This window comes from Nitrosomonas europaea (assembly GCF_900167395.1).
GTDB lineage: Bacteria > Pseudomonadota > Gammaproteobacteria > Burkholderiales > Nitrosomonadaceae > Nitrosomonas > Nitrosomonas europaea.
Genome location: NZ_FUWK01000014.1, coordinates 1 through 50,457 on the forward strand (window position 1 = coordinate 1; position 50,457 = coordinate 50,457).

The window sequence follows — 50,457 nt, forward strand, 5'->3', positions numbered from 1 at the left end:
ATACTGACGGGTGGACAGCGCAATGATTGCACGCAGGCTCTTGATCTGATCAGCGGGTTCAGGCCCTCGCATGTTCTGGCGGATAAAGGCTACGACAGCGATAATATTCTCGACGCCATTGCCTCCATGAAGGCCGTGCCTGTCATCCCACCGCGATCAAACCGCAAAATACGAAGAACGTATGATCGCGAAATCTATAAATGCAGAAATATCATTGAGCGCACATTCAACAAACTCAAGCATTGGCGCAGACTTTCAACCAGATATGACCGTAAAGCTATTTACTTCTCCGCCTTCATACATCTGGCTGCAGCAACTTTATGGCTTTAAATGTCGATTCGACCTAGGCGTTTTATCAAAGCGGTTCATCAAACGGCAATGGCAACTCGCGATTATTGCCATTGCTGTTGTGAAATAAAATACCGTGTTAAATCAGATTAGCTGTTCTTGCGACGGCGAGTAGCTGTCATACCAAGCAGGCCTAATCCCAATATCGCCAGAGTTGCGGGCTCAGGTACATTGTTAGTGTCATCACCACCACCACCAGCAACACTGCCAAAACCATCCAGATAGACATAACCCCAGTGTCCAGTAGGCTGGCAATCAGCCGCTACGAGGGACAACATGAAATCATGGCCTTTCAGTGTGTCGTTGATATTGAGCGTCTCGATTTGCCAGTCTTGGGTGTAGTAATTACCACCACTTAATGAGAAGCGACTGTCTACGCCACTTCCGCTAGAAGCGGCATTATATTCCCGGGTAATAAGATCAATGCCGTCTGTAAGATCAGTTAATACCAGTTTGAAGGTGGCGGCGTCATTGACACCATGTGCACCCAGCAGAACGGCTTTCCATACAAAGTTGATGCTGTCTTCCGTGTAGTTGGTGACGGTCTGCGTGATTGCGGAAGCATAGCCACCCCAAGTGGTGTCTTCGATACGGGCACTGTAATTACCGGCATACACGGTGCTGCCAAACGCGGCTCCAACATTGGGATCAATGGTGCCAGCGCTAATTATTTGCGAATGCATTGCATAGTTATCATTGGCAAATACCCAGTCTGGCGTCAGGTTGGCGTTATTGATACTGGCACGATAAGCTGAGTTTGAAACTGTCCAGCCGTTGAAGTTACCAGTTTCGAAACCTCCATTGACGAAGGGATCGGCGTGCGCGGCTGATACCAGCAGTGTGGAGGCTGCCAGAGTAAGAGCAAATTTTGTTTTCATATAAACCTTTTATTGTTTAAATTAATGATAAATAGGCAGTTTCTGCCAGATAGATATAAAGCATGAGATATGCCAGCTTTTCATGGCTTTTGTATGTGTATGAAATTACGTTACTTCCTGTTTCTTGATTTGTGAAATGACCAGAAAGGAGGGGGCTTGTGTAAATTCTTTTGACAACTTTCTGATATTTCCCGGAGATGAGGGTGCTATCAGTAAGGTTTCTCAGAATTTCTGTGAGAAGGTTAAAACCCGGGTAGAGGGTTTCGACAAAATATAGTTTGTTAAAAAAGTGTGGCGCAACTCCAGATTACTGATCAGTGGGAGATTAATCCGGGGCTTAGATGCGCAGTGCAGTCTCAATTTGAGATAAAAGTGATCGGGAGAGGATATTTAGCTCTTTTTTTCATACGCTCGTTATGGTTGCCAAACCAGTATAATTGACGCTTTTTTAATTTCTCGAGAGGAAAGCTGATGCATACCGGTACTACCCTTACCCAGTTCATCATTGAAGAGCAGCGTCACATCGCGGGAGCGAGCGGTGATTTCACCGCATTGCTGAACGATATCGTGACTGCTATCAAGACCATTTCCAATGCGGTGAACAAGGGGGCGCTGATTGGTGTGATGGGGGCGCTGGATACAGAAAACGTTCAGGGTGAAACCCAAAAAAAGCTGGATGTGATTACCAATGAAATCATGATCCGCAACAATGAATGGGCTGGTCATCTTTCTGGCATGGCATCGGAGGAAATGGATGATGTCTACTCGATTCCGTCTCCTTATCCACTCGGCAAATATCTGCTGGTATTTGACCCGCTGGATGGTTCCAGTAACGTGGATCTCAATATTTCCGTCGGGACGATTTTTTCGATTTTGCGCTCGCCAGTGCCAAGCCGGGCTGCCAGTATGGAAGATTTCCTGCAACCCGGCGTCAAACAGGTTTGTGCAGGTTATGCATTGTATGGTTCATCCACCATGTTGGTGCTGACCACAGGCCATGGTGTCAATGGTTTTACGCTGGATCGTGATATCGGTGAATTCGTGCTGACACATCCAAACATGAGGATTCCCGCCGATACCAGGGAATTTGCCATCAATGCCTCCAACCAGCGTTTCTGGGAAGCACCGGTACAGCGTTATGTGGCGGAGTGTCTGGCAGGAAGTACCGGGCCGCGCGGTCGCGATTTCAATATGCGTTGGGTGGCTTCGATGGTGGCAGAGGTGCATCGTATCCTCACTCGCGGTGGTATTTTCATGTATCCGCGCGATACCAAAGATCCCTCCAAACCCGGCAGACTGCGTCTGATGTACGAAGCCAATCCGATGAGTTTTATCGTCGAACAGGCAGGCGGGTTATCCACCACCGGCTACGAGCGCATTCTGGATGTCGTGCCGCAGGATCTGCATCAGCGTGTACCGGTGATTCTGGGCTCGAAGAACGAGGTCGAGGTGGTTCTGGAGTATCACAATGCCTGATGCCATCTGATTGATGCTGGCTGAATTATCCGGGGGAGGAGAAAGCCTGCACCCGGTTATGCGGCCGGGTGTAATCGATATCCGGCCCTTTAGGAATGATCTGGGTCGGATTGATGGTCGAGTGGCTGTAGTAGTAATGGGTTTTGATGTGTTCGAAATTTACGGTACCGGCGATACCAGATATCTGGTATAGCGCACGCAGGTAATTGGATAGATTAGGATAATCTTCGATACGCTGTTTGTTGAGCTTAAAATGGCTGTAATACACGGCATCGAAGCGAATCAGTGTGGTGAAAAACCGCCAGTCAGCCTCAGTCAGGCGATTACCCGCGAGATAGCGGCGGGTATTCAGGCTGTCATCAATTGCATCCAATCTATTGAAGATTCGATCGTAGGCTTTTTCGTAAATAAGCTGGTCAGTGGCAAAACCGGCTTTGTAAACTCCGTTGTTGAAATCCCGGTAGACCACTTCATTGATGGTGCCGATCTCATTGCGCAGGGCTTCGGGGTAGAAGTCGAGATCATTGCCGGTGAGCGAGTCAAACGCACTGTTGAACATGCGGATGATGTCGGCTGATTCATTGCTGACAATGGTGTCGCGTTGCTTGTCCCATAGCACCGGTACCGTAACCCGGCCGGTATAGTCCGGTTTGGCCCGGGTATAGAGTTGGTGCAGATAGCGGATGTCTTGTACAGGATTGTCACGAGAAATCTCACTGAACGCCCAGCCGTGCTCCAGCATTCTGGGATCGACGATGGTAATACCGATATGTGCCTGCAGATCTTTCAGATGGCGGAAGATCAGAGTGCGATGTGCCCACGGGCAGGCCAGTGACACGAACAGATGATAGCGGCCGGATTCTGCAGTAAATCCTCCCTCGCCGGAAGGGCCGGGTTGCCCGTCCGGGGTGACCCAGTGACGGTACTGAGCATTTTCACGTACAAACTCTCCATTTTGGAGGGTATACCACTGATCCTGCCATTTTCCGTTTATCAAGAGTCCCACTGGCTTATCCCTCCGGATTCAGATTCAGGCGACAGCAGTGCCAATCCATCGAAGAATTCACCGGATCCCGCCAGTAATGCCATCAGGTAACCGGGATTGGGGCCGATTGAGTTCATCCACTGACCGGTCGCTTCAAGGCCATTGACACCAAACCAGCTAAATAGCTTCTGTGCACCATGTGCCATGAAAACGCCACCTGTTGTGATACGCAGCAGCAATATCACCAAGTCAGTTTTGTCATGTGTTGCCAGAATCGTTGAAATCTTCATCTGTGACCTCATGTTACTTTTTTGTTATTACAGCCGCTGCAGACCGGGAAGAATCTGCTGTTAGATATCGGTGTGTTCATCGTACTGCAGCAAACATTTTTACCGAACTGGCTGCTTGCCTTGATAGTGGCAAATTGGCAGGTTTTCAAGTGATTGAATATTGCTATGACTGATATGGTTGCGATATAGCTGATTTACCCGTGCTTTTTCCAGAAAATAACAGGGTTATATCCGTTGTAGTATGGAATCGTGATTATTTCCGGTAACGACTACATGGCTGTTACGTTTGTTGGTAAGTGCCGGGAAATCGGAGTTATTGAACGATTCTGGAAATCCTGTGTCGTAAACAATAATTTTTGCGCGGATTCCCGCAACTGGTAAACCCTCTGATGGCCATGGCTAGAACTGGCCTCCCTTCGAGCCTGTACGGAATTTCCGTACAGGCTTTTTTCATAGTGTGCCCGAGATTGTATATTTCGATCGTTACCGGGTAAAGGTATCGAATTTCACCCGTTCACTTGGCATGATACGTAACTACGTAACAGGGCTGAAGAGTGTGCGCCTGAATTTATGCTGCCAGTAGAACTGGAAGATCCGGAATCAGACCAGGGAAAACAAGGCAGATGTCTGCTGTCTTCTCTTCAGGCCTTATTCATGACGTAACGAAGAAGATCTGTCGAGGTAAGAATACCCCATGGCTGATTTTCTTCTGCCCTGACGATGAGACTGTTGATTTTATTATCTAACATGATTCGGATAGCCATATTGATTTCGGCAGAGGGATCGATGACGACGGGCGTATCAGTCATCAGATCCCTGACGAGATGTTCATCCTTAGTGTTGCCTGAACCATGCCAGGCCATTGAAAGATCTCTGTCACTCAGAACGCCAACCAGTTTCCCGCCATCGAGTACAGGCAGATGATGGCAGGCACATTCTTTCATCATGACCAGGGCTTTTTCTACTGAAATGTCGAAACCTATCGTTTTCGGCATAGGGGTCATCAGATCACGTACCTTTGTCATTTTTTGCCTCGCAATATTTCTACCAGAATATCCAGTGCATCGGTTACTGTGAATATGCCTTGCAGGTTTCCCTGTTCATCACTGACCAGAACGCTGCCGATCTTTTTTTCCGACATCTTCAGGATAACGTCCTCAATGGATGTGCTGCCCCGGAAAATTATAGGATCGGGTGTCATCAGATCGGCAGCCCTGACCAAAAATTTCTCACGAGTGCTCAAAGCCGAGATAATTTTGAGATCCCGTTCACTGACGATACCTGTAACCTTGCCGTCTGACATGATGGGAATGTGCCGCACTTTGAGGTTTTTGATGAGATCCAGCAATTCTTCGATCGAGCTGTCCTCGCGAGCCGTGACCGGATAGGGGGTGGTAAATTCCTGAATCGGCAATTCAAGTTTCGTGCTCATAAAACATCTCCATATACGTGAACTGGGCTGAGTTATACCAGATCATGAGGTATTAGGGAATCTTGCCCGGGGAGAAGGGCCGACAGTCTCTGGCAAAGAGGGAGTCGTACCTGGACCACGGATTCCGGATTTGCAGTGAATGCTGCTCGTTTCTGATCGGTGAAAACGCAGGGCATACTTCCTGTTGTTATTTTCGTACTTTGGTTTTCTTAGCGGATTGTGCAGATCGGGGTTTGAGTTTTCGTTTGGAGCCGGGTTTGAGTGTATCTGGAGTCATAGCTCTGGCGATTTTTTTATCAGGATTTATCCGGTATATAATCAGAACTCTGCCGATTTGCTCGACGGGTGCCGCGTTCAGTGAGAGGCAGATTTGCTCCAGCAGGGAAGCTCTCTGATCCCGATCGCCATCGAGTACCTTGACCTTGATAAGCTCATGTTTCAGAAGGCTTCGATCCAGCTCGCCAATGACATTTTCAGTCAGGCCATCCTTGCCAATCGTGACTGTCGGATTCAGGTGATGTGCGCTGGCTGCAAGTTGCCGGCGCTGTGCCATATCGAGTTCAAGCATTAAACCTTCCTAAAAGAGTTGAATTTTACCTGATTTTTACCTGATGAAATCTGCCAGAACCAGCAGGGCCTGGATAAAGGCTCATATCAACGATAATTTTGTCCGCAAGGCCAACCACGAGGGCTATCGCTCGCGTGCCGCATACAAGCTGCGGGAAATTGCCGAACACGATGCCCTGTTCGTACCAGGGATGACAGTTGTCGATCTGGGTGCAGTGCCTGGCAGCTGGTCGCAAGTAGCACTCGAATCCGTTGGGCCGACAGGAAAGGTGTTTGCGCTGGATATGCTGGATATGCAGCCACTACCCGGTATGACGTTCATTCAAGGAGATTTCCGCGAAAATGAGGTTCTGGCGATGTTGGAAGCAGCACTGGGCGGGAAACGTGCAGACCTTGTTATTTCCGATATGTCACCCAATCTTACCGGTATCCGTGTCAGTGATCAGGCTCAAGGCATGTATCTGGCCGAGTTGGCCTTGATATTTTGTCGTGAACATTTGAACCCTGGCAAAAATTTCCTTGTCAAAGTTTTCCAGGGAAGTGACTTTGAAGCTTTCCGGCAGATGATGCAAACCGATTTTTCAAAAGTTGTCATCCGGAAACCAAAGGCTTCGCGAGATCGCAGTAAAGAGCTATATTTGCTGGGACTAGAAAAAATAATCTGATAGACTGCGGTGACATCTTGTAAAAAGTAAACCGCAATGTGTCAGAAACCCGGTTTCGTCGAGAAGCAAAATTGAGGAGCTAATATGAATAATCTGATTAAGAACATGGCTATCTGGTTGGTGATTGCTTTGGTACTGATGACAGTATTCAATCAATTCTCCACACGGCAACCATCACAGCCCCCCATGGAATATTCACAGTTTATTAGTGAAATGCATCAGGGCAGGATTGCCAAGGTAGTGATTGACGGCCGGACTTTACGAGGATCGAAAACAGATGGTCGTCAGTTTATCGTTCATTCACCCTCCGATCCGTGGCTGGTAAGTGATCTGTTGAAAGCGGGTGTATCAGTGGAAGCAAAACCGGAAGAAGAGCCATCCATGCTGATGAGCATACTGGTGTCATGGTTCCCGATGTTGCTGTTGATTGCCGTCTGGATCTTTTTTATGCGTCAGATGCAGGGAGGCGGCCGGAATGGCGGTGCTTTCTCGTTCGGGAAAAGTAAAGCCAGGATGCTTGATCATAAGAACAACAATGTGACTTTTGCGGATGTGGCTGGTTGTGAAGAAGCCAAGGAAGAGGTTGCCGAACTGGTGGAATTCCTGAGAGATCCCTCCAGATTCCAGAAACTGGGCGGACGTATTCCTCGTGGCGTTTTGATGTGCGGCAGTCCGGGAACGGGTAAGACATTACTCGCTCGTGCCATTGCCGGTGAAGCAAAAGTGCCATTCTTCAGCATTTCCGGTTCGGATTTTGTTGAAATGTTTGTAGGTGTGGGTGCTTCCAGGGTGAGAGATATGTTCGAGCAGGCGAAAAAGCATGCACCCTGCATCATCTTCATCGACGAGATCGATGCGGTTGGGCGTCAGCGCGGTGCCGGGCTGGGAGGTGGAAACGATGAACGTGAACAGACCCTGAACCAGTTGCTGGTCGAGATGGATGGTTTCGAAGGCAATATGGGTGTGATCGTCATTGCGGCTACCAACCGTCCTGACGTACTTGATCCTGCATTGTTGCGTCCAGGCCGGTTCGACAGACAAGTCGTCGTTCCATTGCCGGATATACGTGGCCGGGAACAGATCCTGCAGGTGCACATGCGCAAGGTTCCGGTATCTCCTGATGTCAAAGCCGGTATCCTCGCCAGAGGTACACCCGGTATGTCAGGAGCTGATCTTGCCAATCTGGTCAATGAGGCTGCGCTGTTTGCTGCACGCGCTGGTAAACGCCTGGTCGATATGGATGATTTCGAACGTGCGAAAGACAAGATTCTGATGGGTGCTGAGCGTCGTTCCGTCGTCATGCCGGAAAATGAGCGCCGTAATACTGCCTATCATGAATCCGGACATGCAGTGGTAGCTTACCTGTTGCCTAAAACTGATCCGGTTCACAAGGTTTCGATCATTCCGCGCGGGCGTGCACTGGGTGTCACCATGCAATTGCCTTCCGAGGATCGTTACAGCATGGATCGTGATCAGATATTGCAAACCATAGCGGTCATGTTTGGCGGCCGCATTGCAGAAGAAGTGTTCATGAGCCAGATGACTACCGGTGCCTCCAATGACTTTGAACGGGCAACGGATACTGCTCGCAAAATGGTAATGCAGTGGGGTATGTCTGAGACGCTGGGACCTATGGTGTATGGTGAAAATGAGGGCGAAGTGTTCCTTGGTCGTTCAGTCACCACACACAAGAATCTAAGTGAAGCAACCATGCAGAAGGTCGATGCCGAGATCCGCCGTATCATTGATGAGCAGTATGCACTTGCACGCAAGCTGATCGAAGAGAACAAGGATAAAATCGAGGCAATGACTCAGGCACTGCTTGAATGGGAGACGATAGACAGCGACCAGATCAAGGATATCATGGAGGGTCGCCCGCCACGTCCGCCACAGGCACCGACTTCTTCTGCGCGGCAGGATAAAGGTTCGGCAGGCTCAGCAGCCAGTGAAGTAAAACAACCTGCTGGTGAACCTGCAACGACCGAGGCTCCTGCTGCCCAGAAAGTCGAAATCTAAAACAGTACGTTATTTTCTTTCCAGTGGCCTGTACGTTCTTTTGACGCACAGGCCATTTTTCTTGCCCAGTGAACAGACTACAAAGAATTCTTCAGCAAAATCGTCCGCTGATCATGGGCGTAATCAATGTCACGCCCGATTCCTTTTCCGATGGTGGATATTTCGATACGACCGAAAAAGCAATTGAACAGGCAAGGCGCCTGATTCAGGAAGGGGCCGATATCCTCGATATTGGAGGAGAGTCTACCCGTCCGGGGAGTCTGTCCGTGGGGGGGGATGAAGAGCTGTTACGGGTGATGCCCGTCATAGAGTTTGCTTTGAGCATGGATATTCCGGTATCCGTCGATACCTCCAAGCCTGAAGTCATGCGTGCCACAATTGATGCCGGAGTGGATCTCGTCAATGACATCAATGCGTTGCGGGCTCCGGGTGCACTGGATGTCGTTGCAGACAGTGCAGTCATGATTTGTCTCATGCACATGCAAGGAAAACCGGAAACGATGCAGCACAATCCTCAATATTCCGATGTGGTTGCCGAAGTCATATCATTTCTGGAGCAGCGAGTTGCAGCAGCAGTATCAACCGGAATAGAGCGAGAGCGTATCATCATCGACCCTGGTTTTGGTTTCGGCAAGACATTCGAGCATAATCTCATGCTGCTGCGTGGGCTGGATCGTCTTGTTTCCACGAATTTTCCCGTTCTGGCAGGTCTTTCACGCAAATCCATGCTGGGAACGATCACGGGTAATGCGGTGAATGACCGTGTCCATGCCAGTGTGGCTGCAGCGCTGTTGGCGGTGGGTCAGGGGGCCCGGATCATCCGGGTACATGACGTCAAAGCGACACGTGATGCATTCTCAGTTTTTGCAGCAGTGAATCGTATTGCCCCGGGCTTTCTGCTACATCTGTAATCCTGTCAGTGACCGGCTGTGATGATAGTCACTTCCGGATTGTCATAATTGTGTCAAAGTTGGCGATTAACCGGCGTTTGGCTGGTTGCCGGCGGAGCATTATGTTTGTGGAATGCGGATATTGATTTTGCAAACCCGATCAGGGCATATTCAGGTATTCATCGAGAAAACAATATTGAAATGAAGAAAAAATATTTTGGTACGGATGGCATTCGCGGGAAGGTGGGAGATTTTCCGATCACACCGGATTTCTTTCTGCGTCTGGGGTACGCTGTCGGCAAGGTGTTGCTGGCTTCTGACCGGCAACTGGCTGCGGATAAACGACCAACAGTGCTGATAGGCAAAGATACGCGGATATCGGGCTATATGCTGGAATCCGCACTGGAAGCCGGTTTCTCGGCAGCAGGCGTGGATGTGCTGCTGTCCGGGCCATTGCCGACACCGGCAGTGGCTTATCTCGTCCGGGCGTTGCGTATCCAGGCAGGTGCAGTCATTTCTGCTTCACACAATCCGTTTGATGATAATGGCATCAAGTTTTTTTCTTCTGCAGGCTCAAAATTGCCAGATAGCATGGAGCTTCAGATCGAGGCTGAACTGGATCAGCCCATGAAAACGACACCTTCCATCAAATTGGGCAGGGTACAACGTCTCAGAGATGCCGCCGGCAGGTATATCGAATTCTGCAAAAGTACTTTTCCCAATCAGCTCGATTTGCGGGGGCTGCGCATCGTAGTCGATTGTGCCAATGGCGCGGACTACCATATTGCCGGGCATGTCATGCATGAACTGGGGGCCGATGTGATAACGACCCATGCCAGCCCGGATGGCTTCAACATCAATTACGAATGTGGAGCGACTCATATCGAGACACTTCAGGGTTCAATCCTGCAGCATAAGGCTGATATCGGAATTGCCGTGGATGGTGATGGTGACCGGGTACTGATGGTCAGCAGGGAAGGGGTGCTGTACGATGGCGACAGCCTGGCTTACATCATTGCCAAACACCGGCAACAGCTTGGTGAGCTGCAAGGCGGGGTGGCCGGAACACTCATGACCAATCTGGCGGTCGAGCAGGCTTTCGAGCGACTCGGGATTCCATTTGCCCGGGCAAATGTCGGAGATCGCTATGTTTCCGAGCTGCTGCAGCAAAACGACTGGTATCTGGGCGCCGAGAATTCCGGCCATATCATCTGCCGGGACAAACACACGACGGGGGATGGCATTATTTCAGCCCTCCAGGTTTTATATGCATTGCGTGATACCGGCCTGACACTGGCTGATTTTATGCGTGATGTTCCCTTTTTCCCTCAACGTCTGATCAATGTAAAGGTTTCCGGAAATTTTGATTTCCGCAGCAACCCGGCGGTTGCAGCCTGCAAAAATGAAGCGGAACAGGCGCTGGGAAACGATGGACGTATTCTCCTGCGCGCTTCCGGAACGGAGCCGCTGATCAGGGTCATGGTGGAAGGAAAAGTACTGCAACAGACCGATTACTGGGCAGAAAAAATTGCTGAAACGATTCGCCAGCAGGCAGCTTCTTCGATGACCGGAAGCTGAGTTACCATCGCAAATCTGTAATATCCTCTGTTTATTCTTATTGCGTACCTGATGACAGTCATCAGGTACGAGTTGCCATCAGTCGTCATTACCAAATAATTCTTGAAAAACAGAGAGGTTATCATGCAACAATCTTTACTGAGATTCGATACCGGATTTCTGGTCGCAATCCTTGGTTTTGCTCTCCTGAGCGGAATCGGCACGATGGTTCAAGCCAGACCGCTGGTGAAAATCAGTGGTTCGAGTACGGTCTTTCCAATTACAGAGGCTGTTTCAGAAGATTTCCAGGCTGCCAAGAAAGGAGCCATTATGGTCACTGCCGGTATCGCCGGCACGGGTGGGGGATTCAAGAAATTCTGCCGGGATGAAGTCGATATCGTGAATGCTTCCCGTCCGATCCTGTCCTCTGAAATGGAGCAATGCCGGCAGAATGGTGTGCAGTACATCGAAATGCCAATTGCTTTCGACGCTTTGACGGTGGTGGTCAATCCTGGAAATGACTGGATCAAGTCCATGACAGTGGCCGAATTGAAAAAAATCTGGGAGCCGGCAGCACAGGAAAAAATACTCAACTGGAACCAGGTCAACCCGGCCTGGCCCAATGCCAGAATCAAACTGTTCGGTGCCGGAGCGGACTCAGGGACATTCGACTATTTCACCGAGGCCGTGGTCGGCAAGGCAAAATCCAGTCGTGGAGATTTTACGGCTTCGGAGGATGACAATGTACTCGTGCAGGGGGTGGCGAGTGATTTGAATGCATTGGGTTTCTTTGGCTTTGCCTACTACATCGAAAATCATAAAAAACTGAAAGCCGTGGCAATTGATAATGGTTCAGGTGGCATTCTGCCTTCCATGCTTACGGTCCAGAATGGAAGTTACCAGCCGTTATCGCGTCCCCTCTTTATCTATGTGAATGCAAGATCGGCGGGTAAGCCTGAAGTCAGGGAATTTGTCATCTTTTACATGCAACATGCGCAGCAACTGGTTGAGGAAGTGAGATATTTTCCATTGAAAAAAGAGTTCTACGATTTCAACCTCAAACATCTTCAGAACAAGACACTCGGTACGGTATTCGGTGGTGAAGCTGGCATGGGGATATCCATCGAGGATCTGTACAAGCGGGAAAGAGTTCAATAACCGGCAGGCGATTCCAAATAAGGTTGTGATTACAGATACGGAATGATACACGTGTACCGGTAGAGATTCGCCTGGTCCGGCCGTGTATCATGAGGTCATTGCATCATTCTGGTAACATTTTCAACGGATCCAACGATTCCTTGCTTGTTAAGTTCCGTTGCCTGTATATGGATTATTTACCTGTTTTTCTCAACATCAAACAGCGTGACTGCCTGGTTGTGGGCGGCGGGGAGATTGCCGTTCGCAAAATCAGGCTGTTGCTGCGGGCACATGCACGTATCCATGTGGTATCTCCTGCCATCAGCGAGGAGCTGAGTAATCTGCTGCTGCAATCACCTGTGATCACCCATACTGCTGAATCTTTCCGGCCGGATCATTTGCAGGATAGGGCGCTGGCCATTGCTGCCACCAATGATCATGAAGTGAATCGGGCGGTCTCCGCTGCCGCCAGGAAAGCGGGCATTCCGGTAAATGTCGTAGATAATCCGGATTTATGTACCTTCATCATGCCGTCTATTCTCGACCGTTCTCCGATCATCGTTGCGGTTTCAAGTGGTGGTACTTCTCCGATATTGGCGAGGCTGTTACGTTCGCGGCTGGAAGCGCTGATTCCTTCTGCCTATGGTCGGCTGGCCGAGTATGCCGCACGGTTTCGTGACAAGGTCAGACAGCGTTTTATCCATCAGGAGAATCGTCGTTTTTTCTGGGAGAGAATGCTGCAGGGGCCGTTTGCAGAAATGGTTTTCGCCGGCAGAGATCAGGCCGCACAGGATTATCTGTCAGAAGCGTTGGAAAACAGTACCGATCAGTTTCCGACCGGAGAAGTTTATCTGGTGGGTGCAGGCCCGGGTGATCCCGATTTGCTTACTTTCCGGGCCATGCGCCTGATGCAGCAGGCGGATGTGGTCATTTATGACCGGCTGGTTTCTCCCGCCATTCTCGATATGGTCAGACAGGATGCAACGCGCATCTATGTTGGAAAAGTGCGTAATCAGCATACCCTGCCGCAGACATCGATCAATGAACTGCTGGTAAAGCTCGCCCAGGAGGGTAAACACGTTCTGCGCCTGAAAGGAGGAGATCCCTTTATTTTCGGGCGAGGGGGTGAGGAAATCGAAACCCTGTCGCAACACCACATTCCGTTTCAGGTGGTTCCCGGGATCACGGCGGCTTCAGGCGTGGCCAGTTATGCAGGGATTCCCCTGACCCACCGTGATCATGCACAATCCTGTGTCTTTGTGACGGGACATCTGAAAGACAACACCATACAGCTCGACTGGCCGGCGCTGGCGCGGCCAAATCAGACCATCGTCGTCTATATGGGGCTGCTGGGGGTCACCGAACTATGCCGGCAACTGATTGCTCATGGTCTGCAGGCAACCACACCGGCTGCGATCGTTCAGCAGGGTACGACCCCCAACCAGCGCGTGCTGACAGGTACGCTGGAAACGTTACCGGACATCATTCAGCAGAATCCACTGAAACCTCCCACACTGATCATCGTGGGAAACGTCGTCAAGCTTCATCAAAAACTCGCCTGGTTCAATTCAACTTCGGAACCCATGGGCACATCTTCCGGGCCGGGATACCCTTAATTCCAATTTGCACGCCGGTCGGATGACCGGACGTTCAGCCGTTTCGAACGCGGTAAATCACCCCCTGCGACAATTTGTCGCATTTTCAGCCGGCCAATTTGTGAAGATAATCTGCACATCGCAATGTGTGCTGATTGTTTCAGATTCTATTTCTCAAAGGCCATTTCCATGCAGGAATCCTCTGCCGCCGATACGGGGACGGCGGTCATCGATGCGTTGTATCGCGAACATCATCGCTGGTTGCTTATGTGGCTCAGAAAAAAACTGGGTTGTCCGCAGAATGCTGCCGATCTCTCGCACGATACTTTCGTTCGATTGCTCTCGTTGCAGGAAATGCCTGTACTGCGAGAACCGCGTGCCTACCTGCTGGTAACGGCCAATCGGCTGATGATCAACCTCAACCGGAAGCATAAAGTCGAGGCGGAAACCCTGCACAGCATTGCTGCACTGCTTTCAGAACGCACAGAGCAGGATGTCGCTCATGTTGCTGCAGTACGTCAACTGCTCGAAGCGACCGTGCTGATGCTGATCGATGGACTGGATGAGCGATCACGCCAGGCTTTCCTGCTGGCGCGCGTCGAGGATATGACCTATGCGGAAATTGCTGAAACGATGCAAGTCTCGATCAGTCGGGTCAAGCAATATCTCGTCAAAGCACTCGCCTACTGCCATGTTCACCTGCATCAGCTCAAGGAAGATGTATGTCTGAAGTAACGGATCACCATACCGTTTCCCTGAGTGAACAGGCGGCCGAGTGGGTCGTGCGGCTGTCGGACAGCCAAATCAGCACCGCACAGCAGGCTGATTTCGAAGCCTGGCTGGCGCAGGATATCAGGCATCGTGAAGCCTACGAACAGATCAGTCGCCTCTGGCAAAGCGTCACGCCGCAACGGCGCAGAAAGCACCGACCAGCCGGGTTGCTGGCCAGTATCGTACTGGTACTGATTGGTATTTACTGCCTGCCGTTATCGACGTGGCTGGCAGATGAACGAACGGCAACGGGAGAAATTCGCCAGGTGGCATTGCCTGACGGCAGTACCATCACGCTGGATAGCGATTCTGCAGCCGATGTCGTCTTCGATACTCACGCACGCCGCATCATTCTGCATCGCGGCCGCATATTTGCGGCAGTGGTTCCGGATGCAGCAGAGCAGGGTGCTCATCACCGGCCCTTCATCATCGAAAACCGTGATGGAACTGCCCAGGCACTGGGTACCCGTTACATTGTTGAGCAGACCGGCGATCACAGCCGGGTCAGCGTCGTGGAGTCGAGTGTCAATGTAACCAGCCGTGACCGGCCGGATCAGTCCATTACCGTGTACAGCGGTCAGAGTATACGTTTCGACAGTGAGCAGATCCATGGCCAGGAACCGATCCCGCCCGCTGCAGCGAGCTGGGTGCAGAGCAGGCTGGTTTACCGCAATGCGCCACTCAGCCAGGTGATCGATGATCTGGCCAGATATCGGACCGGTTTTTTGAGAATCAGCGGGGCCGCTGCACAGCTTCGCTTTACGGGTGTGCTGCCAGCTGATGACCCCGATACTGCACTCAAGATTTTGCAGCATGCCCTGCCAATCGGCATCGATCGCTACACCCGGGTACTGATCTGGATCAACCTGCAAACCTGATCGCCGTCGTGCGATTACTCCCCTCTTGGAGGAGCAATTCCTCTTCTAATCTGTCCCCGCCCGGCTGCAGCAGGAAAGCAGTTGTTGCGCGATTACTTCCTCCCGGAGGAGCAATTCCTCCTCTAACCCGCCACCCGGTCGGCTGCAGTAAAAGCGTAGTCGGCCGGGTGTTTTGCCAGAGATCGGCTGAAATATAACCTATGTGCCACTTCCTGCTTTCTGGATCGCCACGTGATTGACAGTGGTGAATTTAAAAATCATGTAATCAGCACTGCCCGGTTTTCCGGCTCGTGTCTCATGGATAACAGAAGCACATTTTTTACCGACCAGACACAGGGAGTTTTCATGATTATAAAAATAATTTCGTTATATCACGGCTTTTTGTTTGGATTGGTGCTGGCTGCCGGCCTGTTCATCTCGGCCAATGTTGCTGCGCAGTCTGCCGTCACTCAGCAAACGATTGCAATCGATATTGCCGCACAGCCCCTCGAACAGGCGATCACGCAGCTTGCCACCCAGGCAGGTTTGCTCATCGGCGTTGATGTCAGTCTGGTTGCAGGTAAACAGGCTCCTGCACTGAATGGGCGCTTTACTCCCCTGCAGGCGATCGGGCAACTGCTCAAAGGCAGCGGACTCACCGTAGTCGAGAATGCACCCGGGCGCTACACACTGGAAGCTGCCCCCGCAGGGCACACGAACAGTAATGCAGAGGCAGTGACTTTGCCGGAAATGAAAATAACCAGCGTGATCGATCCTGATGCGCCGGATAACCCAAGTTACCAGAAAACAAAAGCTTTTTCAGCCACAAAAACCGATACATCGATCATGGAAACACCGTTTTCAGTGCAGGTAGTGCCTCGTGCCGTCATGGATGACCAGAAATCGACCAAAGTGAAGGATGCGCTGGAAAACGTCAGCGGTGTGCGCCCGCAGCCATCGTTAGGTGGCGGTGGCGGCTTCATCATTCGCGGCTTTAGAACCGGGAATATTTACCGCAATGGTCTTTTATCCAGTGAAGGATTTTTTGGCGATTTCGACGCCAGCAATCTGGACAGCATTGAAGTATTGAAAGGCCCTGCGCAACTGTACGGGCGCACTGAGCCGGGTGGACTGATCAGCGTTATCACCAAAAGGGGACTGGAAATCCCCTATTATTCGGTAGAACAGCAGTTTGGCTCTTATGATTATTTCCGGACACAATGGGATGCAGGCGGGCCCGTTACGGAGGACAAAAAATTGCTGTACCGGTTTTCGGGTGCCTACCAAAGCAACAATTCGTTCCGTGATTTCATTTCCGGGGACAGGAAAGTATTCAATCCCAGCCTTACCTGGCGGCCAACGGATGCCACCGATGTGACGATTGACATCGAAGGTACCGAGAAATTTGCTTCTGCTGACTTTGGTATTCCGGTGATCGGCAATCGCCCCGCGCCGATTCCGATCAGTCGTAATCTGGGCGATCCCAACACGCCGACAGGTGATCAATCGAGTGTGAAGGTCGGCTCCGAAATCAACCATCGTTTCAGCGAAAATTGGGCGATACACCACCGCTTTCTGGCCAGCCTGACTGATGGGTCAACTACCTTTGTGAATCCTGCGCCCGCGTTCAACGCAGTCGCTGCATTGAACCCGGCTACCGGGTTGTTGCAACGTAATATCTTCACCCAAAACAGTGAACAGGAGCATTATGCAACCAATCTGGATGTTACCGGCAAATTTGACCTGGGGTTCAGTCGTCATCAAGTATTGGTAGGATTTGATTTTTACCGCACCTACAATAAATACGGAACAAAAGGGCAATGGATTGTTCCTGATCCCAATTTAGCAATCAACATCTACAATCCATATCCCAGCTACGGTATTTCGCAATCAACTTTCGATACAGCTTTCCTGACCAGTTCAGCGCCGGGTACCAACTTCAGCGTAATTTACAACAACTGGTATGGTGTTTATTTCCAGGATCAGATCACCTTGTGGGACAAGTTGCATATCATCGGTGGCGGTCGCTATGACTGGGCGGAAACCGGGCGCGGCAGAAGTGACAACTTCGATACAGCAGATTCTCTGGTCAAGCCAAATATCCGTAAAGATCAGGGTTTCAGTCCCAAGGCCGGCATTTTGTACGAGCCCTGGAAAGAACTCAGCATCTACGGTAGCTGGACTACATCATTCGGCGCCAATAACGCACCGGCGGCCGACGGAAGAACTTTCGATCCGCAAACTGCAGAGCAATTCGAAGCTGGTGTCAAAACCCAACTGTTTGACCGCCGTCTGACAGGAACACTGGCGTATTACCATCTGACCAAAGACAATATTCTGGTCAACGACCTGTCAACAGCCGACCCGTTCGACAAGATCGCCAACAAGCAGCGCAGCCAGGGGATCGAACTGGACATATCGGGTTATATAACAGACAGCTTTAGCGTGATCGCCAGTTACGCCTTTACTGACACCCGCATCCTCAAAGACTATTCTGGCGCTACAGCGGGCAATCGGCTTGCCAATGTGCCTAAACATGCTGGCAGTGTCTGGCTGCGATACGATGTGAAAAAATTCGCTCCACTCAACGGTTTGAGTTTCGGTTTGGGCGTTTTCGCAGCTGGAAAGCGGGAGGGGGATGTCCAGAATACCTTCCAGTTACCCGGCTATGCCCGCCTGGATGCGTTTGCTGCCTACCGGATGAAGCTCGGCCCGACCCGTCTGACTGCGCAGATCAACGCACGGAATATTCTTGACAAACGCTACTACGAATCGACTGATCCTGATAGTAATGTCGCGCCCCGACTGGGTGTCTATCCCGGTGCTCCGCTGACCATTCTGGGTTCCTTGCGTCTTGAATATTGAGCCTGGGTAATTCAACAAATTGGGCAGGATGTCATCCTGTGAAGGTAATGATCCCATCGCGATCATTCATTTTATTTTGGAGGACGAAAGAAATGACGATTCAAAACACGTTGACAAAAATTTTCCCGGTCGGGTTGCTTGTATGGTTCTGCTGGTCGCTGCCAGTGAGTGCAGAAACTGGCCAGCCCGGGTTTCCAATACAAGAAATCACCGTTCCGGCCAGTGAAGAGAGTAAGCAGCATCATTTGGCGAAAACGGATGACGGCCGCCTGATCCTCAGCTGGGTCGAAAGCGACGGGCAAAACAGCACGGTCCGTTTCGCCATTCGCGAGGGGCAGGGCTGGTCGCCTGTACGTACCGTGACCTCAGTCGACGGCAAGCTGGGTGACCCGCCCGTTGTATTCGGTCTCGACGATGGCAGTCTGGCGGCTGCCTGGATGCCCTATGCCAAAGGCGGAAAAAGCAAATATGCGGCAGACATTTTCCTGGCTCGTTCGCAGGATGGTGGCTTGACGTGGAGCAAGGCGTTCAAACCTTATGGTGAATCGGCACGTATCTACGATGCGCAAATGTCGCTGACGGCGTTGCCAAATGCCCGTATCGCGCTGGTCTGGACCGATATGCGCGAGACAGGTGATCCCGGGAAAAACGATCGCTATCAACTGATGGCCACTGTGCTTGCGAAGGGGCAACAATCGGCAGGCACGGAGCTGAGGCTGGATGATGATATTTGCTCCTGTTGCCGTGCATCTACCACTGCTGAAGGAGAGAGCCTGTTAACGGTTTACCGCGATCATAGCCAGGGCGAAATACGTGATACCGGCGCTGTGCGCTGGGATACAGACGGCAAGGTGCAAGCACTCTCTGCCCCGGGTGATGGCTGGCGTATCGAAGGTTGCCCAAGCAATGGCCCGGCGGTTGATATGTCCGCTTCGTCGGTAGCCTTAGCCTGGTTTTCCGCTGCTGACGATAAAGGCCGTTTCAAAGTTGCTTTTTCCACAGACGGTGGTAAAGGTTTCACTAAACCGTTCGAAGTCGATGACGATGCCAGAGGTTATGTCAACGTAGCGTTGCTGAGCACCAATGTTGCGCTGGTCAGCTGGCGCAAGAGAGCGGGGCCGGAAGATGAACTTCGTATTGCGAAAGTGACAACGGATGGTATCAGCCGGCAAACCGCTATTTATCAGGGAGATTTTCCGGGTTGGCCCAGTAAATATCCGGGCATGATAGTCCTCGATCACCAGGCTTTCGTTGCCTGGACTGATCCGATAAAGAAAAAAGTGCGCCTTGTCGCGGTAACGCTTGATTAGCATGGCAGGCTGGGGTTCGCACGCTCATCCCAATCTATATTTTTTATGATGCGGCCCCTGGCCGCTGCAGCCTTTTTCAGTGTTTCTTTGCGTATCCGCCTGCCTGCTTCGATCTGGGTATAGCCAGCTTGTGTGATACCCATGTGGCTGACCATTTCTCTCCGAGTCGCTCCATATCGCAGCGCGGCTCGTGATGACAATGAGCTGTGTGCCATTTCCCTCATGATTCAAAAATCAGCTACCCGATTTTTGGGCTCGCGTGTCATGGTTAATAGGAACACATTTTCTGTTCAGTGACGGGAGGTTCCTGTGACTGCAGGAACAGAAGCACTCAGCCTGCAATCAGGCTGTCAGGCCGTGTTTCTGAAATTTATTACAACCATGTCCGGTTTCAGCTGACTCAAACGTCTTATATAGAGAAGAGATCGATGAAGACTTCAATGATGCTTTTATTCCGTAATCCGTTTTCAGGGCTTAGAAAAATGGTACCGACACGTTCTTTTTGGGTTTGGCTGCACCGCTGGGCTGGGCTGATCATGGCCGCTTTTCTGATCATCGTGGGGGCGACGGGCAGTCTGCTGGCGTTCTACCCCGAACTGGAACGCCTGATCAATCCCCATATTTACCCCAGGCAAGTTCTGGAGAAAAAACTGGATATGGCGACGCTTGCGGAACTGGCGGAGCAGCGGGTGCCTGCCGGCAGAGTGAATGGGGTGTTGATGGAGGCCAATCAGGAAGCTACTCTGATCTCCATGGATGCCCGTCCGGATAATGCCGATCCACCGAACAAGCTTGGATTTGATCAGATGATCGTCGATCCGTATACCGGTGAAGAGCTGGCTCGCCGCCAGTTTGGCGAGATTTCGGAAGGCATGATCAATTTCATGCCCTTCATTTACAAACTGCATTATGCGCTGGCGCTAGGCAAGTTCGGGGTATGGGTATTGGGGATTTGTGCTCTGATCTGGACGATCGATTGTTTCGTCGCGTTTTATCTGACCCTGCCGCAGCGACGCAGATCCGTGACCGCACCCGCATCCGGTAATCATGGCAACTGGTGGCGGCGCTGGCAGCCGGCCTGGAAGATTCGCTGGCACTCGGGCAGCTACAAGCTCAATTTCGATCTGCACCGTGCCAGCGGATTATGGCTATGGCCGGTTCTGCTCATTTTTGCCTGGTCCAGCGTCTACATGAATTTATGGGATACGGTCTATACCTGGACAACCCGGGCAGTGATGGAATACAAGGCGCCCTGGACAGAGTTTTCAAAACGGGAAATTCCTCTGGCGGAGCCTGGGGTGGATTGGCGGCAGGCTCAGCGCATTGGCGAACAGTTGATGAGTGAGCAGGCGAACAAGCATGGTTTTGCAGTCGAGCAGGTTATTGCCCTGAGACTGGATCGTGGAAACGGTACTTATCAGTACATTGTGCGCAGTTCAAAAGAGATCCAGGATCGGCGCGGCAGAACGAGCGTATTTTTTGATGCTGATACGGGTGAACTCAAACTGGCATTGCTGGCGAGCGGCCAATACAGCGGCAATACCGTGACGAATTGGCTTTTTGCGCTGCACATGGCCAATGTATTTGGATTGCCGTACCGTATTTTTGTCTGTGTGCTCGGCCTGGTTATTGTCATGCTGTCAGTAACCGGCATCATCATCTGGATCAGGAAACGGGCAGCGCGCCTCAGCCCGAAAAATCATCAGTACGATTCGCGCTACCTGAGGCCATCGGTACATCGCGATTCATAGTCATCCGGAGAGAAAATGCCGATCCGTCTCAAACCGGCTGCGGTGCTTGGCTTTGTGATGTTTGTCAGCGGCTGTCATACAGCACCGGAACGGCAGGCAAACAGGCTTGATGTTTCTGTACCTTCTGTGTGGAGTGCTTCTGCAAATACTTTTCCTCTTGCCGGGCAAAAATGGGTGGAATCGTTCGACGATCCGGTGCTGTATTCGCTGGTCGAACAGGCTTTGACCAGCAACTTCGATTTGAAGACAGCAGTGGCACGTGTCGATGCCGCTATTGCACAGGCACGTATCGATGGCGCCGCACTCTGGCCTCAGCTCTCATTTGCACCGGGATACCAGTATACGCAGGTGCGCAGTGCCGGTTTTGGTTCGGCGCAATACAGTGTATTCGAAGCCTTGTTCAATCTGAGCTGGGAAGCGGATATCTGGGGGCGCATCCGTTCATTCAGGGAAGCAGCCCGACAGGAAGTGGAAGCAACCAACGCTGATTTTCAGGCAGCACGGCTATCGCTTGCTGCACGTGTTGCGCAGAATTATTTTGCATTACTGGAAGCGAAGCTTCAGGCTCAGGTGGCAGAACAATCTGTTGCGGATCGCGGCACGATTGCCAGTCTGGTACAAGGGCGTTTCGAACGGGGTCTGGTGCGTGCGCTGGAGGTGCGCCTGGTGTTGACCGATCTGGCCCAAGCCAGATCACAGCTCGCTGCCGCCAGAAACCAGGTGCAGCTTGTAACCCGTCAACTGGAAATTCTGCTGGGAGATTATCCTGACGGTTCATTGCCTCAAATCGACGATACGGTTACCGCTTTATCCGGTTCAACGATCCGGCAGGCTCTGCCTGTTCCTCCATCACAACTCCCTGCCGGACTGCCTGCTGAACTGCTGACCAGACGCCCTGATCTGATCGCCTCATTTGCACGGCTGCGCGCAGCTGATGCACGGCTGGAAAGTACCAGCAAGCTGCTATTACCGCGCATTACGCTGACAGCAGCGGGAGGGACACGTGACAGTGCGTTGACCGACCTGATCGATCCACGATCGGTCGTCTGGAATCTGTTTGCCGGAGCGGTACAACCATTGTTCACCGGTGGGCGTATCCGTGGAAGTATTCAATTGAACGAGGCCTATGTGGAAGAAGCCTTCAACCGGTATCAGGATGTGGCGCTGAATGCCTTCCGTGAAGTCGAGCAGGCACTGGCAGCAGAAGAATGGTTACGTGCACAGGAAAAAGAATTACGTGAAGCCGTGCAGCAGACTGAAGCCGGTCAGGAACTGGCGCTGTATTCCTATCGCCAGGGGTTCATCCAGATTCTGACATTGCTGGACAGCTATCGCAGTACGCTGAATGCGCAGAGTGCTCATCTGGCTGTCAGGCGGCAACTGTTGAACAACCGTGTCAATCTCTATCTTGCTCTTGGGGGCAGTATTTGAGCACCCATGAAAAATGATCTTGAGTACGATAAAAGATACGTTATCTATCATTGAGTTACTGATTTTATTGCCGTGGCATGTCCGGTTCTGGCTGGCTAAAACGTCATAGAAGAAAAGGTTCCAAAACTACAACTCCATTCAAACTTCTGTTTGATCATCTGCAGTGTTGTTTCCCGGTAAAAGAATAAAAACAAAATTGTGAGCTTACGTCGTCAAATCCGGATTGCCACCCTGGTTTTCCTTATGGGTGGATTGGCAGCCTGGCTGCTCATTCAATTCCCGCCTGAAAATGGCAAACAGGAAGAAACACTGACACCGCCCATTGTTCGGGTTGCTCAAGTGGAAATGCAATCGAAGCGTTTACATGTCCATTCACAAGGACAGGTCGTCGCGCATACCGAAATCGATCTGGTGACAGAGGTTTCCGGCCGGATCATCGATACCTCGCCCGTTTTTGTCAGTGGTGGATATTTCAATAAAGGGGATGTGCTGGTCACCATCGATCCGGCTGATTATGACCTGCGTGTGGCACAGGCACAGGCACAAGTCAGGGAGGCACGTCATTTACTGATGCGTGAAGAAGCGGAAGCAGCCCAGGCTCATGATGAATGGAAGCATCTGGGCCAGGGTGATCCCGGTCCACTCAGCCAGCATATTCCGCAGCTGCAGGAAATGCGTGCGAAACTGGCTGCTGCAGAAGCTGCACTCAAATATGCCAGACAGCTCAGACAACGTACCCGGATTCGTGCCCCGTTTGACGGGCGCGTGCGCAACCACAATACCGGTATCGGGCAGTATGTCACGCAGGGTAATGTACTGGGAGTGATCTACAGCAGCGACTATGCAGAAGTCCGGTTGCCGGTTAGTACCCGGGATCTGGCGTTCATCGATGTACCCGATACATTGGTTGCGGATGAAGAGAATTCAAAGCGAATGCCGCGGGTGGTACTGGCAGCGGAATACCAGGGAGAAAAACGATTCTGGCAGGGGCGGATCGTACGCAGCGAAGGCGTGATCGATCGAAATACCGGTATGCTGATGCTGGTTGCGCGGATCCCGGATCCATTTCTGCGGACATCCTCTTCACCGCAATCCGGTGAGGATCGCTTATCCAGGCTGACCAATACCACAGCGCTGCCAGTTGGTCTGTTCGTCGAAGCCCTGATCCAGGGGCGTCGATTCGACCGGCTGGTGATTCTGCCGACCAGTGTCGTGTTCAAGGATGATCAGGTAGCCGTTGTCGATCAGCAGGATCGATTGCATCTGCGTACGGTTAAGCTGCTGAAACGTGAACATGAGCAGGCCATCATTCAGGCCGGGCTCACTGCCGGGGAGCGAGTACTGCTGTCGGGCTTGCTGCAGCCTGTAGAGGGCATGCAGGTTACACCTGAATTGCCGAACACGAATGACCAGGCCAGTGGCGACAGTCATCCATGAAACTGATCATCTGGTTTGTCAAGAATCCGGTGGCCGCCAATCTGCTGATGATCCTGATCATCGTCGGTGGAATCGTGGGATTGATCACTGCAGACCGTTATGTCTATCCGCCGGAGCCGCGTCACCAGCTCCAGATCACTACCATTTACGACGGGGCAGGGCCAGGTGAAGTCGAGCAGGCGATCTGTATCCCGATCGAACATGCAGTCCACGATCTGCAGGGAGTCAGGCATCTGCACGCCGAAGCAAAGCAGTCGCTTTGCCGTGTGCTGGTGGAGTTTGATCCGGCTGTCGATGCCACCCGGCTGCAGGCGGAAGTTCAGGCACGTCTGGAAGCCGTGACAGTGTTTCCCGAGGATGCAGATAAACCGGTGATCCGTGAATTGAAAACAGGCCCGCAGGCGATCATTGCCACAGTACGCGGTATGGCTGATCTGCGTACGTTACAGCATTACCGTGATCGATTGCATATTCGGTTGAGCACTCATCCGGATATCGGTCAAATTCTGCTCTTTCCGGAAATACCGTATGAAGTATCAATCGAGATCACCAGAGAAGATTTACGGCGCTACGGCTTCAGCTTCGATGAAATTGCTGAAATGATTCGTGCTGTTTCCGGCAATATCTCAGCAGGGGAATTAAAGAATACCGATGGCAGGTTATTGATCAGAAGCCAGGCACAGGCCATGACGGCAGAGGATTTTGCTGCCATCCGCCTGCGATCGGACCGGCAGGGCATGCAACTGAAACTTGGCGATATCGCACATATCACTGAGACCGTACGTGACCAGAGCATGCTGGTCAGATCGGATGGTCTGCCGGCAATGGAAATCCTGATCTGGCCACGAAACCAGCTGGGGAAAACGGTAGATGCGGTAAATCAGGTCATTACCGCATTTCACTCCGAACTGCCCGCCGACGTCGAAGTGATTACCTGGGACGACTGGTCCAAGTATTACGATGAGAATATGTCGATGCTGAGAGGCAACGCCATCTCCGGCTTCATCCTGATATTCGTCGTACTGGCACTGGTTCTGGATATGCGATTGGCGTTATGGGTCAGTGCAGGCATTCTGATTTCGGTTTTCGGTGCCTTCTGGTGGATACCGATTCTGGGTATTTCCCTGAATGTCTACACCATTACCGCGTTGATTCTGATTCTGAGTGTGGTGGTGGATGATGCCATCATCGTTGGTGAGCATATCTATCTGCTTCAACAGCGGGGTCAGTCTGGTATATCCGGTGCCATCGGTGGTGTACGCGCGATGGCACCGCTGGTTGTGCCCATGGTATTGACTACCGTGATTGCATTTACGCCGGGATTGCTGCTGCCGGGGTTGACCGGACATCTGCTGTACAACATTTCTGCAGTGGCGATCCTGGCGCTGCTGTTTTCCATGACGGAAACACTGCTGATTCTGCCTGCCCACCTGGCCGGGCAGAGTCCAAAGGATCCAGACGCTGCAACCGGGATCATGCCTCATTTTCTGAGATATGCGATGGCAACGCTCAAGGAGCAGGTGGATAACGGATTGCGCTGGTTGACCGGATGTTATACGCGCGCTTTGCACCTTGCACTGCAGTGGCGTTATATCGTGATCGCCGGCTTTACGGCAGCATTACTGCTGATTGCTGCGCTGGTCATATCAGGGCGCATCACCACTGTGCTGGACAGATCGGTGGATGATTACTATCTGGTGGGCATGCTCAAATTTCCAGCTGGTACCGCATTTGAAGAAGTTGACCGCCAGTTGTTTCGGCTGGGGCATATCGCTCATGAAATCCGGGCTGAGCTGAATCAGAAATATTATTGTGATGATTCTGCTGAGAACGGTGACAGTGTTCGTCATGTGCTGATGTTCAGTAATGATAATGTAGCGGTGGTTAACCTTGAAATGGCTATCGATGACCGTATTCGCGACCAAGTGGACGATATCAAACAGCAGTGGCGGGAACGTTTTGGCCCGTTGCCGGCGGGTACGACGTTGACCCTCCAGAGTTTCTGGCCACGTGATCTCGGTGTGTCGACAGAGGGGCCACCCAAGGCGATCGAATGGGTACTGACTGCGCCGGATACCGCTGTGCAAAATGCAGCCGGGGAGATACTGAAGCATAAGCTGGCTGCCTATGCCGGGGTGCACAGTGTCACCAGCTCGATGCAGCCCGGCAAACCTGAGCTGCATCTCGAACTGAAACCTGCCGCTGCCTTCTACGGCCTGACGATGCGTGACCTGAGTGAACAGGTACGACATGGCTTTTTCGGGCTCGAAGTGCAGCGGTACTATCACGAACACGATGAAATCCGTGTCATGCTGCGTTTCCCGCAGGAAGACCGGCAAGCACTGGAGCAGCTGCAGAATATGCCGATCAGATTACCTGGCGGGAACAGCGTACCGTTTGGCACAATTGCCCGGGCGGAATATCAGTCCGGGTTCGCCAGTATTCAACGCACTGATCGGGAACGTATTCAACTGATTGGCGCGGAAGTCTATCAGGATCAGGTGGATGTCGAATCCATCCTGGCCGATATGCGTGTGCATGTGATCCCGCAACTGAAAGCGCAATTTCCCGGGCTGGACATCAAGCCAGGCGAATCCCGGCAGAAACAGGAAGAAGTGATGTCGGATCTGTGGCTGTACGGAGTCCTGGCACTGTTTGGAATGTATGCGTTGCTTGCGATCCCGTTGCGTTCCTATGCCCAGCCATTGATCATCATGCTGACTGTTCCTTTTGGTTTCATCGGAGCAGTGGTCGGTCATTTGCTGTTTCGGATTCCACTTTCACTGGAGTCGTACTTTGCACTGTTTGCCGTGAGCGGGATTGTCATCAATGACAGTCTGGTTCTGATTGCACAGATCAATAAAAATCTGCAACAGAAAATATCTGTCATAAGAGCTGCGGTGGCAGCAGGTAAATCACGTTTCCGCGCCATATTGCTGATGAATGTCACGACCCTTGCAGGCTTGTTACCCCAGCTCAGTTCACAGGGTTACGATGCGGAAAAAATCATGCCGATGGCTGTCACCATTGCGTTTGGCATGCTCTTCACGTTTTTCGTCACACTGTTTCTGGTACCGGCCGTGTGTGTCGTATTCAACAAAAATATCCAAAGCGGTTAGGGAGCCCTGAAAGGGCGAATCGATCCGGGCTGCTATTTCCTGCCATGATGAGGTTCCTCAAGCATTTCGTAACCGCCGGACTTCCGGGTGCGACAATTTGTCACATTTTTCGGTCCGGAGAAAGACAGTATGATGAGCGCAGTTTTTAGCCAGGTATGCCCTACTGTTCATGACAATTACCTATTCCGGCGATGAACTGTTTCTTCAACTGCGCGGTGATCTGCTGAATTATCTGTGTCGCAAGCTGAGCAAAGATGAAGCAGCCGATATACTTCAGGAAATCTATCTGCGATGGCGCAGGCAGGATATCTCGAGTATCGAAAACCCGCGCGCCTTCCTGTTTACCGTTGCGCTCAATCTGATCCGGGATCAGGCACGCCGGCAGGCGCATGTGCAAACCTACGCCAATACCATGCAACACCTGTTTCAGGATAAACCTGCGGACTATGATCTGGCACAGCATTGTGACGAACGCAGACAAATAGAATATCTGCAGCAGGCTCTGGATCAGTTGCCGGAAAATGTACGCCATGCTTTTCTTCTTTTTCGCCTCGATGGTTTGACATTTGCTGAAATCGCACTGCAGATGGGTATTTCAAGCAAATCCGTGGCACGCTACATTCAGCACGCCAGCGAGCACTGCCTGACTGCTCTTGCGCAATATCGGTGATAATACTCTACTGATCATTTCGATCCTGTGAAGTAATCAGCATTTATCAAAATGCTCCGGAGTGCAGTATGCACCTATCAAACAGTCCGAATTCGCATGACCCTGATGCACAGGCACGATTCTGGTTCGCACGGCAGCAGGGTCAGACTTTGTCGGAAGCGGAACAGCAGCAACTGGCTGAATGGCTGGCTGCCAATCCACTGCATCAGGATGCCTGGCGGCGTGTGGAGGAGGACTGGCTGGCAATCGACCGTTATCGTCATGCACTGAATGATGAGTTGAAAAAGGCACGCCGTAACCGTCCCGGACAGCATAAAGCGGCCTTTCAACTTAAACGACGGGCGGCAGCTGCAGCTCTGTTGGTGGCAGTATGCATTCCTGTGCTGTATCAGGGCATGACCGGAACGACAACATACTGGAACACCTTGAAAGGTGAACAGCAGCAGATCACCCTGGCCGGTGGCTCCACTCTGAATCTGGATACTGCAACGCGTATCACTGTCACGCAGAACTGGTTCACACATCATGTCCAGCTGCATGAAGGTGAAATCTATCTGGAGACGGCATCATCCGACTGGCATACTTTGAGAGTGAGTGCGGAGCATTACGAAATTCGTGATATCGGCACACGTTTTTCGGTCAGGTATATCCCTGATCAGTTCATGGTCGAAGTTGCTGAAGGTACGGTTGAAGTAAAAAAACAGGGACAGCTGGTGTTACTGCAAGCGGGTGAAGTACTTTCCATCATTACCGGCAGTAATGAATGGAGGCTGGCGGCACTGCCGGCAGGGGATATCGCTCACTGGCGCAAAGGTCTGCTGGTATTCAATGCACACCGGCTGCATGACGTATTACACGAAATCGCACGCTATCATACGGTTCAATTCGATCTGGCCGATTCCGCCATTGGCGAGATACAGGTCAGCGGTCGTTTCAAGCTCGATGAGCTCGATACCAATCTGCAAATCATCGCCGATACACTGAAAATCAATATCGAACACCCGGCACCCGGCCGTTACAGGCTGGGTGCCTTGCGGCAATCAACACGCTGAGGGACACACACGCATTCACCGAAGTATCATGCTGTGTGTGCCGTATATCGATCACGAGTCGGAAAGTAGCCGGGATTATTTACTATCAGTTCATCCCGGCCCTCGTACTTGTTATTTGAAATGTCTGATACGGGTATATTCTCCTTCAGTTTTGAGCGTAATCGTCATCGGGGTGGATGTCCGGTTTCGCCAGAACCACCCATGATCACCGTCAAAAGCTGCTTCTAAGACGCCTTCCCGCATTTGTCCGGTCCCCTTGCTGTAACTATGGTAGTTGATCTTCAGTTCTTTTGAATCTCCATGCTGATCAAAAACAGCTGTTCCACCATTAGTCCGCCAAACGTAGTGAACTTTACTTCCCTTTGTCATCGTCACCTTGATCTCAGTACCTTGATTTGGGGCAAGCGTTATCTTTTTTTCATGACTCATCTCTGATTTTGGAGCAAGCGGCAGAGATTCTGTTACTGCTGTTACCGCTTCAGATAATTCGATCTGCAGGCTGGCAGCCGCATTCGCCCGATCTGCAGTTGCTTCTTCTGTCAGAGAAACTTTGATTTCTCCCATTCTTTTCAGACCGGTGATTTCACCGAAACCGGTTGGATCGATACCGTATTCCGCAGGCATTACAACAGTGACGAGTAAAAATATCGCAGTCAGTAATGCAATGACGGTAGATCTGATCAATCTGCCGGTTGAGGGTATCTCATGAGTTGAAGGTATGTTTGCGTTATACATAATTTTTCCTGTAAGAATAATCAGATAGTGCTGAATAAAATGAAATGGCCTGTAATCTGGTATCCCATCAAGAGGAAGCCGAGCATCATCATGAATGTATTGGTGTTATAGGCGTGGTTCATGAATTTTCCGGATTTCCTCCAATATGCAATTGCGATCAGAATGGCCGCCAGTGCCAGAATTTGTCCGATCTCGACACCGATATTGAAGAAAATGAGATTTGGCAGGAGTCCATCAGCCGGTAATTCGTACTCCAGGATCTTGGTGGCAAGGCCAAAACCATGAAACAGTCCGAAGATAAAAGTGGCAATCTTTGTATCAGGCTGAAAACCAAACCAGCGCTGAAAGGCTCCCATATTGTCCAGAGATTTGTAAACGATGGAAAATCCGATGATTGCATCGATCAGATAAGGGCTGACAGCAACCTCAAACAGAACACCGGATAACAGCGTAATGACATGGCCGGCAGCGAACAGCGTGACATAAATACAGATGTCCTTCAGTCGATACAAAAAGAAAATCACACCCAGCAGAAAAAGCAGATGATCGTGACCGGTCATCATATGTTTTGCGCCGAGATAAATAAAAGGTATCGGCAATATGCCGGTACTTTCCAGGATATAGCCCTTGTCACCCTCGGTGACACCATGCGCAGTAACATCAGAAGTAACTCCAAAAATTACTGCGATAAAAAGAGCCTTCATACATAAACAAGTCAACACGCCATGCTCCACAGGAGATGACATTTTCATTTCAGTCATGCAAATTGTCTCCATGAATTACAGTCCGTGGATCCGGAATTTCCGTAAACCGCGGCGATGGAACGGGTGCTGCAACAGTACTGGTTCTGTCAGGAATATAGCCTTTCCCCTGTCAAGTATCCGAGACAATGATTACCAGATGAAACCGGTAATACTGAGACAGGACATACAACAGACTGAAATCGCACTGGCGCTGACTGAGCCGTCAGCACACCCGATTGTGAAATTAGTACCTGATTTCTAAAGAAGCGGTATTTCGAGGAGGGCGGAACGGTAAATCAAGAGTTGATTCAGGAATGCCGGCAGGAAAGAATCCGGGGATATTTTCCTTTCCCGGGAGAGATGGAATAATCGGTAGCAAGATAAAATAGAAAGGCTGAAACTGCCCGGCTGCATGCAGGATTAAATGATCTGTGAAATCCGGATCGTTATCGAGGGTTTCGTCATGATGCTGATGAAACCCTGTATCTGCTGCGTGATCATGGTACGAATGATGATGATCGAATCTATGCGATACATGGAAATGATCAAGCTCATGTTTGAAGATTTCCTGATGGAATGACCAGGCAACTGCATTTGTCAATAAACTGACAAACAGTATCAGAAGAATAAAATTGTCGGTCATATATCTCTTGCCCATGGCAGCAAAACTGTATACACACCCGATCAGATCGTCAACTTTTCTGATCTGATAAAAGGTGGTTTGATGATTGCACTGATTTTTCCTGAAAATCACACTGAAAACAGCTGACTAAATCCTGACGACAGTGGACGAAAAGTGACATAAAAACAATGGCAGGAGAAGTAGAAAAAAAACGCCTGTCGATTTATAAAAAGACTATAAAAGGACAGGCAGAAGTAGAGGAGGGAAGCAATTACTTACCGGTGAGCACACTTTCATCCAGACAAGATCCGAAAGAAAAACCTGCATTCTTTCTCATGAATCTATATTCATATTGCAGATATGAATCCGGATATCAGAGGTGGTACAGATAATGAGCCAATTATGTTCTCAAACATCCTGTTTGAGAATGTGACATATTGTCGCATCGCTTATTTGGCGAGGCTTTTGGCTGAAAAGAAGTGCAAAATTCGAGTTGAAATGTATCGAGATAGGAACGGTCAGCTAAGCTGACCGTTCCTTTTCACATCATCCGGCATGCGAGTTCACAATCGCTGCACGGGCGAACGGAGAACATCCTGCTCGCTTCATGTCCCGGTTTTAAAATGTGCAATGTGGTAAGAAACTGCACCTAAGCAGGTGCCTCATTTCTGTTTGGCCTGTACGATATCTTCTGATATACCCTGATAACTCTTTGAAAATCATACATATACACATAGAAAAAGCTCAGAGACTTCAGTAACGCTGCTGTATGCAAAGGTGGGCATGATGTAAAGGTGTCCGCAAATCTGTTTGTCCACTTTTTCCGACCCGTGCGTCCTGTAAGTAGCAAAAGATCAGAACGATCAACTTACAGGGAGTACGTCGAAAATGCAGCACTATCTGTCAATCATGATTTTAATTCTGCTGTTGCCGGTTGCTCATGCCCAGACCGGGGCAGCAGGAAGCACTTCAACGGCGATCAACTGGCATCTGTCAGCCCAGCCTTTGAGCACAGCATTGCAGCAACTGGCTGAACACAGCAATACCAGTATCATGTTTGATGCAGCAACTGTCCGTAACATTCAGGCTCCATCCCTCCGTGGCCAGTACACGCCGCTGGAAGCATTGAAAAAACTATTGTCCGGCAGCGGCCTGCAGGCCGAGGAAACGGTACCCGGCAGGTTCAGTATCGTACAGGCAGCAACAACCGTACAGCAGTTACCGGAAATGACTGTCACCGGCGCTCCTGATCCGGATTCACCGTACAGCACGCAATATAAAGTACCTGATACGACGACGGCGACCAGGACGAAAACGCCGATCATGGAAACACCGATGTCGATACAGGTGGTGCCTAAATCAGTGATGAACGATCAGCAGGCGATTACGCTGGAGCAGTCGCTAAGAAACGTCAGTGGCGTTTTTCACGGGATTGGTCAAGGTGGGGTGGAATTTCTTAATATCCGTGGTTTTCAGACTTGGGATTACTATCGAAACGGTGTGCGGTTTACATCTGCACAGACACAAACTGGTTACCGAGAAGTGGCCAATCTGGAAAGGATAGAAGTCCTCAAGGGGCCAGCTTCGATTCTGTATGGTCGGATCGAGCCGGGGGGAATGGTCAATCTGGTGCCGAAAACACCACAAGCCACGCCGTATTATTCATTACAGCAACAATTCGGTTCATATAATCTGTTTCGTACCACGCTGGATGCTACGGGTGGATTGAATCAGGATAGTTCATTGCTGTACCGTCTGAATTTTGCCTATGAAGATAAGGGTTCGTTTCGCGAGTTTGTTGATAATCATCATTTCTTCGTGGCACCAGTGTTGCAATGGCAAATATCTGACCGTACCCAGATTACCGCTGAGATGGAATATAAGACCGGCAAGTACTCAGTGGACTATGGTTTTCCGGCGATTGGCAACCGACCAGCCAACTTGCCGATCAATCGTCAACTGGGCGAATCATTTAATAGTGCTAAATTTGATGAAATTACAGCCGGATTCCACTGGTCTCATGCATTCAATGACAACTGGGAGATAAAACACCGTTTCTATCTGCAACGAACTGACGAAGGCGATGATGTTGTGATACCGTCGGCATTACGAACAGATAACCGTACTCTCGATCGTTTTTATGCGGGATTCAGAAACGCTAAAGTAGATACCTATACGACAAATATGGACTTGACGGGCCATGTTGAAACATTCGGGACCCAACATACGCTGCTGATGGGTGGCGATTATTACAATTTCAGAAATCGCCGCCTCATGATTTCGAATTTTGATTTTCCGTCCATTGATATTTTTAATCCGGTGCATAGTGGCACAGCTATTCGGGATTCGGCCAATGATAGTCCTTATGACAGAAGAGATGACTGGTTTGGTCTGTATTTCCAGGATCAGATAAAATTACCCTATAACGTGCATGTGCTGGCAGGTTTCCGCTACGACAATGCCGAGATAAAAAACATATCCGGAAGGAAAAGCGCGCAGGATAAAATTTCACCGCGTGTTGGCGTGTTATGGCAACCGATTCCAGCTCTTTCATTTTACGGCAATTATATCGAGAATTTCGGCGCTCCAAATTTAGGCACGAGTGGACTCGACGGGCAGCCACTTCCAGCTGAAACAGCACAACAATGGGAAGCCGGGATAAAAACAGAATTTTTTGACGGACGTTTTAGTGCAACACTTGCCTGGTTCCAGCTCACCAAGCAAAACATTGCAACCCCTCACCCTGATCCACAACTGGCGCTGCAGAGAATTTCAGTATTGACCGGAGAGGCGCGCAATCAAGGCGTTGAATTCGATATTACCGGTGAATTGTTACCTGGCTGGCAGTTGATTGCCAATTATACTTATATCGATTCGGAAATAACCAAAACCAATAACAATATGCAGTTGGGTAACCGCTTCCCGAATGTACCCGAACACGCCGGTAATATCTGGACCACTTATGCCTTTCAGAATGAAACCTTGCGTGGGTTGAAAATTGGTGGCGGTGTGACGCTCAGAGGAAAACGTGAAGGCAATCCGGAAAATGATTTTCAGATGCCTGGTTACGCAGTTTTTAACCTGATGACGAGTTATGCAATGAAAATGGGTAAAACCCGGGTGACGGCACAGTTGAATGTCAATAATCTGTTTAATGAGGAATATTTCCCCGGTAGTGGTGGATTCAATCGTGCGCGTATCTTTGTAGGTACACCACGTGTATTTCTGGGCTCGCTCCGGGTCGAGTATTAACCAGAAGATTGTGGCGGATCACCTTACAGGTATCCGCCAGGACTACACATCTGATGACAGGTTGAATTTCGATACATCAGCCGCTTTCGGGTGATTCTCATGGCAGCCTCATGCTTTACATGGCAATCCGGCAACGGATGGAGGTTATGATGAAAGCATGCCAGCAGGCCTTTCTCTGCGACAATTTGTCGCATTCCACCCTTATGGCAAACACAGCATAATCATGCTCTTTTTAGCCCATTATGCCTTGCTGTCCATGACCACCAGTTGTACCAATGATGAACTGTTCCTCCAGTTACGTAATGACTTGCTGAATTTTCTGTATCGCAAGGTGGGGAGAGATGAAGCAGCTGATATGGTCCAGGAAGTTTATCTGCGCTGGCGTAAACAGGATGTTTCATCCATCGAAAATCCTCGCGCGTTTTTGTTTACGGTTGCGCTCAACCTGATTCGTGACAGCTCACGCCAGCAAATTCGTGTGGACAAACATACCACCGAAATACAGAACTTCTTTGAAATCGGCAATGCTGCGGACGATCCGGCACGACGTTATGACGGCCAAAGACAACTGGCAAGTTTGCTGCACGCATTGAATCAGCTACCGGAACCGGTAGGCCATGCATTTCTCCTGTTTCGTTACGATGGTATGACTCATGCACAAATTGCCAAACAACTGGGCGTTTCCAGCAAAACAGTGGAACGCTATATTCAGCGTGCAGGTGAACATTGTCTGGCTATACTGGCAGAGTATCGGTGATAATCATCTTTTGTCGATCATGCCTGTCCTGAATGTCCTGTGGTTAAAAGCGCAGGAGAAAATTGCATGCCCGAATCTTTTCATGATGATATCGATGCAACGGCTCGTCACTGGTTTATCCGCCAGCAAGGCCGTGCACTTTCCGCAGAGGAGCAGCGCGCCCTGACGGACTGGCTTGCAGCCAGTCCGGATCACCGTACAGCCTGGACACGTGCAGAAGAGGACTGGCAATCGCTGGATCGTTTTCGTACGGATCTGTCCAGCGAACTGAACAAGGCACGCCATTATCGTCCTCGTCATCACTCTTCTCGCTACCTCAAATGGGCCGCTGCAGCACTGGTGCTGATAGCACTTCCCATACTCTACCGCGCATCGACCGGCATCCCCCGGCATTGGCAAACGGCAACGGGTGAGCGGCAGCACGTCACACTTGCCGATGGCAGCCAACTGAGTCTGGATACAGCAACGCGCGTAACCATCACTCAAAGCTGGTTCCAACGCCTTATTCAACTGCAGGAGGGAGAAATTTATCTGGAGGTGGCGCCCGACTGGCGTCCGCTGCAGGTAACAGCTGCCGATACACGAATTCGTGATATTGGTACCCGTTTCTCCGTACGCGATACGCCAGAAAAATTTACCGTACAAGTGGAAGAAGGCGCCGTGGAAATCATCCGCCGGGATAAACATCTCGTACTGCATGCCGGAGAAACCGTGACCCGCCATCCGGCAACCGATCGATGGCAACTGGCTACCGTGCAGGGAGACATTGCAAACTGGCGTCAGGGCATACTGGTATTCGACCAGCATCGATTGCCGGAAGTGCTGCAGGAACTGGCACGTTATCATGCCGTTCGATTCGATCTGGCCGACCCTGCCCTGGGAAGGAAACAGATCAGCGGGCGTTTCCGGCTTGACGAGCTCGATACCACCTTGCGCATCATTGCTGAAACGCTGAATCTGAACATCGAACACCCAACACCCGACCGGTACCTGTTGAGCGCAGCGCAGAAACAGTAAACGAAGCAGCAGTCGCCGGACACACCTCGTTCACTTTCCGGCACCATCATTAAAAATCTCTTCTGACTGACGGTTTACTGCAATCTGGTTCGTCCTATGTAAGGAAGTTCCAATTAAGAACATTCTTACTCAGGGAGAAACTATGCTTCGTTCAGGCCTTTTCTTGGCTGTCGTCATGCTCGCCAGCCCCATCGTGCAGGCACAAATATCCGCTACACAGCAACAGCCAGCATTGCCGCTTGCTGCAGCTTTGCAACAACTGGCTGTCCGGCACAATCTCAGTATCGTATTCGATGCAGAAATCGTGAAAGATAAACAAGCTTCACCGTTATCCGAGAATCTTTCCATCCGGGAAGCACTCGATACGCTGCTGAACGGCAGCGGCCTGCAGGCCAAAGAAATCGCACCGGGCCGTTACAGTATCGTAAAGGCGACAACAGGAGCAATGCAGCAGACATTACCGGAAATGACTGTCACCGGCGCCTCTGACCCGGATTCGCCTTACAGTACGCAGTATAAAGTACCCGATACGACGACAGCGACCAGGACGAAAACGCCGATCATGGAAACACCGATGTCGATACAGGTGGTGCCTAAATCAGTCATGAATGATCAGCAGGCGATCACGCTGGAGCAGTCGCTAAGCAACGTCAGTGGTGTTTTTCCCGGACTTGGATTCAACGGGGTCGAGACTTTTAATCTCCGCGGTTTTAATACCTGGGATTATTACCGTAACGGTGTACGGTTTCAGTCCGCACTATCACAGACCGGTAACCGGGAAGTGGCCAATCTGGAGAGAATTGAAGTATTGAAGGGGCCGGCATCGATTCTGTTCGGTCGGATCGAGCCTGGGGGAATGATCAATCTGGTGCCGAAAACACCGCAAGCTACACCGTATTATTCACTACAGCAACAATTCGGCTCATATAACCTGTTTCGTACCACATTGGACGCCACCAGCAGCCTGAACCAAGATAACTCATTGCTGTACCGCCTGAACTTTGCCTATGACAATGAGGGCTCATTCCGGGAGTTTGTGAATAGTCATCATTTCTTCGTTGCACCGGTATTGCAATGGCGTATTTCCGACCGTACCCAGATCACTGCTGAAATGGAATATAAAACAGGGAAATATGCGCATGATTACGGTTTTCCTGCGATCGGCAATCGCCCGGCCAACTTGCCGGTCAATCGTCAACTGGGCGAATCATTTAATAGTGCCAAATTTGATGAAATTACAGCCGGATTCCACTGGTCGCACGCATTCAATGATAATTGGGAGATAAAACACCGCTTCTATCTGCAGCACACCGATGAAGACGATAATGTTGCCCTGCCACTGGAATTACGCGCTGACAACCGCACACTGGACCGGTTTTTTGCCGGATTCAGAAACAACAAAATAGAAACGTATACTACCAATGTAGATTTGACCGGCCATATCGATACCTGGGGTATCAAACATACGTTGTTGATGGGGGGTGATTACTATAATTTTAGAAATCACGGCCTCATGATTGACAACTTTAATTTTCCGTCGATTGATATTTTCAATCCGGCACATAGTGGCGTGGCTGTGCGCGATCCTGCGGATGACATCCCCTATGACACAAAAGAAGACTGGTTTGGTCTGTATTTCCAGGACCAGATAAAACTGCCTTATAACGTGCATGTGCTGGCAGGTTTTCGCTACGACAATGCCGAGATAAAAGACAACATATCCGGGAGGGAAAGCGCGCAGGATAGAATTTCACCGCGTGTTGGCGTGTTATGGCAGCCTATTCCAGCCCTTTCGTTTTATGGCAATTATGTCGAGAATTTCGGCGCTCCAAATTTATATGGAAGCGGATTGGACGGACAGCCACTTCCAGCCGAAACGGCCCAGCAATGGGAAGCCGGCGTCAAAACAGAATTCTTTGATGGGCGTCTCAGCGCAACGCTTGCCTGGTTCCAGCTCACCAAACAAAACATTGCAACCCTCCACCCTGATCCACAACTGGCGCTGCAGAGAATTTCAGTATTGACCGGAGAGGCGCGTAATGAAGGTATAGAACTGGATATTACCGGCGAGCTGTTGCCTGGCTGGCAGGTTATCGCTAACTACGCTTATATCAATTCAGAAGTTACCAAAACCAATGACAATACGTTGGGCAATCGCTTTCCGAATGTACCCGAACACGCCGGAAATATCTGGACTACTTATGCCTTTCAGAATGAAACCTTACGTGGATTGAAAGTTGGCGGGGGCGTAACGCTCAGAGGCAAGCGTGAAGGCAATTTGGAGAACGATTATCAAATGCCCGGTTACGCTGTATTCAACCTGATGACCAGCTACGGCATGAAGGTGGGCAAAACCCGGGTGACTGCACAGTTGAATGTCAACAATCTCTTCAATGAGGAATATTTCCCCAGCAGTGGTGGATTTGGCCGCACACGTATTGCTGTAGGTACGCCACGTGTATTCCTGGGATCGCTCCGGGTTGAGTATTAACCATGTCTTCCGAGTCAGCGCATCAACATGCTGCAGGGGTGGATGAAGAGCGCGGTACATTACCGCGGCGTTCGTGGCGCCAGCTCTGGCTGAGCATCCACCTTTATCTGGGGTTGTTCATCGGTGCGCTGCTGGTCATTCTGGGGCTTACCGGCAGCATCGCGGTGTTCTGGGCCGAGATCGATGAGTGGTTGAATCCGGAGCTGCTGACTGTCACGGTGCCTGAGCAGAAAAACCTGGCACCAGGCGCACCTGCTTATCAATCACTGGATGAGATCATTCGTGTGGCCAGACAGGCGGCCGCTCCGGATAGCAGAATTACAACCGTTTACGGTGCACGCAATAGCGAAGCGGTCTATGCCGTTTATGCCAGCCAGCCATCCAGCGCCTGGCAGCGAATCTTTGTAGATCCCTATCGCGCGCAGGTAACCGGGGTACGCAGCTATGGCGCAAATGAGTGGATACCCAACTACTTCATGGATGTCATCTTCCAGCTCCATTTCAGTCTGTTGCTGGGTATGAACGGGCAAACGCTGATGGCTGTCTGCGCACTGCTGTTGCTGGTATCCCTGATCACCGGGTTGATCGTCTGGTGGCCAACATCGGGGCAATGGCGCAAGGCGTTGACCATCAAGCGCGGTGCCGGCCCGGTGCGTTTCAACTTTGATCTGCACAAAACGCTTTCGCTTTACCTCTTTCCGGTATTAGGTGCGGTGCTGCTGTCCGGGGTGTTCATGAACCTCAACGAGCCGTTCGTGTGGGTGACTCAACTGTTCTCACCTGCAACCCGGCAACCACAACACACACTCACATCAATCCCTATTACGGGTATACCCTCGATCGGGGCTGAGCACGCATGGGCCATTGCCACCGAACACTACCCGGACGGTAAGTTTGGCGGCATGTTCATGCCCGGGAATGCTGAAGGCGTCTATATCGTGACCCAGAAGCATGTGCCGAAGTTGAGTGCGTTCTGGTCGGAGCGGCAAATCGCGATCGATCAGTACAGCGGCGAGATACTGGACGTGCGTGCGCCGGATGCGCGCCGCAGTGCGGGGGAAACCTTTCTGGAATGGCAATGGCCGCTGCACTCGGGCCAGGCGTTCGGCTGGCCCGGACGCATCCTCATCTTCCTGTGCGGACTGGCCTGCCCGGTCATTTACGCCACAGGCGTCATCCGCTGGTTGCAGAAGCGGCGGGGAAAGGGGAGGAGCCCCCGGCGTCCAATCCGGTGAGCTCGGGTTCAATCAATGGATTCTCGATTCCTACACCGGCGAGGAACCGGGGCGTTGCCATTTTTGCGTTAAAAGTCGGCTCAAAATGCTCATTTATCACGTATAAACTCGGCTTTCTCGCCGATTTTTGCCTTGAACTGGCTGCCTCGCTAACATTTTTCAGAGGTTCCTAATTCCATTTCTAAATCAAAACTAACTTTGTCGGCTTCGCCTGGCCGTATTATTTATACTGTCTGCGGCTTGCCTTCGTGTCATTTTTGATTTGGGAATGGAATAAGCACCAGAAAAAGAATGAGCTGGAATGATCTTTTCCTTTTGGCGCCATTTTGCCTTTGAGTGTGTCTGATAATGTGTTACAACGTAATTCTTGTTTAACACATGGAGGATGTGCAGATGTCAGAATCCACCTTTACTTTCCGGGTTGATGAAGACCTGAAAACCGAGTTCTCAGCGGCTGCCAAAGACTGCGACCGTAGCGGTGCGCAACTGTTGCGCGACTACATGCGGGAGTTTGTAAAGACGCGGCGTGAAGTGGCCGAGCATGACGCATGGTTCCGTAAACAGGTGCAAATTGGCCTGGACTCGGCTAATACTGGCAATCTGGTTCCGGGAGATGAGGTAGAGGCCGAGTTTGCGGCCAGGCGGGCAGCCACACGTCGCAGGCTTAAAGCTTCAGAATGATGAAATTGTTCTGGACACCAGAAGCGTTACAAGATCGCGATGCAATCTATGACTACATCGAAGTCGACAACCCGCGCGCCGCTCTGGCGCTTGACGAGCTTTTTTCAGAGAAGGCGCAGCGTTTGCCTGATCATCCCGCCCTGGGTCATCCGGGCCGTGTGGCTGGTACCCGTGAGCTAATTGCCCATCAGAATTACATCATCATTTATGATGTGACGGGCGAACTGGTGCGGGTGTTGCGTGTGCTTCACGCGGCACGGCAATGGCCTCCTTCAGAAAACGATTGATTTGTGTCGCCAGCACAGTGATATCTTTGTGGGACTTGGGGAGCTTGATCAAGCTTACTCAAAAGTAAAGGGATCAAGTATTGAAATACCAATTTTTGGCATGTCGGCAACATTCCGCGTTACCAGGGTAAGTCTGTACACCTGTGCGGTAGCGGCCAGAAGGCTGTCCACGGTCGGCCTCGGATTGGGGGAATTCAAGCACCCCCATTGATCGGCGACTGCTTGGTCGACGGGCAGGATGCGGCCAGAAAAGCCCGCTATCAGGGCATCGAGCCATTGTTCCAGGCGAGCGGCCTTAGTGGGGGCGCGTAAACGTGCCAGTTCGATGCCTTTACGAATCTCGCCGGTTACCAATACACTCAGGAACAGGTCGTCATCAGACGTCTGTCCCCACCATTTGGCGACATGTGGATCACAGCGTTTGCCTTTACGCACTTCGGCGATGATGTTGGTATCGATGAGATAACTCATAACTCAACGTTGCGGCCCAAGTCTGGATTACGGGTCAAATCAATATCGTCCAGAGGAGCTGCTGCCAGCAATTCTTTCAACCCGAGGTGGTTAGTACATGTTGTTCAGTACTCAACATTTTATGCTGGCTGGTATCATCCTGGTTACCATCCAGGAAAATGCCGCAGACATAAGGTGATCATCAGGTGCGACATTATGTCGCATTTCAAACAGTTTTTCTGTCCCGCATAATTCCCCTGCATCGGGCATATAGCCGCACATCGCCACTATCTACCATGAATCCCAGCGTAATTCTTGCCAACCTTTACCTGCGCCATTTCAGCGAGTTACGTGCTTTCCTGTTCAGGCATACGGGTTGCAGAGAAATTGCGGCAGAGCTGACCCAGGAAACCTTTATCCGCATTATGGGTTACCAGACTGATACATCGATACAGAACGCGCGTGCCTTGCTGTACCGTATCGCGGGTAATCTGGCGATCGATCACCATCGTACCTGTGTGAAATTTCCAGAAAGCGTTTCTATCGATGATCTTCCGCAACATGAACTGCCCGCGACTGAATTGACCGACCCCGCTCGGCTGGTAGCTGCACGCCAGCTACTGGAAAAACTGTGTATCGCGATTGATGCACTACCGCCACAATGTCATCGTGCTTTCGTACTGCATAAATTTGACGGTTACTCACATGCGGAAATCGCCGAAAAACTGGGAATCACCCGCAATGCCGTCGAAAAACTGTTGATTCGCGCACTCATCCGGTTACGCCAGGTGCTTGTGTAATGGAGCAGGATCAACAGGCAGGGCACCCCTCTGAAGAAAACGCATTAACTGAACAGGCAGCCGCCTGGTTTTTGCGTATGCAGCAAAGCGATACCAATGATGTCGAGCAAAAAGCATTTGAAGCCTGGCTTGCAGAAAATGAAGCACATCGCACCGAATATCAGCAGTATGTCCAGCTCTGGCAGACCCTTGACCACCTGGAGCAGAAACCCCGGAAAAAATCCCGTTCAACGGTTACATGGATCGTTACATTGGCGATTCTGTTCAGCTCCCTGCACTGGCTTACCCGCCATGAAGAAATGATCACGACTGCAATCGGAGAGCATCAGCAGATCATTCTGGCTGATGGTACGACGATCGATATCAATACTGATTCGACACTGCGGCTGGCATTGTACGGATTCACCCGCAAAGTAACACTGGAACGCGGTGAAGCATTATTCAGGATCGGCGATGAGCGCCTCCGGTCTTTCGAAGTGCATGCAGGTAACGGTATCCTGCGCGATATCGGTACTGAATTTAACGTTATCAAAGAAGAAGGTAACGTTACTGTTGCGGTACTTGAAGGCGCAGTCGAGGTCGGTATCGATCATCAGAACGATACTGTCCGTTTGCTGCATGGTGGAGAGCAGCTTACTTATTCAGCGTATGATTTATCAGAAATTTCCTCGACAGATAAAGAAACGGTCACTGCCTGGCGTAAAAGCAGGCTGATTTTCCGTGAGACACCGCTGGAAGAAGTCATCCGGCAAATCAATCGTTACCACTCGCGCCCTGTCAGACTGGGGGATCCACAACTGAATACACTGAGAGTCAGCGGGGAATTCAACTCGGCTGATCGTGCAGGGTTGGTCCAGGCGCTGATCACGCTGCTTCCGCTGCGCGCCAGTGAGCTGGATAGCGTTACTCTCCTGACTTATGAGAAATAAAACAAAACGTATTCTGCTGATCTCGCAGGGATGAAGCCATCCAAAATGAGGAACGGATCAGCCCGTATAAAAATGCAAACGAACTGATCCGAAAAACAGCCTGGAAGCATAAGAATTTTTTCTGCATGTCAGGTGCTCCTTTTTATTTTCGTCTTATCAGGTAAGCCAGTCCGCTGGCATATACCGATCAAAGATAAAAATATTCAGGGATGAATCATGCAGAAAAATTTATGGGTCATAGGGCTCAGCATCATTATGTTTTCCGGATTTGCTCAAGCACAGAGCAACAAGGTGCTCAGTATCCCGGCGCAGAATCTGCCGGATGCACTGCACAGCCTGTCCAGTCAGACAGGAATCCAGATCCTGTTCACCGCCGAGCAGTTGAAAGGGTTTCAAAGTCCGGCAATCAACGGATCGATGAATACCGAACAGGCACTCATCCGTCTGCTGCAGGGAACATCGTATACCTGGCTGGCCAGCGGACAGAATACATACGTCATCAAATCAGCAGCCGAAGTGGCGACCGTCATGCCGGAAGTCAGGGTAACCGGCGCCATGAATCCGGATACACCCGGTAACCCGAGTTATACACGCACCAATGCGTCAACGGCGACCAAATCCAATTTACCCATTATGAAAACGCCGATGTCCGTTCAGGTGATACCACGTGCGGTAATCGAAGATCAGCAAGCGGTTCAGGTCAATGATGCAGTCAGGAATGTGAGCGGTGTGTTTCCCGGGTTTACTTTTGGTGGAATGAGTCAGGCATTCATGATCCGTGGCTTTGACACAGGTTTTGCCAGTTTTCGTGACGGATTCAGATTTCCATTGGCTTTAAGATTCTCATTAGCCAACATAGAGCGGGTAGAGGTATTGAAAGGTGCCGCGTCAAATTTATACGGCCGGATCGAACCGGGCGGGATGGTCAACCTGATCACCAAGCGGCCGCAGGCAGAGCGCTATTACTCGCTAAACCAGCAGTTCGGGTCATACGGTCAATTTCAGACATTGGCTGATGCGACCGGCGCATTGAATGAAACGGGTACTTTGTTATACCGCCTGAACTTCGAATATCTCAATCAGGATTCATTTCGCGATTTCGGCTTCAATAAACGTATTTTTGTTGCGCCGTCAGTCACCTGGAGAATTACGCCAGATACGCAACTGGATGTGGATTTCACTTATAACAACGAAGATACACGTGAAGACCACGGTATCGTTGCGATAGGTAACCGACCAGCCAAATTGCCGCGTTCGCGTTTTCTGGGAGAACCGGCAGATAAGACCACCCAGAACATGTACAACACTGCCGTAACACTAACGCACGCTTTTAATTCCGATTGGCAAGCACGTGCCCGGTTCAATTATTTACGCCGCGATACTGTGGATCCACAAACAACTGGATTTGATTTGAATGAAGCCACAGGTGATATGCAGCGATCTTTTTATGGTGGTACCGCAACCGGAGATGTCTTTATGAGCACAATGGACATTACGGGTCGGTTCTATACTGCTGGCGTAGAACACAATGTGCTGGCCGGTTGGGAATACTATGGTCAATTTGGCTCTGTGAAATCCATCAGTGTGGATGCCAGCCCGATTAATATTTTCAGGCCGATATACAGCAACGTTAATCTGGCATCGCAACCTTATAACTTCTTTATTGATCAGAAAAACGAGTGGAATGGTGTGTATTTACAGGATCAGATCACACTGTTCGACAAGTTGCATATCATGGCAGGCGGGCGTTATGACTGGGCTTCTAATGATGTAGGTACGGCTTTCGGGATAGATAAATTCCTTTCTGACGCAAAAGCTGCTGGTCGGGAGATTAATAACAACCGTTTCAGTCCACGTGCAGGGATCGTTTATCAACCGTGGGAGTGGCTCTCATTCTACGGCAATTATGTGCAGTCACTTGGAGCAGCTAATTCAGCTTTCGATGCCAATGGCAATATCCTCAAGCCGCAAATCGGTGAGCAGTTCGAGGGCGGATTCAAGACCTCATTCTTCGATGGGCGGCTCAATTCGAATGTTGCATTCTATTATCTGACCAAACAGAACCTGGCATTCCGGGTACCCGGGCAACCGTACTCGATCCCTATCGGCCAGGCACGCAGCCAGGGGGTGGAAGTGGATATTTCAGGACAGATCATACAAGGGCTGAACCTGATCCTGACTTATGCCTATACCGATGCTGAAGTGTTGGAAGGTGCCAATAAAGGTAACCGGTTATGGAATGTGCCCAAACACGCCGGCAGTTTGTGGGCGCGTTACGATGTGCAATATGAACCATTGCGCGGGCTGAGCATAGGGGCCGGCATCTATGCTCAGGATAAACGCCCGGGCGATCCTGCCAATACCTATTTTCTGCCGGCACAGGCGCGTGTCGATGCGATGGTGCGTTACCGTCCGCCTGCTATGCATTCGCGCCTGAGTCTGCAGCTCAATATCTACAACCTCGCTGACAGCACACTGTATGGCGGTACCCTGGGTGATCGTTTCTCTGTGAATGTCGATGTCCCGCGTACCTTTGTCGGTTCGATCCGCTATGAGATGTAACGATCTGGAAGGCTGGCAGGATTTTGAATCTGTGAGCGAGATGATATCCCATCGATAGGGACGTTTTATCCATCTTCATTACATCACCTGGTGATACAGCCATCATTCGCGCGGCGCAGCCAACTGCCGATGATGGCTGTTCTTCATCGCTCATCCGATATCATCGCTGCGACAATTTGTCGCATTCTCATTCCTCAGTTTTATAGTGATAATACCGTACCGATCAACGGTAATTATTCCTGTATTTTCTTGCTGTCATACATGTTTCCACTGGATTCTCCTCTTCTGGCAGACCTTTACAAAAAATATCGATCACGCCTCATAAGCAGAATTGCACGTTTGACTGGCTGCCGTGAAACTGCTGCCGATCTGGCGCAGGATGCCTACATGCGGTTGCTCGACCAGACCGGTGTGGCATGTCCTTCCAATCCTGCGGCTTATCTGTTCCGGATTGGACGTAATCTGGCTATCGATCATCAACGCAGACCGGATTTTCGGCAGCATGACGAAACTTCGTTCGAGGAAGAGTTACCTTCTTCTTTTTCCGGGCTGGATCAGCAGGCGGTCTATCGCCAGGAATGTGAACAGTTATGGACGGCAATCATGGAATTGCCTCGTCCGGTCAGTCGCGCATTGGTACTCAGTGTAATCGAAGGGGTCAGCCAGGCTGCCATTGCTGAAGAGCTTGGCGTAACCGAACGTACCGTACGCCGGTATATCAGCAAGGGGATGGCACATTGCCAGCGGCGTCTGCGTAATCCGTTACCACCAGCACGTTACGACCGCTGAGTGTCGGCAGCTGGCTTCCGCGAACAATTCTCCGAATCTGCGGTTTCCAGGATAAATTGACATTGAAACTGGCTCGGGAATATATCCCGCAGCGCTTTCATGTTAACCTCGCCGCATGTTTTTCTGCTGACTGATTCATATCAGATGTACTCCGATGATGATCGTAACCATTCCGGAAAAGAAGCCCTGGATTGGTTCGTGCGTATGCAGAGCGATTCCGTTACTGAGGCGGAACGGGCAGCTTTCATCGCCTGGCGTGATGCCAAACCGGAAAATGCACAAGCTTACGCTGATACCGAGCTTCTGAGCCACAAACTGGCGGCACTGAAAGGCCATTCGGCCTATCATATTCCCCGGCTCACTCCCGATCAGAAGCCTTCGCTCATGACGATGCAGTCCTTCAACCGGATTGCATTATTCCTGCTCATTATTTTTTCAAGTGCCGGCTTGTGGTGGCAAACCGGGATTGTCAGTGATGAATATGTCACATCTGCTGGTGAACAACGCCATATCCCTCTTGAGGATGGCAGCAAACTTGAGCTGAATACCGCTTCACACGCAGATGTACGCTATACCCGCCTGGAACGTATCGTTACCTTATACAGTGGGGAGGCCTATTTTGACATTGCCGATGAGAATTACCGGCGATTTGTTGTATTGGCTGGCGGCCTGCAGGTACGGGATATCGGGACACGTTTCATCGTTCGCCATGACAATGAACAAGTCACGGTGACAGTGCTGGAAGGTGAAGTCGAGTTGACCCGGCCTGCATTGTCAGATCGCAGTGGAGAGCTGCCGGCTACCCTGACATTGCTGGCGGGTCAGCAAAGCCATTACCGGAATGAAGTGATTACGTCCGCAATCCCGATCGATTCGGTTGCCGCAGCTGCCTGGCGGGAGGGAAAGCTGATATTCAAGGCCACGCCGCTGCGTGAAGTTGTGCAGGAACTGGCACGTTACCACCCATTGCGCTTCGTCATACATGATCCGGCACTGGCTGATGAAACAGTCACCGGCAGCTTTCATATCGGGGAATTATCGTCTTTCTTGCGTGCACTTGAACAAGTACTGCAAATTCAAATCGATACCCGTAACCCGGATATCGCATCCATTCAACGCAGAAAAAACTGAATCACGCCATCCCGTGAAACATCGACAACCACGGAATTCTGTCACGATCAGCTTCTGAAATAATTGTCCGGTTTATTCCGCTATTTCGTCATAAACGATAGCTAACCCAAAAAGCAGAAAAATCGTTTAACGAAATAAAGGGAACCTCATGCCGCACATTACAGGGAAATTCAGGCTGTGCTGGCCTGGGATCATACTGTCATTTCTGATCATGATCACCAGTGCACAGGCAAGCAATACCTTCTTCGAATTTGATCTGCCGTCCCAACCACTGACTCAGTCTCTGGAGCAATTTCAGAAGACAACCGGCATCAACATCGTATATGCACCCAAAGAGCTCGCAAACTATTACAGTCCAGCCATACAGGGGCAATATACCCCTCGACAGGCCATACAAATACTACTGGCTGAGCATCGGCTGAATGCCGAATTCATCAGTAATTCGATGATTGCGGTAAAGCCGGCATCAGCCGTACAGCAACTGCCGGAAATGACAGTAACGGGTACTCCTGATCCGGATTCACCGGACAACAGAAGTTACAACCATTCCAGTGCTTTCTCGGCAACCAAGACCGATACGCCGATCATGGAAACACCGATGTCGATCCAGGTCATTCCGAAGGCGCTCATGGAGGATCAGCAAGCCATTCAACTCAAAGATGCTTTAAAGAATGTCAGTGGTGTATTTACGGGTAATCAGAGCGGAGAATACGGCTATGATAAGTTTTTCATCCGCGGTTTTCCCAACGCAGGCTCGACACAGATTTACAGAGACGGTTTGCTGTTGCCTCGCTCCAATAACGATACCTTCAATATTGAGCAAATAGAAATACTGAAAGGCCCGGCGGCAGTTCTTTACGGCCGCGTCGAACCGGGTGGCCTGATCAATACCGTTTCCAAGAAACCTTTGGACACGCCCTATTATTCATTACAACAGCAGTTTGGCTCGTTCGACCATTACCGCACGATGGCGGATGCCACAGGACCGATCACTTCTGACAAGTCTCTGCTATATCGCCTCAACATTGCCTATCAGAACACCGGTACTTTTGTCGATCTGGTCGACAATGAACGTATTTTGGTTGCACCTTCGTTGCAATGGAAACCCGGCGATCGTGATGTCCTCAATTTTCGGCTCGAATATCAGAACGACAATGGGCGCTATTACGACGGCATTCCAGCCGTCGGGCGACGGCCGGCCGATATCCCGATTTCGACTTTTTTAGGTTGGGGGGGTGACAATGAATATCAGAAACAACAGCGAATCGTTACGGGTTACGACTGGACACATCACTTTAACGGCGATTGGAAAATCACCAATCGGTTCAGCTATACCAATTTGAATTATAAATTTATCAATACCTATTATGGCGACAGCCTGGCGGACGATAATCGAACATTTACCCGAGCCAATTATCATTACCCGTCAGATAAAACCGACGCTTATGCAACAAATTTGGATTTAACAGGCCGATTCACGACTTACGGCATTTCACACAAAGTGCTTCTAGGCTTCGATTATTACCGGAAGGACACTCATGCCATAGGGTACTGTTGTAACGCGCTGAATGGATTTATCCCAACAGTTGATATTTATAACCCGATTCATGCGGATGTTCGTGTACCGCTTCAAAATGAACTGAACGACTATCGTCGATCTTCGCAATACTGGTACGGGCTATATTTTCAGGATCAAGTGACTTTCTTTGACAAATTGCACTTGCTATTCGGTGGTAGACAAGATTGGGCGACGGATACCAGAGCATCGGCTTCGAGCGCTGCATCCTATGCATTGGCGCAGGATAAAGTATTTAGTGATAGTAAATTTACACCCAGAGCCGGCATTCTTTACCAGATTCAACCTTCACTTTCAATCTACGGTAATTACGTAGAATCTTTCGGCGTTAACAACGGACGGGGTTTTAACAATGAACCACTCAAGCCGCAGACGGCGACGCAATATGAAGCAGGAGTAAAAAAGGAGTGGATGGATGGCAAATTCATTACGACACTCGCTTATTATGATTTAACCAAAAAAAACATAACAACAACTGATCCATTACACCCGCAATTTGTTATTCCTGTTGGTGAAGCAAGGAGTCGGGGAGTGGAATTCGATATTTCCGGCCGTATCACCGAGAACTTGAGCGTTATCGGCAGTTATAGTTACACCGATACGGAAATCACCAAAGACAATCGAGGAAATCAAGGCCACAAACTACCTAATGTACCCAAGCATGCCGGGAGCTTATGGGGGAAATATGATGTTACCCAAGGCTTGCTGAGAGGGCTGAATATAGGTTCCGGTGTTTTTCTGATAGGCAAGCGCGAAGGTGACAATGCAAACTCGTTCGAGTTGCCGGGTTATGTGCGCTGGGATGCATTGGTGGGTTATAGATGGCGTACCAGCAAAACTGAACTGTCTTTACAACTCAACGTGAACAATATTCTGGATAAAACCTATTACGATGCTTCACCGGCCGGCGCAACTAACATTTATCCAGGCATTCCGCGCACTTTTTTAGGTTCAATAAAAATTGCCCTGTAGCGCATAGGTTGAGATGACGAAGGAATTCCAACCTATGCTGTTAAGCGGTACATGGATGATTGAGCTTTGGCATTTCAGCGCGATCTGTTTTATGAATTTATCCAGACACTCTGTTATTCCGGCCTGCTGGATTCAATGATGGACTGCAATCATGAAATTTACTGGTAAGCGGCTAACTCAACTTAAAGATCGCCGTAAATTTTGGCTCGATATCCATTTATGGTTGGGTTTGGTACTAGGACAAATCGACATTTACGGATTCTCAACATCTATAATTTTTGCTTTACTGAAAGAGGTCTAACATTTTCAGTGAGGAATGTATGAAACGC

The 50,457-nt window shown here is 50.5% G+C and carries 41 protein-coding genes and 1 pseudogene; 31 read left to right on the forward strand and 11 right to left on the reverse strand.

Annotated features, from left to right (window positions below; genetic code table 11):
• Positions 1-330 (forward strand): annotated as a pseudogene (locus B5D58_RS05990) (IS5-like element ISNeu3 family transposase); the annotation flags it as partial.
• A 107-nt stretch (positions 331-437) separates the two neighbouring features.
• Here the strand turns inward: B5D58_RS05990 and B5D58_RS14065 are convergent.
• Positions 438-1,226, reverse strand: a complete 789-nt coding sequence (locus B5D58_RS14065; RefSeq protein ID WP_011111150.1) for a PEP-CTERM sorting domain-containing protein — start codon at positions 1,224-1,226, stop codon at positions 438-440.
• Positions 1,227-1,697: 471 nt separating this feature from the next.
• On the opposite strand from B5D58_RS14065, the gene B5D58_RS06000 reads away from it, so the two are divergent.
• Positions 1,698-2,702, forward strand: coding sequence for a class 1 fructose-bisphosphatase (locus tag B5D58_RS06000; protein ID WP_011111151.1), 1,005 nt, complete (start codon positions 1,698-1,700; stop codon positions 2,700-2,702).
• 25 nt (positions 2,703-2,727) lie between these two features.
• On the opposite strand, the gene B5D58_RS06005 is transcribed toward B5D58_RS06000, so the two are convergent.
• From B5D58_RS06005 to yhbY, 5 genes are all read right to left on the reverse strand, one after another.
• Complete coding sequence (locus tag B5D58_RS06005) at positions 2,728-3,708, reverse strand: glutathione S-transferase family protein (protein ID WP_011111152.1); 981 nt, start codon at positions 3,706-3,708, stop codon at positions 2,728-2,730.
• Positions 3,696-3,977, reverse strand: coding sequence for a DoxX family protein (locus tag B5D58_RS06010; protein WP_078737658.1), 282 nt, complete (start codon positions 3,975-3,977; stop codon positions 3,696-3,698). Before B5D58_RS06010 ends, B5D58_RS06005 begins: the two co-directional genes overlap by 13 nt.
• A gap of 641 nt (positions 3,978-4,618) precedes the next feature.
• On the reverse strand, positions 4,619-5,002 hold the full coding sequence (locus B5D58_RS06015) for a CBS domain-containing protein (RefSeq protein WP_011111154.1): 384 nt from the start codon (positions 5,000-5,002) through the stop codon (positions 4,619-4,621).
• Positions 4,999-5,409 (reverse strand): CBS domain-containing protein, encoded by a 411-nt coding sequence (locus B5D58_RS06020; RefSeq protein WP_011111155.1) that lies wholly within the window; start codon positions 5,407-5,409, stop codon positions 4,999-5,001. The genes B5D58_RS06015 and B5D58_RS06020 overlap by 4 nt, the downstream gene beginning before the upstream one ends.
• Before the next feature lie 187 nt (positions 5,410-5,596).
• Complete coding sequence (gene yhbY / locus B5D58_RS06025; protein WP_011111156.1) at positions 5,597-5,977, reverse strand: ribosome assembly RNA-binding protein YhbY; 381 nt, start codon at positions 5,975-5,977, stop codon at positions 5,597-5,599.
• Between the two features lie 43 nt (positions 5,978-6,020).
• Here yhbY and B5D58_RS06030 point away from each other — a divergent pair, with 43 nt between their 5' ends.
• The 10 genes from B5D58_RS06030 to B5D58_RS06075 all read left to right on the forward strand — a co-directional run bounded on the left by B5D58_RS06030 (position 6,021) and on the right by B5D58_RS06075 (position 19,639).
• Complete coding sequence (locus B5D58_RS06030; protein WP_011111157.1) at positions 6,021-6,641, forward strand: RlmE family RNA methyltransferase; 621 nt, start codon at positions 6,021-6,023, stop codon at positions 6,639-6,641.
• 84 nt (positions 6,642-6,725) lie between these two features.
• Positions 6,726-8,657, forward strand: coding sequence for an ATP-dependent zinc metalloprotease FtsH (gene ftsH / locus B5D58_RS06035; RefSeq protein ID WP_011111158.1), 1,932 nt, complete (start codon positions 6,726-6,728; stop codon positions 8,655-8,657).
• A 113-nt stretch (positions 8,658-8,770) separates the two neighbouring features.
• On the forward strand, positions 8,771-9,568 hold the full coding sequence (gene folP / locus B5D58_RS06040) for a dihydropteroate synthase (RefSeq protein WP_050731231.1): 798 nt from the start codon (positions 8,771-8,773) through the stop codon (positions 9,566-9,568).
• A 180-nt stretch (positions 9,569-9,748) separates the two neighbouring features.
• Positions 9,749-11,125: a phosphoglucosamine mutase gene (glmM, locus tag B5D58_RS06045; protein WP_011111160.1), complete on the forward strand. Its 1,377-nt coding sequence runs from the start codon at positions 9,749-9,751 to the stop codon at positions 11,123-11,125.
• 123 nt (positions 11,126-11,248) lie between these two features.
• The gene (locus B5D58_RS06050; protein WP_011111161.1) at positions 11,249-12,262 is read left to right on the forward strand and encodes a PstS family phosphate ABC transporter substrate-binding protein; all 1,014 of its coding nucleotides are present in this window, start codon (positions 11,249-11,251) and stop codon (positions 12,260-12,262) included.
• A gap of 167 nt (positions 12,263-12,429) precedes the next feature.
• On the forward strand, positions 12,430-13,857 hold the full coding sequence (cysG, locus tag B5D58_RS06055) for a siroheme synthase CysG (RefSeq protein ID WP_041357033.1): 1,428 nt from the start codon (positions 12,430-12,432) through the stop codon (positions 13,855-13,857).
• A gap of 168 nt (positions 13,858-14,025) precedes the next feature.
• Complete coding sequence (locus tag B5D58_RS06060; RefSeq protein WP_050731297.1) at positions 14,026-14,571, forward strand: sigma-70 family RNA polymerase sigma factor; 546 nt, start codon at positions 14,026-14,028, stop codon at positions 14,569-14,571.
• On the forward strand, positions 14,559-15,485 hold the full coding sequence (locus B5D58_RS06065) for a FecR domain-containing protein (protein ID WP_011111164.1): 927 nt from the start codon (positions 14,559-14,561) through the stop codon (positions 15,483-15,485). Before B5D58_RS06060 ends, B5D58_RS06065 begins: the two co-directional genes overlap by 13 nt.
• A 345-nt stretch (positions 15,486-15,830) precedes the next feature.
• Positions 15,831-18,329: a TonB-dependent siderophore receptor gene (locus tag B5D58_RS06070; protein ID WP_074671212.1), complete on the forward strand. Its 2,499-nt coding sequence runs from the start codon at positions 15,831-15,833 to the stop codon at positions 18,327-18,329.
• 92 nt (positions 18,330-18,421) lie between these two features.
• Positions 18,422-19,639, forward strand: a complete 1,218-nt coding sequence (locus tag B5D58_RS06075; protein WP_011111166.1) for a sialidase family protein — start codon at positions 18,422-18,424, stop codon at positions 19,637-19,639.
• Here the strand turns inward: B5D58_RS06075 and B5D58_RS13615 are convergent.
• A complete protein-coding gene (locus tag B5D58_RS13615) occupies positions 19,636-19,854 on the reverse strand; it encodes a hypothetical protein (protein WP_143023715.1) in 219 nt (72 codons plus the stop codon). The genes B5D58_RS06075 and B5D58_RS13615 overlap by 4 nt on opposite strands.
• Positions 19,855-20,079: 225 nt before the next feature.
• On the opposite strand from B5D58_RS13615, the gene B5D58_RS06080 reads away from it, so the two are divergent.
• The 6 genes from B5D58_RS06080 to B5D58_RS06105 all read left to right on the forward strand — a co-directional run bounded on the left by B5D58_RS06080 (position 20,080) and on the right by B5D58_RS06105 (position 29,099).
• Complete coding sequence (locus tag B5D58_RS06080; protein ID WP_234989016.1) at positions 20,080-21,390, forward strand: PepSY-associated TM helix domain-containing protein; 1,311 nt, start codon at positions 20,080-20,082, stop codon at positions 21,388-21,390.
• A 15-nt stretch (positions 21,391-21,405) separates the two neighbouring features.
• Entirely contained in the window at positions 21,406-22,821 is a 1,416-nt protein-coding gene (locus tag B5D58_RS06085; RefSeq protein ID WP_011111168.1) for an efflux transporter outer membrane subunit, read from the forward strand.
• Between the two features lie 198 nt (positions 22,822-23,019).
• Complete coding sequence (locus B5D58_RS06090) at positions 23,020-24,258, forward strand: efflux RND transporter periplasmic adaptor subunit (RefSeq protein WP_143023714.1); 1,239 nt, start codon at positions 23,020-23,022, stop codon at positions 24,256-24,258.
• Positions 24,255-27,377 carry an efflux RND transporter permease subunit gene (locus B5D58_RS06095; protein ID WP_011111170.1) on the forward strand — a complete coding sequence of 1,041 codons (3,123 nt, stop codon included), beginning with the start codon at positions 24,255-24,257 and terminating at the stop codon, positions 27,375-27,377. Before B5D58_RS06090 ends, B5D58_RS06095 begins: the two co-directional genes overlap by 4 nt.
• Before the next feature lie 169 nt (positions 27,378-27,546).
• Positions 27,547-28,047: an RNA polymerase sigma factor gene (locus B5D58_RS06100; protein WP_011111171.1), complete on the forward strand. Its 501-nt coding sequence runs from the start codon at positions 27,547-27,549 to the stop codon at positions 28,045-28,047.
• A 68-nt stretch (positions 28,048-28,115) separates the two neighbouring features.
• Positions 28,116-29,099 (forward strand): FecR family protein, encoded by a 984-nt coding sequence (locus B5D58_RS06105; RefSeq protein ID WP_011111172.1) that lies wholly within the window; start codon positions 28,116-28,118, stop codon positions 29,097-29,099.
• Between the two features lie 111 nt (positions 29,100-29,210).
• Here B5D58_RS06105 and B5D58_RS06110 read toward each other — a convergent pair whose 3' ends face one another.
• The 3 genes from B5D58_RS06110 to B5D58_RS14300 form a co-directional block, all read right to left on the reverse strand.
• A complete protein-coding gene (locus tag B5D58_RS06110; RefSeq protein WP_011111173.1) occupies positions 29,211-29,834 on the reverse strand; it encodes a hypothetical protein in 624 nt (207 codons plus the stop codon).
• A gap of 20 nt (positions 29,835-29,854) precedes the next feature.
• A complete protein-coding gene (locus B5D58_RS06115) occupies positions 29,855-30,595 on the reverse strand; it encodes a HupE/UreJ family protein (protein WP_143023713.1) in 741 nt (246 codons plus the stop codon).
• 402 nt (positions 30,596-30,997) lie between these two features.
• Positions 30,998-31,132: a hypothetical protein gene (locus B5D58_RS14300; protein WP_256335805.1), complete on the reverse strand. Its 135-nt coding sequence runs from the start codon at positions 31,130-31,132 to the stop codon at positions 30,998-31,000.
• Between the two features lie 955 nt (positions 31,133-32,087).
• Here B5D58_RS14300 and B5D58_RS06125 point away from each other — a divergent pair.
• The 7 genes from B5D58_RS06125 (at position 32,088) to B5D58_RS06155 (ending at position 40,919) form a co-directional block, all read left to right on the forward strand.
• Complete coding sequence (locus B5D58_RS06125; protein WP_011111176.1) at positions 32,088-34,451, forward strand: TonB-dependent siderophore receptor; 2,364 nt, start codon at positions 32,088-32,090, stop codon at positions 34,449-34,451.
• A gap of 223 nt (positions 34,452-34,674) precedes the next feature.
• Complete coding sequence (locus B5D58_RS06130; RefSeq protein ID WP_234989017.1) at positions 34,675-35,208, forward strand: RNA polymerase sigma factor; 534 nt, start codon at positions 34,675-34,677, stop codon at positions 35,206-35,208.
• A gap of 66 nt (positions 35,209-35,274) precedes the next feature.
• Positions 35,275-36,225, forward strand: a complete 951-nt coding sequence (locus tag B5D58_RS06135; RefSeq protein ID WP_011111178.1) for a FecR family protein — start codon at positions 35,275-35,277, stop codon at positions 36,223-36,225.
• A 142-nt stretch (positions 36,226-36,367) separates the two neighbouring features.
• Positions 36,368-38,716, forward strand: coding sequence for a TonB-dependent siderophore receptor (locus B5D58_RS06140; protein ID WP_011111179.1), 2,349 nt, complete (start codon positions 36,368-36,370; stop codon positions 38,714-38,716).
• 2 nt (positions 38,717-38,718) lie between these two features.
• Positions 38,719-39,951 carry a PepSY-associated TM helix domain-containing protein gene (locus B5D58_RS06145; protein ID WP_078737659.1) on the forward strand — a complete coding sequence of 411 codons (1,233 nt, stop codon included), beginning with the start codon at positions 38,719-38,721 and terminating at the stop codon, positions 39,949-39,951.
• Between the two features lie 393 nt (positions 39,952-40,344).
• The gene (locus B5D58_RS06150; RefSeq protein WP_011111181.1) at positions 40,345-40,632 is read left to right on the forward strand and encodes a CopG family ribbon-helix-helix protein; all 288 of its coding nucleotides are present in this window, start codon (positions 40,345-40,347) and stop codon (positions 40,630-40,632) included.
• Entirely contained in the window at positions 40,632-40,919 is a 288-nt protein-coding gene (locus B5D58_RS06155; protein ID WP_041357045.1) for a type II toxin-antitoxin system RelE/ParE family toxin, read from the forward strand. The genes B5D58_RS06150 and B5D58_RS06155 overlap by 1 nt, the downstream gene beginning before the upstream one ends.
• Positions 40,920-40,973: 54 nt before the next feature.
• Here B5D58_RS06155 and B5D58_RS06160 read toward each other — a convergent pair whose 3' ends face one another.
• Positions 40,974-41,390, reverse strand: coding sequence for a type II toxin-antitoxin system VapC family toxin (locus tag B5D58_RS06160; protein WP_011111183.1), 417 nt, complete (start codon positions 41,388-41,390; stop codon positions 40,974-40,976).
• 275 nt (positions 41,391-41,665) lie between these two features.
• On the opposite strand from B5D58_RS06160, the gene B5D58_RS06165 reads away from it, so the two are divergent.
• The 6 genes from B5D58_RS06165 (at position 41,666) to B5D58_RS06190 (ending at position 50,128) form a co-directional block, all read left to right on the forward strand.
• Positions 41,666-42,169: an RNA polymerase sigma factor gene (locus B5D58_RS06165; protein ID WP_041356469.1), complete on the forward strand. Its 504-nt coding sequence runs from the start codon at positions 41,666-41,668 to the stop codon at positions 42,167-42,169.
• Positions 42,169-43,098, forward strand: a complete 930-nt coding sequence (locus B5D58_RS06170) for a FecR family protein (RefSeq protein ID WP_011111185.1) — start codon at positions 42,169-42,171, stop codon at positions 43,096-43,098. The genes B5D58_RS06165 and B5D58_RS06170 overlap by 1 nt, the downstream gene beginning before the upstream one ends.
• A gap of 216 nt (positions 43,099-43,314) precedes the next feature.
• Entirely contained in the window at positions 43,315-45,660 is a 2,346-nt protein-coding gene (locus B5D58_RS06175; RefSeq protein ID WP_011111186.1) for a TonB-dependent siderophore receptor, read from the forward strand.
• Between the two features lie 132 nt (positions 45,661-45,792).
• On the forward strand, positions 45,793-46,449 hold the full coding sequence (locus B5D58_RS06180; RefSeq protein ID WP_234989018.1) for an RNA polymerase sigma factor: 657 nt from the start codon (positions 45,793-45,795) through the stop codon (positions 46,447-46,449).
• A gap of 99 nt (positions 46,450-46,548) precedes the next feature.
• On the forward strand, positions 46,549-47,580 hold the full coding sequence (locus tag B5D58_RS06185; protein WP_011111188.1) for a FecR family protein: 1,032 nt from the start codon (positions 46,549-46,551) through the stop codon (positions 47,578-47,580).
• Positions 47,581-47,728: 148 nt separating this feature from the next.
• Positions 47,729-50,128, forward strand: a complete 2,400-nt coding sequence (locus B5D58_RS06190) for a TonB-dependent siderophore receptor (RefSeq protein ID WP_011111189.1) — start codon at positions 47,729-47,731, stop codon at positions 50,126-50,128.
• Positions 50,129-50,457 lie beyond the last annotated feature (329 nt).

Coding starts and splice junctions, on each gene's coding strand:
- B5D58_RS14065 (WP_011111150.1), bottom strand. CDS start 1,226: ATGAAAACAAAATTTGCTCTTACTCTGGCAGCCTCCACACTGCTGGTA.
- B5D58_RS06000 (WP_011111151.1), top strand. CDS start 1,698: ATGCATACCGGTACTACCCTTACCCAGTTCATCATTGAAGAGCAGCGT.
- B5D58_RS06010 (WP_078737658.1), bottom strand. CDS start 3,977: ATGAAGATTTCAACGATTCTGGCAACACATGACAAAACTGACTTGGTG.
- B5D58_RS06015 (WP_011111154.1), bottom strand. CDS start 5,002: ATGACAAAGGTACGTGATCTGATGACCCCTATGCCGAAAACGATAGGT.
- B5D58_RS06020 (WP_011111155.1), bottom strand. CDS start 5,409: ATGAGCACGAAACTTGAATTGCCGATTCAGGAATTTACCACCCCCTAT.
- yhbY (WP_011111156.1), bottom strand. CDS start 5,977: ATGCTTGAACTCGATATGGCACAGCGCCGGCAACTTGCAGCCAGCGCA.
- B5D58_RS06030 (WP_011111157.1), top strand. CDS start 6,021: ATGAAATCTGCCAGAACCAGCAGGGCCTGGATAAAGGCTCATATCAAC.
- ftsH (WP_011111158.1), top strand. CDS start 6,726: ATGAATAATCTGATTAAGAACATGGCTATCTGGTTGGTGATTGCTTTG.
- folP (WP_050731231.1), top strand. CDS start 8,771: ATGGGCGTAATCAATGTCACGCCCGATTCCTTTTCCGATGGTGGATAT.
- glmM (WP_011111160.1), top strand. CDS start 9,749: ATGAAGAAAAAATATTTTGGTACGGATGGCATTCGCGGGAAGGTGGGA.
- B5D58_RS06050 (WP_011111161.1), top strand. CDS start 11,249: ATGCAACAATCTTTACTGAGATTCGATACCGGATTTCTGGTCGCAATC.
- cysG (WP_041357033.1), top strand. CDS start 12,430: ATGGATTATTTACCTGTTTTTCTCAACATCAAACAGCGTGACTGCCTG.
- B5D58_RS06060 (WP_050731297.1), top strand. CDS start 14,026: ATGCAGGAATCCTCTGCCGCCGATACGGGGACGGCGGTCATCGATGCG.
- B5D58_RS06065 (WP_011111164.1), top strand. CDS start 14,559: ATGTCTGAAGTAACGGATCACCATACCGTTTCCCTGAGTGAACAGGCG.
- B5D58_RS06070 (WP_074671212.1), top strand. CDS start 15,831: ATGATTATAAAAATAATTTCGTTATATCACGGCTTTTTGTTTGGATTG.
- B5D58_RS06075 (WP_011111166.1), top strand. CDS start 18,422: ATGACGATTCAAAACACGTTGACAAAAATTTTCCCGGTCGGGTTGCTT.
- B5D58_RS13615 (WP_143023715.1), bottom strand. CDS start 19,854: ATGGCACACAGCTCATTGTCATCACGAGCCGCGCTGCGATATGGAGCG.
- B5D58_RS06080 (WP_234989016.1), top strand. CDS start 20,080: ATGATGCTTTTATTCCGTAATCCGTTTTCAGGGCTTAGAAAAATGGTA.
- B5D58_RS06085 (WP_011111168.1), top strand. CDS start 21,406: ATGCCGATCCGTCTCAAACCGGCTGCGGTGCTTGGCTTTGTGATGTTT.
- B5D58_RS06095 (WP_011111170.1), top strand. CDS start 24,255: ATGAAACTGATCATCTGGTTTGTCAAGAATCCGGTGGCCGCCAATCTG.
- B5D58_RS06100 (WP_011111171.1), top strand. CDS start 27,547: ATGACAATTACCTATTCCGGCGATGAACTGTTTCTTCAACTGCGCGGT.
- B5D58_RS06105 (WP_011111172.1), top strand. CDS start 28,116: ATGCACCTATCAAACAGTCCGAATTCGCATGACCCTGATGCACAGGCA.
- B5D58_RS06110 (WP_011111173.1), bottom strand. CDS start 29,834: ATGTATAACGCAAACATACCTTCAACTCATGAGATACCCTCAACCGGC.
- B5D58_RS06115 (WP_143023713.1), bottom strand. CDS start 30,595: ATGACTGAAATGAAAATGTCATCTCCTGTGGAGCATGGCGTGTTGACT.
- B5D58_RS14300 (WP_256335805.1), bottom strand. CDS start 31,132: ATGAGCTTGATCATTTCCATGTATCGCATAGATTCGATCATCATCATT.
- B5D58_RS06125 (WP_011111176.1), top strand. CDS start 32,088: ATGCAGCACTATCTGTCAATCATGATTTTAATTCTGCTGTTGCCGGTT.
- B5D58_RS06130 (WP_234989017.1), top strand. CDS start 34,675: ATGCTCTTTTTAGCCCATTATGCCTTGCTGTCCATGACCACCAGTTGT.
- B5D58_RS06135 (WP_011111178.1), top strand. CDS start 35,275: ATGCCCGAATCTTTTCATGATGATATCGATGCAACGGCTCGTCACTGG.
- B5D58_RS06140 (WP_011111179.1), top strand. CDS start 36,368: ATGCTTCGTTCAGGCCTTTTCTTGGCTGTCGTCATGCTCGCCAGCCCC.
- B5D58_RS06145 (WP_078737659.1), top strand. CDS start 38,719: ATGTCTTCCGAGTCAGCGCATCAACATGCTGCAGGGGTGGATGAAGAG.
- B5D58_RS06150 (WP_011111181.1), top strand. CDS start 40,345: ATGTCAGAATCCACCTTTACTTTCCGGGTTGATGAAGACCTGAAAACC.
- B5D58_RS06155 (WP_041357045.1), top strand. CDS start 40,632: ATGAAATTGTTCTGGACACCAGAAGCGTTACAAGATCGCGATGCAATC.
- B5D58_RS06160 (WP_011111183.1), bottom strand. CDS start 41,390: ATGAGTTATCTCATCGATACCAACATCATCGCCGAAGTGCGTAAAGGC.
- B5D58_RS06165 (WP_041356469.1), top strand. CDS start 41,666: ATGAATCCCAGCGTAATTCTTGCCAACCTTTACCTGCGCCATTTCAGC.
- B5D58_RS06170 (WP_011111185.1), top strand. CDS start 42,169: ATGGAGCAGGATCAACAGGCAGGGCACCCCTCTGAAGAAAACGCATTA.
- B5D58_RS06175 (WP_011111186.1), top strand. CDS start 43,315: ATGCAGAAAAATTTATGGGTCATAGGGCTCAGCATCATTATGTTTTCC.
- B5D58_RS06180 (WP_234989018.1), top strand. CDS start 45,793: ATGGCTGTTCTTCATCGCTCATCCGATATCATCGCTGCGACAATTTGT.
- B5D58_RS06185 (WP_011111188.1), top strand. CDS start 46,549: ATGTTAACCTCGCCGCATGTTTTTCTGCTGACTGATTCATATCAGATG.
- B5D58_RS06190 (WP_011111189.1), top strand. CDS start 47,729: ATGCCGCACATTACAGGGAAATTCAGGCTGTGCTGGCCTGGGATCATA.